Origin of the sequence: Pseudonocardia sp. TRM90224 (assembly GCF_021245725.1) — a bacterium.
GTDB lineage: Bacteria > Actinomycetota > Actinomycetes > Mycobacteriales > Pseudonocardiaceae > Pseudonocardia.
Genome location: NZ_JAJGSX010000026.1, coordinates 1 through 55,888, shown reverse-complemented (window position 1 = coordinate 55,888; position 55,888 = coordinate 1). Strand labels below are relative to the sequence as shown.

At 71.9% G+C, this 55,888-nt stretch carries 56 protein-coding genes (1 of these 56 cut by a window edge); 43 read left to right on the top strand and 13 right to left on the bottom strand.

From position 1 onward, the window contains the following. The 3 genes from LL648_RS28830 to LL648_RS28820 form a co-directional block, all read right to left on the bottom strand. Positions 1 to 213: the 5' portion of a hypothetical protein gene (locus tag LL648_RS28830; protein ID WP_232665899.1), read on the bottom strand. 63 nt of this gene lie to the left of the window's left edge; only the first 213 of its 276 coding nucleotides appear in the window; its start codon is at positions 211 to 213; its stop codon lies off the left edge, out of view. 91 nt (positions 214 to 304) lie between these two features. Next, positions 305 to 1,267, bottom strand: a complete 963-nt coding sequence (locus tag LL648_RS28825; protein WP_232665898.1) for a VOC family protein — start codon at positions 1,265 to 1,267, stop codon at positions 305 to 307. Beyond that, positions 1,267 to 2,340, bottom strand: a complete 1,074-nt coding sequence (locus LL648_RS28820; protein ID WP_232665897.1) for a 4-oxalomesaconate tautomerase — start codon at positions 2,338 to 2,340, stop codon at positions 1,267 to 1,269. Before LL648_RS28820 ends, LL648_RS28825 begins: the two co-directional genes overlap by 1 nt. Before the next feature lie 233 nt (positions 2,341 to 2,573). Between LL648_RS28820 and ligM the strand changes: the two genes are divergently transcribed. Then, complete coding sequence (gene ligM, locus LL648_RS28815; protein ID WP_232665896.1) at positions 2,574 to 3,983, top strand: vanillate/3-O-methylgallate O-demethylase; 1,410 nt, start codon at positions 2,574 to 2,576, stop codon at positions 3,981 to 3,983. Positions 3,984 to 4,013: 30 nt separating this feature from the next. Here the strand turns inward: ligM and LL648_RS28810 are convergent, their stop codons facing one another. From LL648_RS28810 to LL648_RS28790, 5 genes are all read right to left on the bottom strand, one after another. Then, positions 4,014 to 4,712, bottom strand: coding sequence for a 4-carboxy-4-hydroxy-2-oxoadipate aldolase/oxaloacetate decarboxylase (locus LL648_RS28810; protein ID WP_232665895.1), 699 nt, complete (start codon positions 4,710 to 4,712; stop codon positions 4,014 to 4,016). After that, the gene (locus LL648_RS28805) at positions 4,709 to 5,428 is read right to left on the bottom strand and encodes a PIG-L deacetylase family protein (protein WP_232665894.1); all 720 of its coding nucleotides are present in this window, start codon (positions 5,426 to 5,428) and stop codon (positions 4,709 to 4,711) included. The genes LL648_RS28810 and LL648_RS28805 overlap by 4 nt, the downstream gene beginning before the upstream one ends. Before the next feature lie 10 nt (positions 5,429 to 5,438). Next, the gene (locus tag LL648_RS28800) at positions 5,439 to 6,197 is read right to left on the bottom strand and encodes an alpha/beta fold hydrolase (protein WP_232665893.1); all 759 of its coding nucleotides are present in this window, start codon (positions 6,195 to 6,197) and stop codon (positions 5,439 to 5,441) included. Positions 6,198 to 6,205: 8 nt separating this feature from the next. Next, on the bottom strand, positions 6,206 to 6,481 hold the full coding sequence (locus LL648_RS28795; RefSeq protein ID WP_232665892.1) for a muconolactone Delta-isomerase: 276 nt from the start codon (positions 6,479 to 6,481) through the stop codon (positions 6,206 to 6,208). Positions 6,482 to 6,574: 93 nt separating this feature from the next. Then, entirely contained in the window at positions 6,575 to 7,270 is a 696-nt protein-coding gene (locus tag LL648_RS28790) for a GntR family transcriptional regulator (protein WP_232665891.1), read from the bottom strand. 149 nt (positions 7,271 to 7,419) lie between these two features. Here LL648_RS28790 and LL648_RS28785 point away from each other — a divergent pair, with 149 nt between their 5' ends. From LL648_RS28785 to LL648_RS28730, 12 genes are read left to right on the top strand one after another with little or no spacing between them, the layout of a single operon-like run. Then, complete coding sequence (locus LL648_RS28785) at positions 7,420 to 8,574, top strand: hypothetical protein (protein WP_232665890.1); 1,155 nt, start codon at positions 7,420 to 7,422, stop codon at positions 8,572 to 8,574. Between the two features lie 36 nt (positions 8,575 to 8,610). Beyond that, complete coding sequence (locus LL648_RS28780) at positions 8,611 to 9,954, top strand: Rieske 2Fe-2S domain-containing protein (RefSeq protein ID WP_232665889.1); 1,344 nt, start codon at positions 8,611 to 8,613, stop codon at positions 9,952 to 9,954. A gap of 42 nt (positions 9,955 to 9,996) precedes the next feature. Beyond that, positions 9,997 to 10,341 carry a ferredoxin gene (gene fdxA / locus LL648_RS28775; RefSeq protein ID WP_232665888.1) on the top strand — a complete coding sequence of 115 codons (345 nt, stop codon included), beginning with the start codon at positions 9,997 to 9,999 and terminating at the stop codon, positions 10,339 to 10,341. Between the two features lie 8 nt (positions 10,342 to 10,349). Then, complete coding sequence (locus LL648_RS28770; RefSeq protein ID WP_232665887.1) at positions 10,350 to 11,375, top strand: ABC transporter permease; 1,026 nt, start codon at positions 10,350 to 10,352, stop codon at positions 11,373 to 11,375. Beyond that, positions 11,368 to 12,228, top strand: coding sequence for an ABC transporter permease (locus LL648_RS28765; RefSeq protein WP_232665886.1), 861 nt, complete (start codon positions 11,368 to 11,370; stop codon positions 12,226 to 12,228). Before LL648_RS28770 ends, LL648_RS28765 begins: the two co-directional genes overlap by 8 nt. Then, on the top strand, positions 12,225 to 13,295 hold the full coding sequence (locus LL648_RS28760; RefSeq protein WP_232665885.1) for an ABC transporter ATP-binding protein: 1,071 nt from the start codon (positions 12,225 to 12,227) through the stop codon (positions 13,293 to 13,295). The genes LL648_RS28765 and LL648_RS28760 overlap by 4 nt, the downstream gene beginning before the upstream one ends. Continuing rightward, positions 13,292 to 14,920, top strand: coding sequence for an ABC transporter substrate-binding protein (locus LL648_RS28755; RefSeq protein ID WP_232665884.1), 1,629 nt, complete (start codon positions 13,292 to 13,294; stop codon positions 14,918 to 14,920). The genes LL648_RS28760 and LL648_RS28755 overlap by 4 nt, the downstream gene beginning before the upstream one ends. Positions 14,921 to 14,943: 23 nt before the next feature. Then, entirely contained in the window at positions 14,944 to 15,948 is a 1,005-nt protein-coding gene (locus tag LL648_RS28750; RefSeq protein WP_255686740.1) for an ABC transporter ATP-binding protein, read from the top strand. A gap of 1 nt (position 15,949) precedes the next feature. After that, on the top strand, positions 15,950 to 16,807 hold the full coding sequence (locus LL648_RS28745) for a MaoC/PaaZ C-terminal domain-containing protein (RefSeq protein ID WP_232665882.1): 858 nt from the start codon (positions 15,950 to 15,952) through the stop codon (positions 16,805 to 16,807). Continuing rightward, positions 16,800 to 17,699: an SDR family oxidoreductase gene (locus tag LL648_RS28740; protein WP_232665881.1), complete on the top strand. Its 900-nt coding sequence runs from the start codon at positions 16,800 to 16,802 to the stop codon at positions 17,697 to 17,699. The genes LL648_RS28745 and LL648_RS28740 overlap by 8 nt, the downstream gene beginning before the upstream one ends. Further along, complete coding sequence (locus tag LL648_RS28735; RefSeq protein ID WP_305080802.1) at positions 17,696 to 18,574, top strand: amidohydrolase family protein; 879 nt, start codon at positions 17,696 to 17,698, stop codon at positions 18,572 to 18,574. The genes LL648_RS28740 and LL648_RS28735 overlap by 4 nt, the downstream gene beginning before the upstream one ends. A 1-nt stretch (position 18,575) precedes the next feature. Continuing rightward, a complete protein-coding gene (locus tag LL648_RS28730; RefSeq protein WP_232665880.1) occupies positions 18,576 to 20,171 on the top strand; it encodes an AMP-binding protein in 1,596 nt (531 codons plus the stop codon). A gap of 1 nt (position 20,172) precedes the next feature. On the opposite strand, the gene LL648_RS28725 is transcribed toward LL648_RS28730, so the two are convergent. Beyond that, positions 20,173 to 20,628, bottom strand: a complete 456-nt coding sequence (locus tag LL648_RS28725; RefSeq protein ID WP_232665879.1) for a mycothiol transferase — start codon at positions 20,626 to 20,628, stop codon at positions 20,173 to 20,175. A 32-nt stretch (positions 20,629 to 20,660) separates the two neighbouring features. Between LL648_RS28725 and LL648_RS28720 the strand changes: the two genes are divergently transcribed. Both LL648_RS28720 and LL648_RS28715 read left to right on the top strand, forming a co-directional pair. Beyond that, positions 20,661 to 21,617, top strand: coding sequence for a LysR family transcriptional regulator (locus LL648_RS28720; RefSeq protein ID WP_232665878.1), 957 nt, complete (start codon positions 20,661 to 20,663; stop codon positions 21,615 to 21,617). 159 nt (positions 21,618 to 21,776) lie between these two features. Next, positions 21,777 to 22,139, top strand: coding sequence for a VOC family protein (locus LL648_RS28715; RefSeq protein WP_232665877.1), 363 nt, complete (start codon positions 21,777 to 21,779; stop codon positions 22,137 to 22,139). Between the two features lie 25 nt (positions 22,140 to 22,164). On the opposite strand, the gene LL648_RS28710 is transcribed toward LL648_RS28715, so the two are convergent. Beyond that, positions 22,165 to 23,499 (bottom strand): Rieske 2Fe-2S domain-containing protein, encoded by a 1,335-nt coding sequence (locus LL648_RS28710; protein ID WP_232665876.1) that lies wholly within the window; start codon positions 23,497 to 23,499, stop codon positions 22,165 to 22,167. 148 nt (positions 23,500 to 23,647) lie between these two features. Between LL648_RS28710 and LL648_RS28705 the strand changes: the two genes are divergently transcribed. The 7 genes from LL648_RS28705 (at position 23,648) to LL648_RS28675 (ending at position 30,205) form a co-directional block, all read left to right on the top strand. Further along, entirely contained in the window at positions 23,648 to 24,625 is a 978-nt protein-coding gene (locus tag LL648_RS28705) for a LysR family transcriptional regulator (RefSeq protein ID WP_232665875.1), read from the top strand. Positions 24,626 to 24,698: 73 nt separating this feature from the next. Further along, entirely contained in the window at positions 24,699 to 26,333 is a 1,635-nt protein-coding gene (locus tag LL648_RS28700; protein WP_232665874.1) for an ABC transporter substrate-binding protein, read from the top strand. An 80-nt stretch (positions 26,334 to 26,413) separates the two neighbouring features. Then, entirely contained in the window at positions 26,414 to 26,845 is a 432-nt protein-coding gene (locus LL648_RS28695) for a Rieske (2Fe-2S) protein (RefSeq protein ID WP_232665873.1), read from the top strand. Further along, positions 26,842 to 27,954 carry an amidohydrolase family protein gene (locus LL648_RS28690; protein ID WP_232665872.1) on the top strand — a complete coding sequence of 371 codons (1,113 nt, stop codon included), beginning with the start codon at positions 26,842 to 26,844 and terminating at the stop codon, positions 27,952 to 27,954. The genes LL648_RS28695 and LL648_RS28690 overlap by 4 nt, the downstream gene beginning before the upstream one ends. After that, the gene (locus LL648_RS28685; RefSeq protein WP_232665871.1) at positions 27,951 to 28,979 is read left to right on the top strand and encodes an amidohydrolase family protein; all 1,029 of its coding nucleotides are present in this window, start codon (positions 27,951 to 27,953) and stop codon (positions 28,977 to 28,979) included. Before LL648_RS28690 ends, LL648_RS28685 begins: the two co-directional genes overlap by 4 nt. A 72-nt stretch (positions 28,980 to 29,051) precedes the next feature. After that, positions 29,052 to 29,282 carry a hypothetical protein gene (locus tag LL648_RS28680; RefSeq protein ID WP_232665870.1) on the top strand — a complete coding sequence of 77 codons (231 nt, stop codon included), beginning with the start codon at positions 29,052 to 29,054 and terminating at the stop codon, positions 29,280 to 29,282. 2 nt (positions 29,283 to 29,284) lie between these two features. Then, the gene (locus tag LL648_RS28675; RefSeq protein WP_232665929.1) at positions 29,285 to 30,205 is read left to right on the top strand and encodes an SDR family NAD(P)-dependent oxidoreductase; all 921 of its coding nucleotides are present in this window, start codon (positions 29,285 to 29,287) and stop codon (positions 30,203 to 30,205) included. 1 nt (position 30,206) lies between these two features. Here the strand turns inward: LL648_RS28675 and LL648_RS28670 are convergent, their stop codons facing one another. After that, positions 30,207 to 30,923, bottom strand: coding sequence for an IclR family transcriptional regulator (locus tag LL648_RS28670; RefSeq protein WP_374112124.1), 717 nt, complete (start codon positions 30,921 to 30,923; stop codon positions 30,207 to 30,209). Positions 30,924 to 31,210: 287 nt separating this feature from the next. Between LL648_RS28670 and LL648_RS28665 the strand changes: the two genes are divergently transcribed. The 10 genes from LL648_RS28665 (at position 31,211) to LL648_RS28620 (ending at position 42,200) form a co-directional block, all read left to right on the top strand. After that, positions 31,211 to 32,500 (top strand): MFS transporter, encoded by a 1,290-nt coding sequence (locus tag LL648_RS28665; RefSeq protein ID WP_232665868.1) that lies wholly within the window; start codon positions 31,211 to 31,213, stop codon positions 32,498 to 32,500. Between the two features lie 67 nt (positions 32,501 to 32,567). Then, positions 32,568 to 33,677, top strand: a complete 1,110-nt coding sequence (locus LL648_RS28660; protein WP_232665867.1) for an NDMA-dependent alcohol dehydrogenase — start codon at positions 32,568 to 32,570, stop codon at positions 33,675 to 33,677. 10 nt (positions 33,678 to 33,687) lie between these two features. Beyond that, a complete protein-coding gene (locus LL648_RS28655) occupies positions 33,688 to 35,124 on the top strand; it encodes an aldehyde dehydrogenase family protein (protein ID WP_232665866.1) in 1,437 nt (478 codons plus the stop codon). A gap of 22 nt (positions 35,125 to 35,146) precedes the next feature. After that, entirely contained in the window at positions 35,147 to 36,082 is a 936-nt protein-coding gene (locus LL648_RS28650; RefSeq protein ID WP_232665928.1) for a TIGR03560 family F420-dependent LLM class oxidoreductase, read from the top strand. Further along, positions 36,079 to 37,197, top strand: a complete 1,119-nt coding sequence (locus LL648_RS28645; RefSeq protein WP_232665865.1) for an NDMA-dependent alcohol dehydrogenase — start codon at positions 36,079 to 36,081, stop codon at positions 37,195 to 37,197. The genes LL648_RS28650 and LL648_RS28645 overlap by 4 nt, the downstream gene beginning before the upstream one ends. A gap of 1 nt (position 37,198) precedes the next feature. Next, positions 37,199 to 38,476, top strand: coding sequence for a phenylacetate--CoA ligase family protein (locus tag LL648_RS28640; RefSeq protein ID WP_232665864.1), 1,278 nt, complete (start codon positions 37,199 to 37,201; stop codon positions 38,474 to 38,476). Between the two features lie 11 nt (positions 38,477 to 38,487). Next, positions 38,488 to 39,021 carry a UGSC family (seleno)protein gene (locus LL648_RS28635; protein WP_232665863.1) on the top strand — a complete coding sequence of 178 codons (534 nt, stop codon included), beginning with the start codon at positions 38,488 to 38,490 and terminating at the stop codon, positions 39,019 to 39,021. Further along, positions 39,018 to 40,085: a hypothetical protein gene (locus tag LL648_RS28630; protein WP_232665862.1), complete on the top strand. Its 1,068-nt coding sequence runs from the start codon at positions 39,018 to 39,020 to the stop codon at positions 40,083 to 40,085. The genes LL648_RS28635 and LL648_RS28630 overlap by 4 nt, the downstream gene beginning before the upstream one ends. Beyond that, positions 40,078 to 41,184: a zinc-dependent alcohol dehydrogenase gene (locus tag LL648_RS28625; RefSeq protein ID WP_232665861.1), complete on the top strand. Its 1,107-nt coding sequence runs from the start codon at positions 40,078 to 40,080 to the stop codon at positions 41,182 to 41,184. The genes LL648_RS28630 and LL648_RS28625 overlap by 8 nt, the downstream gene beginning before the upstream one ends. Before the next feature lie 2 nt (positions 41,185 to 41,186). Next, the gene (locus tag LL648_RS28620; RefSeq protein WP_232665860.1) at positions 41,187 to 42,200 is read left to right on the top strand and encodes an amidohydrolase family protein; all 1,014 of its coding nucleotides are present in this window, start codon (positions 41,187 to 41,189) and stop codon (positions 42,198 to 42,200) included. 25 nt (positions 42,201 to 42,225) lie between these two features. On the opposite strand, the gene LL648_RS28615 is transcribed toward LL648_RS28620, so the two are convergent. After that, positions 42,226 to 43,362 carry a GAF domain-containing sensor histidine kinase gene (locus LL648_RS28615; RefSeq protein WP_232665859.1) on the bottom strand — a complete coding sequence of 379 codons (1,137 nt, stop codon included), beginning with the start codon at positions 43,360 to 43,362 and terminating at the stop codon, positions 42,226 to 42,228. A gap of 278 nt (positions 43,363 to 43,640) precedes the next feature. Here LL648_RS28615 and LL648_RS28610 point away from each other — a divergent pair, with 278 nt between their 5' ends. The 9 genes from LL648_RS28610 (at position 43,641) to LL648_RS28570 (ending at position 53,707) form a co-directional block, all read left to right on the top strand. Then, positions 43,641 to 45,218: an ABC transporter substrate-binding protein gene (locus LL648_RS28610; RefSeq protein ID WP_232665858.1), complete on the top strand. Its 1,578-nt coding sequence runs from the start codon at positions 43,641 to 43,643 to the stop codon at positions 45,216 to 45,218. Continuing rightward, a complete protein-coding gene (locus tag LL648_RS28605) occupies positions 45,215 to 46,213 on the top strand; it encodes an ABC transporter permease (protein WP_232665857.1) in 999 nt (332 codons plus the stop codon). Before LL648_RS28610 ends, LL648_RS28605 begins: the two co-directional genes overlap by 4 nt. Beyond that, on the top strand, positions 46,200 to 47,045 hold the full coding sequence (locus LL648_RS28600) for an ABC transporter permease (RefSeq protein WP_232665856.1): 846 nt from the start codon (positions 46,200 to 46,202) through the stop codon (positions 47,043 to 47,045). The genes LL648_RS28605 and LL648_RS28600 overlap by 14 nt, the downstream gene beginning before the upstream one ends. Continuing rightward, on the top strand, positions 47,042 to 48,070 hold the full coding sequence (locus LL648_RS28595) for an ABC transporter ATP-binding protein (protein WP_232665855.1): 1,029 nt from the start codon (positions 47,042 to 47,044) through the stop codon (positions 48,068 to 48,070). The genes LL648_RS28600 and LL648_RS28595 overlap by 4 nt, the downstream gene beginning before the upstream one ends. Continuing rightward, a complete protein-coding gene (locus tag LL648_RS28590) occupies positions 48,067 to 49,071 on the top strand; it encodes an ABC transporter ATP-binding protein (protein WP_232665854.1) in 1,005 nt (334 codons plus the stop codon). The genes LL648_RS28595 and LL648_RS28590 overlap by 4 nt, the downstream gene beginning before the upstream one ends. A gap of 40 nt (positions 49,072 to 49,111) precedes the next feature. Next, the gene (locus LL648_RS28585; protein WP_232665927.1) at positions 49,112 to 49,819 is read left to right on the top strand and encodes a response regulator; all 708 of its coding nucleotides are present in this window, start codon (positions 49,112 to 49,114) and stop codon (positions 49,817 to 49,819) included. 97 nt (positions 49,820 to 49,916) lie between these two features. Next, the gene (locus LL648_RS28580) at positions 49,917 to 50,804 is read left to right on the top strand and encodes a methylenetetrahydrofolate reductase (protein ID WP_232665853.1); all 888 of its coding nucleotides are present in this window, start codon (positions 49,917 to 49,919) and stop codon (positions 50,802 to 50,804) included. 201 nt (positions 50,805 to 51,005) lie between these two features. Beyond that, positions 51,006 to 52,079 carry a hypothetical protein gene (locus LL648_RS28575; protein WP_232665852.1) on the top strand — a complete coding sequence of 358 codons (1,074 nt, stop codon included), beginning with the start codon at positions 51,006 to 51,008 and terminating at the stop codon, positions 52,077 to 52,079. A 302-nt stretch (positions 52,080 to 52,381) separates the two neighbouring features. After that, positions 52,382 to 53,707 (top strand): AIM24 family protein, encoded by a 1,326-nt coding sequence (locus tag LL648_RS28570; protein WP_232665851.1) that lies wholly within the window; start codon positions 52,382 to 52,384, stop codon positions 53,705 to 53,707. Between the two features lie 312 nt (positions 53,708 to 54,019). Here the strand turns inward: LL648_RS28570 and LL648_RS28565 are convergent, their stop codons facing one another. Further along, positions 54,020 to 54,613, bottom strand: coding sequence for a TetR/AcrR family transcriptional regulator (locus LL648_RS28565; protein ID WP_232665850.1), 594 nt, complete (start codon positions 54,611 to 54,613; stop codon positions 54,020 to 54,022). A gap of 94 nt (positions 54,614 to 54,707) precedes the next feature. Between LL648_RS28565 and LL648_RS28560 the strand changes: the two genes are divergently transcribed. Together LL648_RS28560 and LL648_RS28555 are read left to right on the top strand one after the other, a co-directional pair. Beyond that, positions 54,708 to 55,298 (top strand): hypothetical protein, encoded by a 591-nt coding sequence (locus tag LL648_RS28560; protein ID WP_232665849.1) that lies wholly within the window; start codon positions 54,708 to 54,710, stop codon positions 55,296 to 55,298. Positions 55,299 to 55,510: 212 nt separating this feature from the next. Then, the coding region (locus LL648_RS28555) for a WD40 repeat domain-containing protein (protein ID WP_374112122.1) at positions 55,511 to 55,888 on the top strand (378 nt) is incomplete at its 3' end.

Sequence of the window (55,888 nt, the reverse complement as noted above, 5' to 3'; positions counted from 1 at the left end):
CAGCGCGAACTTCCCGTAGCCGAAGAAGCCGGCCATTCCGGGCACGGTGTTGCCGTCGTGGCTGACGTCGTAGGTCGCTCCCGCGCGACGCTGTACCGCGAGCTCGGCGCGCGGGCCGGGGAGTAGCTGCGGGTGCATGTTGAACGCGAGCTGCTGCGGTTCCAGGCCGGTGATGTCCCCAGCGCGGTGTTGCTCCCGCGGCCGCGGATCCATGGGAAGGTCAAGGAGCTCCGCGCCGACGCCCCCGAGCGCTGCCACGACGATCGAGTTCTATCCGCGCTCGCCGCGGCCGGACGCCGGGCCGCTACTGCTCGACCGGGGGCGTGCCGTGGGTGTGGAACGACGCGATGGTCTTCAGCCCCCACGCCTGGCCCTTGGCGCGTTCGGCCTCGGTCCAGGTGATCGGCTCCCAGTCCGGCGCGAAGATCAGCCGTCCCGTCGGGTTGCACAGCTCGATGCGGTTGCCGCCCGGCTCGTAGACGTAGAGGAAGAACGTCTGTTGGATCGCGTGCTTGTGCGGGCCGGTCTCGATGAAGACGCCGTTGTCGAGCGCGATGTCCGCGGCCCGGAGGATGTCCTCACGGGTGTCGGTGGCGAAGGCGATGTGGTGCAGCCGGCCACGGGAGCCGGTGTTGTCCTTGGCGTACACCAGGTCGTATGACTTCTGGGCGAAGTTCGTCCACTGCCCCGAGATGACCCCGCTGTCGAGTTGGATCTGCTCGGTCACCCGGGCGCCGAGGGCGTCGCAGACGAAGCCACCGCCGTTGGCTGCCGGGTCCTGCGCCAGGTAGTTGACGTGGTCGAGGCGGCGCACGCAGACCCCGCGGGCCGGGTAGGCCTGGGCCTGGTTCTTGAGTGCGGGGCGGAGGTGCTCGGGCGGTTGGTAGCGCTCGGTCTCCCAGTAGAGCTCGATCTCGTGCCCGTCCGGGTCGTGGCAGAGGTAGGTCGGCCCGATGCCGAGGTCGCCGTCGACCCAGCCGATGCCGAGCCCACGCTCCTCGACCGCCTTGACCCGTCGGTCGAGGGCCTCCGCGCTGGAGACGCGCAACGCGGTGCGACCGATCCCCGACGTCGCCGACGCGGTGAGCTTGAGGCTGTGGTGCTCGTAGTCGTCCCACGTGCGCAGGTAGACCGAGTCGCCGCGCGCGCCGTTCTCGGTCAGCCCGAGCACGCGCACGAAGAAGTCGAGGCTCTTCTCGGGCTCCGGGGTGAACAGCTCGACGTGGCCGAGGTGGGCGATCTCGTGTCGGGGCGAGGCGTCTGGCATCAATGGCTCCCATCGGGACGGGGGAAGACGGTGCCGTCGAACAGCTTGCGGGCCGTGCGGATCACCGCCGACCGCACGACATGCGGTCGACCGTCGACGCTGTTGATCTCGACGTCGATCGCGAGCTCCCCGGTCGGATGCTCGACCACGAGCGGACCGGAGCCAGGTCGGACGAGCAGGTCGTGGCCCACTGCGCCCGGGAGCAGCAGCGCGGTCACCACGCTGACCCCACCCAGCACGCCGATCGACGGGTGCGGTGCGAGCGGGATGAACGTCCGGGTGCTGATCGCACCTCCGGCTCTGGGTGGCGCGACCAGCGTGGTCTTCGGGATCGACGTGTCGCGGACGTCGCCGAGGCCCATCAACGTGCCGGCCCGGCAGCGCAGTTCCTGGATCCGCGCGGTCAGCGCGGTGTCGCCGGCCAGCTCGTCGACGGTCTCGTAGCCGGTGACGCCCAGGTCGGTGGCGAGCGCGACGACGACGGGCATGCCGTTGTCGATGCAGGTGACGGCGATGTTCCCGATCTCGTCGCGGAGGTTGCCGGTCGGCAGGAGCTGCCCGCAGACCGAGCCCTCGGTGCCGGCGAAGGCGAGCGCGACCGGCGCGGCGGTGCCGGGAACCCCGGAGATCGCGGTGTCGCCGCGGTAGTCCACCTGCCTGCCCGGTGTGGGGAAGGTGGCGACCGCGATGCTGCCGGTGTTGACCATCCTGATGCGGACCGACGTGCGCTCCGCGCCGGCCGCGACGAGGCCGCGCTCCACCGCGAACTGGCCGACCCCGGCGAGCAGGTTGCCGCAGTTCTGGCGGTCCGAGACGATCGGCTCACCCACGCCGACCTGCAGGAACAGGTAGTCGACATCGCGGTCGGGCGCGTCGACCGGGGTCACGACGGCGACCTTGCTGGTGACGACCTGCGCCCCGCCGATGCCGTCGATCTGGCGCGGGTCCGGTGTCCCCATGATCCGCAACAGCACGGCGTTGCGGGCAGCCGGGTCGTCGGGGAGGTCGGTGGCCAGGAAGTACGCGCCCTTCGACGTGCCGCCGCGAAGGAGCATGCACCGGATGCCGTCCATCAGATTTGCCCACCCTCCAAGACCCGCAACGCTAGGTTCGGCGTCTTCCCGGGGGACCGCGCGGATGACGGGATCGCCGACCCGTGCGCGTCGCGCGCGGGATACGTCAAATGACGTGCCGGTGCCGTGCCACGGTGGCAGGTGCGGGCCCGCCTTTCTGCCGTGTCGGCCCACACGCCGGCGTCCGTAGCGTTGCGACCGACGCTGTCGACGATGATCTGCGAGGGTGGCGCATGAGCGCGAAGAACCTGCAGGACGTGCTGGACCAGGCAGGGAACACGGTGGAGCTGCTGCGCAATTCGCAGCTCGGCGCGTATGTCTACCCGGTGGTGCCGGCCGAGTTCACCAACTTTCGGCGTGAGCAGATCGCGTGGCAGGAGTCGGTGGTCCTCTACGACCAGTCGCACCACATGGTCAACCTGTTCATCTCGGGCTCCGACGCGCTGCGGCTGATCAGCGAGACCGGAATCAACAGCACCGCCAACTTCCCGGTCGACAAGGCCAAGCAGTTCGTGCCGGTGTCCCCCGAAGGCGGGGTGATCGGCGACGGCATCCTCTTCCACCTCGCCGACGAGGAGTTCGTGTTCGTCGGGCGGGCCCCCGTCGCCAACTACCTGACCTTCCGGGCCCAGCAGGGCTACCGGGTCGACGTGCGCCGGGACGACCGCTCGCCCATGCGGCCGTACGGGAAGCCGGTCACGCGCGAGCTGTGGCGCTTCCAGATCCAGGGCCCGAACGCCTGGCAGGTCATCGAGAAGGTGAACGGCGGCCCCGTCGAGAACGTGCCGTTCTTCACGATGCGCACGATGAACATCGCCGGCGAGCTGGTGCGCACGCTCCGGCACGGCATGGCCGGCGCCCCGGGTCTCGAGATCTTCGGTCCCTACGAGAGCTACGACCGCGTGCGCGAGACCATCCTCGAGGCGGGCCGCGAGTTCGGGATCGAACCGGTCGGATCCCGCGCCTACTCCTCGAACACCCTCGAGTCGGGGTGGATCCCCTCGCCGCTCCCGGCGATCTACACCAGCGAGGGCCTGCGCCCGTACCGCGAGTGGCTGGGCGCCGACAGCTACGAGGCCACGAACGCCCTGGCCGGCAGCTACGTCTCGGACAAGATCGAGGACTACTACCTGAACCCGTGGGAGCTCGGGTACGGCCCGCACGTCAAGTTCGACCACGACTTCATCGGCAAGGACGCGCTCGCCGCCATCGATCCCTCGACGCAGCGGCGCAAGGTCACCCTCGCGTGGAACGCCGAGGACGTCGCGAAGCTGCTGGCCGCGCCGGTCGACCTGAAGGGGCCCGGCTACCAGTTCTTCGACCTGCCCAACGCCAACTACGGCTCGTCCAACTTCGACTCGGTGCTCAGCGCCGACGACGAGCTCATCGGACTCTCCCTGTTCACGGGCTACAGCTCCAACGAGCGCACCGCGCTGTCGCTCGCAGCGGTGCGCCCCGACGTGCCGCTCGGCGCCGAGGTGCGGGTGGTGTGGGGCGAGCCCGACGGTGGCAGCAGCAAGCCGACCGTGCAGCCCCACGAGCAGCTCGCGGTTCGGGCCATCGTGAGCCCCGCCCCGTACACGGCGATGGCGCGCGAGACCTACCACGAGGGGTGGCGGACGGCGGCAGCAGCCAGAGCTTGATCCGCGGGGGCCTGATCTGCGGGACACGGCCTACTCGCGCTCGGCGTCCTGTGCGGTCACGTACCTGACGCCGAGCTCCGCCAGCGTGGCGCGCAGGCCGTAGCGGTCGAGGCCGAGCTCGCCCGCCCGGAATGCCTCGCGGGTGGCCTGTTCCTTCTCCGTGCGCGCCTGCGCCGCGGCCAGGGCCGTGGGCACCTCCGTGCGGGCCACGCACAGCACGCCGTCCTCGTCGGCGAGGATCGCGTCGCCGGGGGTGATGGTGCGCCGGCCCACGACGATCGGCACGTTGACCGACCCGGCGGTGGCCTTGACCGTGCCCTGCGCGCTCACCGCGACCGACCAGGCCGGAAAGCCCATCTCGCGCAGCTCGGCGACGTCGCGGACCCCCGCGTCGATCACCGCGCCGCGCACTCCTCGGCTCTGCAGCGCGGTGGCGAACAGTTCGCCGAACAAGCCGTCGGTGGACGGCGAGGTGGTGGTGACCACCAGCACGTCACCGGGTCCGCACTGCTCGATCGCCGCGTGGATCATCAGGTTGTCACCCGGCCAGCACAGCACCGTCACGGCGGTGCCGCCGATGCGCGCGCCGGGGTAGACCGGCCGCAGCTGCGGTCCGAGGAGCCCCGTGCGGCCCAGCGCCTCGTGCACTGTCGCGACACCGTGCAGGGCGAGCGCATCGACCTGCGCGAGCTCGGCTCGCGGTGGATCGGTGACGATCACACCTCTCATGCCAGCACGTCCGTGACCTGCGGGTACAGGCGCATGTAGGCCTCGCCCATCGTGGAGTGGGCGAGCCCGAGGTTGGGCCCGGCGTTGCGCTTGACCTGCACGCCGCGTCGCGTGGCGAGGTCGGTGTAGTAGTCCCACATGTGCTGCTGCGCCGGCAGGCACTCCATCGCTTTGCGCTTCACGTCGAACACCGCCGTGATGTCGAGCAGCACGTCGGGCTTGAAGTCGCACTGCTCGGGCTGGTGGGGCTCGAAGAAGAACACCGGCGGCGCGCCGAGCGGCTCGCCGGGCGCGTCGTAGCCGATCGCCTGCGCGAGCACGCGCGCCCGCAGGGCCATCCGGGCGGCGGTCGGGTGGTCGTCGTTGTACGGGTCGGCGAGCGGGTGGGTCAGCACCACGGTCGGCTCGACCTCGCGGAACAGCCGCACCATCCGGTCCAGCAGCTCTGGGGTCTCGCGCAGCGGGTAGTCGCCCGCGTCGCAGAACTCGATCTCGGCCCCCAACGTCGCCGCAGCCCGCGAGGCCTCCTCGTGGCGCATCGCCTTGATCTCCTCGAGCGTCTTGCCGGCCCGCCACGCGCCGGCCGACTCACCCCGCTCGCCGTAGGTCAGGCACAGCACCACCGCGCGTTCCCCGCGCGACGTCGCCAGCGCGATCGCGCCCGCCGCCCGCCAGACGAAGTCGCCGGCGTGCGCGCTGATCACCAGAAGGCTCATGTCGCTCCGATCACGAGGTGGGGGCGGCCGTCGTGGATCTCGGTGGCCGCTCGTGGGTCTGCCGCGCGATCTCGAGCAGCACCGCCGCGAGGTCCTCCGGTGCGGTGACCATGGCCTCGTGGCCCGTGTGCACCTCCCGCACCGGCCAGCCGGCGGCGGCCGCGCGCTCGGCGTGCGGGCGGAACACCCGCATCCAGTCGGTGCACTCGACGAACACGGCCGGCACTTCCTGGTGGGCACCGGTGAGCGCGAGCGGGTCGGTGTAGGTCCGCCACGGTTGCGGGGTGAGGCGGGGGGTGAGCCAGTCGAGGTCCGCGGCGTCCGTGACGCCCAGCACCTGCAGGGACCGGACGGGGATGAGCCAGCCGTCGCCCGGTCCCGCGACCGATTCTCGGTAGTGCCCGGCAACGGTGGGCGGGAGGAGATCGATGGCGGCCTCGCCGTCGCACCCGACGAAGGCGTCGAGGTGGACCCGCGCGCGCAGCCGCTCCGGGCGGCGGTCGGCGACAGCCGTGACGACCTGGCCGGCATAGCTGTGCCCGACCAGCACGACGTCGGTGAGGTCCAGCGCGTCCAGCAGCGTGACGACGTCGTCGGCGTGGGTGTCGAGCCCGACCGCGCGGTGCAGTTCGTGGGCGCGGTCGCTCACGCCGGTGAGGGTGGGGGCGTGCACCGGGTGCCCGGCAGCGGCCAGCAGGGGCGCGACGCGCTCCCACACCCACCCGCCGTGCCACGCGCCGTGGAGCAGGACGAACGTCGGTGCCTCCATCGCGCCGCTCACTGTTCCTGCGGGTGGGTCGCGACCGCCTCGACGGTGATGTCCATCCAGGGGAACATCGGCAGTGACGCCAGCGCGTCGTGCAGCTCGGTGGCGTCGGCGGTCTCGTAGAGCCCGATGGTCGCGTTGCGGCCGGGCACCCGCCAGAGCCGCTTCAGCGCGCCGACGGCGCGCAGCTCATCGGCGCGGGAGCGTTCGGCCTTCTTCAGCCGGGCCCGTTCCTCGTCGGGGGTGTCGACGGGCAGCCGGTTCTCCGCGCGTACCAGGAACTCCATGACCGGTCACCCGCACCGGAGCTGCGCGTCGATCATCGGGTGGATGCGGTCGGTCATCTCCGGCCTCCTGGGACGGTGCGGGCGGTCACGGCGTCACCACTGGTGCAAGCTCGCGTCGAGCTGGCGCAGCGCGCTGACCACGCTGAGCAGGTGGGCGTGCATGGTCTGCTCGGCGAGATCCGCATCTCCCGCGCAGACCGTCTCGATCACGTCGAGGTGCTCGCGGAGCCCGACGCTCGGGCGGCCGGGCAACAGCGCGACGGTGTAGTGGTAGCGCACGCTCTGGGTGCGGAGCCGGTCGAGCAGGGTGCCGGCCGTCGTGTGCGCTGCGATGTCGCGTACCGCGTGGTGCACGAGCTGGTTGACCTTGCTGTAGGTCATGATGTCGCCGCTCTCGACGGCCACGGTCAGCTCTGCGCCGAGCTCGCGGAGCCGGTCGCGGTCGCCGCTCGTGGCCCGGACGGCCGCCTTGGCCGCGCACAGCCCTTCGAGCACGGCGCGGGCCTCGGTGATCTCGACGGCCTCGTCGAGCGAGATCGGGCGCACCCGCGCGCCGCGGTTGTGCTCGCGCTCGACGATGCCCTCGTTCTCGAGCTGGGCGAGCGCGGTGCGCACGGCACCCCGTGATGCCCGGTGCAGGCTCACGAGATCGACCTCGGGGAGCCGCTGACCCGGCGCGTAGCGACCCTGCATGATGCCGTCGCGCACCGCGATCACCACCTCGGCGACCGTCGTGGACGCGGAGTCGGTCGGCGTGCCCGACGGCGCCGTCTCACCGCCAGCGGTCATGGACGTCCCCTCGATTCGTGCCGTGCAGCCATCCGCCTCGGCCCCGGATCGGCAGCATATCTGCTCACAGGATTGTTAACAATCTGGTTGCCACTTCTGGTGACTTCTGTCTATGGTCCAGGTCATGCGCCGCGCCACCGGGAGGCACCATGGCTGAGATCGTCGCGGCAGCTGCTGCCGTGCACGCCCCCCAGCTGCTTTCGCGCCCCCCGCACGAGGATCCCGCCAAGCTCGACGGCAGCACCGAGGCGCTGCGCCGGTTCGGTGCGGTGCTCGACGAGACACGTCCCGATGCGCTGCTCGTGATCGGGATCGACCACCTCGAGACGTTCTGGCTGGAGGCGGTGCCCACCTTCACGCTGGTGCTGTCGCCGGACGTGGAGGCGCACTACATGCACCGGGCGCGGCGTGTGCCGGTGCACACCGGACTCGCCACGGCACTGCTGCACGGTGTCGTCGCCCGCGACGTCGACCTCACCTACTCGCAGGACGCGAAGCTGGGCCACGCGTTCCTCACGCCGTTCGAGCACGTGCTGGCCGAGCGGGCCGTCCCGGTGATCCCGCTGCTGGTCAACGCCTATTTGCCGCCGTTGCCGAGCCCACGCCGCTGCTTCACCCTCGGCAGGGCCATCGCCGCATCCCTCGCCGACCGTCCCGAGCGGCTCGCCGTGCTGGCCAGCGGCGGGATGTCGCACTTCCCGGGCACGGCCCGGTACACCGCGCCGAACTTCGCCTTCGACGAGTGGGTGCTGCAGGAGGTGTCGGCCGGCCGCTACGACGAGCTGCTCGACCTCACGCCGGTGCAGCTCGACGAGGTGGGGGAGAGCGAGCTGCTGACGTGGTTCGTGATGCTCGGAATGCTCGCGGGCACCACCGGCCCCGTCGCCGGCTCGCTGCTGTCCTACCAGCACCTGTCCCATCACGGGCACGGCGTCGTGCAGTTCGTTCCGCCCGTCGCCGCCGGCACGGTGCCCAGCGTCGACGAGCCGCTCGCGAACCCGGTGCCGCGGTTCGGCGGGCACACCTTCACCCAGACAGACTTCGTCTACTACCGATTCCCCGATCCGGCGAGCTTCGCGCTCAACCGCCTGCTGCACCAGGTGATCACCGACGAGGTGCTGCGGCAGGAGTTCGTGCTCGACCCGGTCGCGGTCGCCGACGCGGCCGAGCTGACCGCCGTACAGCGCGATGCATTGCTGGCCGACGGGTTCGACCGCCTGACGTCGGTCGGCGCGCACCCACTGCTCGCGCTGTCCGCCCGGCAGGTGACCGAGCTGGAGCGCCAGCGCCTCCAACCCACCTGACGCCGTCTCCACCACCACACTCGAGAGAGGCCGACGATGCTCTCCACGCAGGACAACGAGCTCCTGACCCGGGTGGGCCCAGGAACTCCGATGGGCGAGTTGCTGCGCCGCTACTGGACGCCGGCGCTGCTGGTCAGCGAGGCGCCCACCCCCGACAGCGACCCGGTGCGGGTGCGGCTGCTGGGAGAGAACCTCGTCGCGTTCCGCGACACCACCGGCCGGCTGGGGCTGGTGGGGGAGAACTGCCCGCACCGCGGCGCCTCGCTCTTCTTCGGGCGCAACGAGGAGTGCGGGCTGCGCTGCCCGTACCACGGCTGGAAGTTCGACGCCGACGGCGCGTGCGTCGACATGCCCAGCGAACCGCCCACCAGCGTGTTCAAGGACAAGGTCCGGATCAAGGCGTACCCGACGCACGAGTCGGGCGGGATCGTGTGGACCTACATGGGCCCGGCCGACAAGCAGCCGCCGTTCCGCGACTTCGGGACCGAGAAGCTGGCGCCGGACCAGGTCGCGGCCACGAAGCTGCACACGACGTGCAACTGGGTGCAGGCGATGGAGGGCAACCTCGACACCTCGCACATCTCGTGGCTGCACCAGTGGAACGGTGTCGACGACATCCCCGACGACGGCAGCGACAAGCCCGGCTACCCGACCAACGCGATGTCGTGGAAGTTCTGGAAGCACGATCGCGCGCCCCGGCTGGAGATCGAGGACACCTGGTACGGGTTCAAGTACGTGGGCATCCGGGACACCCCCAACGGCTACACCCACGTGCGGATGAGCGCGTTCTGCTACCCGTACAACACGGTGATCGCGTCGGTGCCGTTCAACACGCAGCACGGCCTGTTCGTGCCGGCCGACGACGAGAACACCTGGCGCTACAGCTTCGCCACCCGCGACCAGGGCAGCATCGCGGAGGTCGGCGGGGAGAACCTGTTCTCGGTGTCGCCGTTCGAGTTCGGGCCGGCCGAGGTGGGGCGCAACGGGATCATCCCGCGCCGCTACACGGCCGCGAACGACTACGGGATCGACCGCGCCGAGCAGCGGACCAGCACGTACTCCGGGGTCCGGGAGTTCATCAGCCAGGACTTCATGGTCACCGAGTCGATGGGCCCGATCTACGACCGCACGCAGGAACGGCTCGGCACCTCGGACAAGGCGATCATCCGGATGCGCCGGCTGCTGCTGGCCGCCGCCAAGCGCGTGGCCGCAGGCGGTGATGCGCCGGCCGTCGACGGTGACCTCGACTACCGCAGCATCCGGTCCGCCGAGAAGATCCTCGAGGACGGGGAGGACTGGCGCCACCTCGGCACGGACGACGACCCGATGGTGCAGCTCTACGAGCGCGGCGCGGCCGCCACCCCGGTCGCCGGTTCCTGATCGGACCCGATCGCCACCACGACACAACGAGGTGTCTGCGAGATGACCTACGTCATCGCCGAATCCTGCGTCGACCTGATGGACCGCAGCTGTGTCGACGTCTGCCCGGTCGACTGCATCTACACGGGCGACCGCAAGCTCTATATCAACCCGGCCGAGTGCATCGAGTGCGGCGCGTGCGAGCCGGAGTGCCCCGTCGACTCGATCGTGCTGGAGCAGACGGCGACGCCGGCGGAGTCCGCGCACATCGCCGACAACGCGGCGTTCTTCTACGACCTGCTGCCCGGCCGCGACGGTGTGCTCGGTGATCCGGGCGGGGCGGTCGGGCTGGGTGTGGTCGGCGCCGACACGCCGCTGGTGGCAGCGCTGCCCCGGCGGGACAGCTGAGGCACCCGATGACCGCGACCGTAGCGACCGCGACCACCGACCCGCCCGCTCCGCGGGCACCGCTGGGCGCGCGCCGGCGGCAGCTCCTGCGCCGCATCCGCAAGCGCCTGCTCCACCTGGTGCTCGTCCTGCTCGCCGTGACGTTCCTGGCGTTCGTCGTGGTGGACCTGCTGCCCGGCGACGCCGCCGTCGTCGTCGCGGGCGACAACGCCACCCCCGAGCAGGTGCAGCAGGTCCGCGAGACGCTGCAGCTCGACCGGCCGCTGCTCGTGCGCTACGTCGACTGGCTCGGCGGTGTGGCCACCGGTGATCTCGGCAGCTCCTTCCGCACCGGGCAGCCGGTGGCGGCGGCGCTCGCCGAGCGGATCCCGGTCTCGTTCGAGATCGCGATCATCGCGCAGATACTCGCGCTGCTGGTGGCCGTGCCGCTCGCGGTCTACTCCGCCTACCGGCCCGGCCGGCTGGTGGACCGGGCGTCGATGACGATCGGGTTCGGCGCCGCGGCCATGCCGCAGTTCGTGTTCGGCATGGTGCTGATCGTCCTGTTCGCCGGCGGCGTGACGAGCATCCTGCCTGCCACCGGCTTCACGCCGTTCGTCGAGGACCCGCTGCGCAACCTGCGGTCGATCATCCTGCCGTGCCTCACGTTGATGATCGCCGAGGCCGCGGTGTACCGGCAGCTGCTGCGCTCGGACATGATCTCGACGCTGCAGGAGGACTTCATCCTCATGGCCCGCTCGAAGGGGCTGGGGCCCAGGACGATCCTGCTGCGGCACGCGCTGCGGCCGTCGTCGTTCTCGCTGATCACGCTGTCGGGCGTGAACATCGGCCGGCTGCTGGGCGGCACGGTGATCGTCGAGACCCTGTTCGCCATCCCGGGGCTCGGGCAGCTGATCGTGCAGGCGGTGTTCAACCGCGACTACATGATCCTGCAGGGCGCGCTGCTGTTCGTCGCCGTCGCCTACGTCGTGATCAACATGCTGATCGACCTGCTGTACCTGGCTCTGGACCCGAGGGTGCGCCGCGATGCCTGAGACCCTTGCTGCCACCGCAGCCGCTCCGCGGATCCGGCTCACCCGCACGCCGTGGGGCTGGTGGGTGGCGTGGACCTGGTTGGGCGCGGTCGTGCTCGCCGCGGTGTTCGCGCCGCTGCTGCCGCTGTGGGACCCGACGATCCCGGACTACCGCGCCGTCTTCAGCGGGATCACGCCCAGCCACTGGCTGGGTGGCGACACGCTGGGTCGCGACACCTTCTCCCGCGTCGTGTACGGCGCGCGGGCGTCGCTGCTGGTCGGGATCTGTGCAGTTGGCATCGGCGCGATCGTCGGGGGCGTGCTCGGCATGATCGCCGGCTACTTCGGCGGTCGCACGGAGCGCGTGCTCGCGTGGGTCACCGACGTCGTGCTCGCGTTCCCCGGCCTGGTGCTGATCATCGCGATCGTCGCCATCCTCGGCGCGAGCCTGCCGCACCTGATCGGCGGCCTCGCGATCCTGTCCGTCCCCACGTTCATCCGGCTCACCAGGGCGACCACGCTCGTGGTGGCGCAACGGGAGTACGTGCAGGCGGCCCGGGCGTACGGCTGCCGGCCGCTGCGGATCATCGCCAAGGAGATCACGCCCAACGTCGTGCTCCCGGTGGCGGCGTACGCCTTCATCATGATCGGCACGTTCATCGTGGTGGAGGGCTCGCTGAGCTTCCTCGGCCTCGGCATCCCGCCGCCGACGCCCAGCTGGGGCGGCATGATCGCCGGCGGCCGCGCCGAGCTGCTGCGCTACCCGCACATCTCGCTCTTCCCTGCGGCGGTCATGTTCCTCACCGTGCTCTCGATCAACTACATCGGCGAGCGGACCCGCAAGCAGTTCGAGGTCAAGGAGAGCAACCTGTGAGCGGCGAGCTCCTGACGGCGGACGACGTCCACGTGCGGTTCCGCACCCGGGGCGGCGTGGTGCACGCCGTCGAGGGGGTGTCGCTGGCGGTCAAGGCGGGTGAGGTGCTCGCCGTCGTCGGGGAGAGCGGCTCGGGCAAGACGGTGCTGACCCGGCGGCTCATGGGTCTCGTCGCCGGCGGGCGCGACACGGAGGTGAGCGGCACCGTCACCTACGACGGCACTCGGCTGACCGACCTCTCGGGAAAGGCGCTCTCCGCGTTCTGGGGCGCGGAGATCGCGCTGATCCTGCAGGACCCGATGACGTCGCTGAACCCGGTGAAGCGCATCGGGGTGCAGCTCACCGAGTCGCTCCTGCTGCACAAGATGGTCGCTACGAAGCAGGAGGCGCGCGACCGCGCGGTGGCGCTGCTGCGCGACGTGGGCCTGTCCGAACCGGACCGCCGGGTGCGCCAGTACCCGCACGAGCTCTCGGGAGGCATGCGGCAGCGGGTCACGATCGCGATCGCGCTCTCGTGCAGCCCGCGGCTGCTGCTCGCCGACGAGCCCACCACCGCGCTCGACGTCACCGTGCAGGCCCAGATCCTGGACCTGCTGGCCGACCTGCATCGAAGCAGCGACATGGCGATGCTGCTGGTCACCCATGACCTGCGGGTGGTGCGCAGCCGGTCGGACCGGATCGCGGTGATGTACGCCGGCAAGATCGTGGAGACCGCGCCCACCGCGGCGCTGTTCGCCGAGCCGCGGATGCCCTACACCGAGGCGCTCATGAACGCGGTCCCGCCCGTGTCGGGCCCCAACCACGTCCGGCTCCAGGTGATCCCGGGCCGCCCGCCGGACCTGCTCAACCCACCGACGGGCTGCAAGTTCAGCCCGCGCTGTCCCTACGCGCAGGACCGCTGCCTCACCGAGGACCCGCCGCTGCGCGACGCCGGGTCCCCCGTCCACCAGTACCGCTGCTGGTACCCGCTCGGTACCCCGGCCTGGGCCGAGGCCAAGGCACGCAACGTCGAACGCGGGGCGAGTGCGGCAGGCACCCCGGTGACCGAGGAGATGGTGTTGACATGAGGGCGATCCGAGCCTCCCGACGGATGGTCACAGCGCTCGCGACGCTGCTCACCGCCGGACTCCTGGCCGCGTGCGGCGCGGCACCAGGGATCAACGGTGCCGGCCCCGGCGGGCCCGACATCAGGACGATCCATCCCTACGGCGGCGACCTCGCGGCGGAGGGGACGCCCAAGTCCGGCGGGACGCTGACGATGGGCACCGACCGCGAGGCGGTCAGCTTCGACCCCACCGTCCAGAACACCAACCAGGCCGCGTCGGCCGTCTACGACTCCCTGCTGAAGTTCGACGACCAGGGTGTGCCGAAGCCCTACCTCGCGTCGTCGATGGACACGTCCGACGGCGGCCGGACGTGGCGGATGGGCCTGCGGCCGGGCGTCGTGTTCTCCGACGGCACCCCGCTCGACGCCGCCGCCGTGATCACGAACGTGCAGCGGCACATCGACAAGAAGTCCTCGCCCGGCAACCGGTACGCCGCGCAGATCGCGTCGATGCGCGCGGTCGACCCGCAGACCGTCGAGTTCATGCTGAAGCAGCCGTTCGGCTCGTTCCCGTCGGCGTTCGCGCTGAGCTTCAACATCGGCAACCTCGGCACGATCATCTCGCCGGCCGCGCTGGCGCGCTTCGGTGACCAGATCGGCGCCAACCCGGTCGGCGCCGGGCCGTTCGTCCTGAAGAGCTGGGCGCGGGACTCGCGGATGGAGCTGACCCGCAACCCGACGTACTGGCAGCAGGGCATGCCGTACCTCGACGGGCTGGAGTTCCGCCCGCTGCCCGACACCGAGACCCGCTATGCGTCGATCGAGAACGGCGACGTCGACCTGATCTTCGGCGGCTACCAGACCGAGCTGCTGCGCGGCCTGCAGAACCCGAACCTCACCGTCTACTACGGGTCGGGCCACGGCGCCGAGTACGTCTACTTCAACCAGCAGAAGGCGCCGTTCGACGACCACCGGATGCGGGAGGCCGTGGTGCGCGGCATCGATCTCGACGCGCTGGCGGCCACCCAGTTCCGCGGCCAGATGGAGCGCGCGGGCGGCTACTTCGGCGACGACAGCAAGTACCAGACGCCCGAGGCCGCGGCCGCGTGGCCGGCGTTCGACGTGGCGAAGGCGAAGGCCCTCGTCGCGGAGTACGTGGCCGCGGGCGGCAGCGCGACCATCGCCTACAAGACCACCAACGCGCCCAACCGCGTCGCGTTCGCCGAGTTCCTGCAGGCGCAGATGGCAGCCATCGGGATCACGCTGCAACCCCAGTTCTTCGACCTGGCCCAGTACTCGTCGAGCGTGGTGCAGAGCCGCGACTTCCAGATGGCCGGCTGGGTCGGCGGGCCCGTCGACACGCCGTACCCGGCAGCGCAGAACCTGCTGCGCACCGGCGGGAACACCAACTTCGGCGGCTATTCCAACCCGGAGGTCGACGCGCTGCTCGACCAGGCGGCCGCCATCACCGACGAGGCCGAGCGCACGAAGCTCTACCAGCAGGTGCAGCTGCTCACCAACCAGGACATCGCGGTCGGCTACTACAGCCGGGGGTACCTGTCGACGGTGGCGAAGCCGCAGGTCAAGGGGGTGGTCCGGTACCTCACCCGGGACACGTTCTTCGCGACGACCTGGCTCGACCGGTGACGGCACCGCAGGTGGCCGCCGCGATGGCCGCGCCGGAGGCGGAGGCCGAGTGCGAGGTGGTGCTTCGGCTCGACGACCTGGTCGTCGAGTTCCCGGCCGGCGGTGGCCGCACCGTGCACGCCGTCTCGGGGATCAGCCTCGAGGTGCGCCGCGGGGAGACGCTCGGGCTGGTGGGCGAGTCGGGGTGCGGGAAGTCGACGACCGGCCGGGCCATCATGCAACTGCCGCGGCCGACGAGCGGCTCGGTGACGTTCGAGGGGCGCGACCTCACGACGCTCTCGGCCGCCGAGTTGCGGGCTCTCCGGCCGAAGCTGCAAATGATCTTCCAGGACCCGATCTCGTCGCTGAACCCCCGGCGGCGGATCCCCGACATCGTCGGCGACCCGCTGCTCGTGTGGGGCCGGGGGAGCGAGCGCGCGAAGCTCGTGCCGGAGGTGCTCACCGCCGTCGGCCTGGACCCCGAGCAGGTGGCAGACCGGCGGCCGCACCAGTTCTCCGGGGGCCAGTGCCAGCGGGTGTCCATCGCCAGGGCGCTGGTGCTCGACCCCGAGGTGCTGATCTGCGACGAGCCGGTGTCGGCGCTCGACGTCTCGGTGCAGGCGCAGATCCTGAACCTGCTGGAGGACATGAAGCGCCGCTACGGGCTCACGCTGGTCTTCATCGCCCACGACCTCGGGGTGGTGCGCAACATCAGCGATCGCGTCGCTGTCATGTACCTGGGCAAGATCTGCGAGCTCGGCCCCACCGAGGCGCTGTTCGACCACCCCGTGCATCCCTACACGCGGCTGCTGGTCTCGTCGATCCCGTCGATGGAGACGGTCACCGGGGCCGACATCGCCCGGGCCGATCGCGGCCGGGGCGAGATGCCCTCGCCGGTGAACCCGCCGAGCGGGTGCCGGTTCCGCACCCGCTGCCCGCTGGCCACCGAGCGCTGCGCGGCGGAGGAGCCGCTGATGCGCGAGGTGGCGCCGGGGCGGATCGCCGCCTGCCACCACCCAGTTCTCGCGACCGCTGCGGAGGGCGTCTGAGATGCCGATCGACCGTGCTGCCGTGGGTGCGGAGGGCGAGCCCCGCACCCGTTCCTGGACCTCGAAGGACGCGCTCCTCTACGCCGTCGGCGTTGGGGCCGGCCTCGGCGCACCCACCGAGGAGCTGTCGTTCACCACGGAGAACTCCGCCGGTGTCGCGCAGCAGGTGCTGCCGACGTTCGCCGTGCTGCTCTCGCAGGCCCCACCGCCACCCTTCGGTGAGTTCGACCCGGCCCGGCTGGTGCACGCCGAGCAGGAGATCGTGCTGCACCGCCAGGTCCCGGTCGAGGGCACGGTCACGGCGCGCGCCCACGTCTCCGGCGTGTACGACAAGGGAAAGGGCGCGCTGGTGGAGATCACCTCGGCCGCCGTGCTCGCGGACGGCTCGCTGCTGGCGACGAACCGCAGCGCCGTCTACATCCGCGGCGAGGGCGGATTCGGCGGAGAGCGCGGGCCCGTCGACGACTGGGTGGTGCCCGACCGGGCACCCGATCACGTCACCACGTACGCGACGCGTCCGGAGCAGGCGTTGCTCTACCGCCTCTCCGGCGACCGCAACCCGCTGCACTCCGATCCGAAGTTCGCCGCGCGCGGCGGATTCCCCACCCCGATCCTGCACGGGCTGTGCACCTACGGCGTGGCCGGCCGGGCGCTGCTGCACGCGATCGCCGGTGGCGACCCCGCCCGGCTCACGTCGATGTACGGGCGGTTCAGCGCGACGGTGCTGCCGGGGCAGGCGCTCACCGTCGAGATCTGGCAGGACGGTGCGGACGCCCGGTTCCGGGCCAGCACCGAGGGAGGAACGGTCGTGATCGACCGTGGTCGGGCCGTCGTGGCGGAAGGACAGCACAGTGCTTGACGGGAAAGTGGTCGTGGTGACCGGCTCCGGCCGTGGGCTGGGCCGGGCCTACGCCCGCGCCGTGGCCGACGCAGGTGCGGCGGTGGTCGTCAACGACGTGGACGCCGACGCCGCTGCCGCGGTGGTGGCGGAGATCGAGGCAGCCGGTGGCCGGGCCGCCCCGGTCATCGCGCCGGTGGGCCCGACCGACACGGCCGAGGCGCTGGTCGCGACGGCCGTCGAGCGGTTCGGGCGGCTGGACGCGATGGTGACCAACGCCGGGCTGCTGCGCGACCGCACGGTGGGGAAGATGTCCGACGAGGACTTCGACGTCGTCGTGGAGACGCACCTGCGGGGCACGTTCACGTGCGCGCGGGCGGCGATCGGGCGGTTCCGCGAGCAGGGCGGCGGCGGCCGGCTGGTGCTCGTCGGTTCGCCGGCGGGGCAGCGCGCGAGCTTCGGGCAGACCAACTACTCGGCGGTGAAGGCGGGCATCGTCGGCATGGCCCGCACGCTGGCCGCCGAGACGACCCGGTACGGGACCACGGTGAACGCGCTGGTACCGGTCGCGCTGACGAGGATGGTCGCCACCATGCCGGCGTTCGCCGCCGCCGTCGCCGCCGTGGAGCGGGGCGAGCCGGTGCCGGAGGCCCTGCGGGAGAACGGCGTCGGCACGGCGGAGGACGTGGCGCCGCTGCTGGTCTACCTGCTCTCCGACGCCGCCGCGGGCGTCACCGGGCAGGCGCTCGGGGTGGGCGGTGACCGGATCAGCGTCTGGTCGCACCCGACCGTCGCGGCGCAGGCGTCGCGGACCGGTGGGTGGACGGCGGCCGCGATCGCCGACGAGTTCCCGGCGCTGCTCGCGCCCCACCTGCAGCCGTTCGGAGCCGACGTGCCGACGGCAGCCCGATGAGCTCCCCGATGAACGTGGCCGACCTCGTCGCGATCGACATGCACACCCACGTGCACTTCTCCACCACCGCCGCGCAATCCGAGGCCGGCGCGGCCCGGATGGCGGAGATGAAGGAGCACTTCCGCTCCGACGTGCTCGGCATGGACCTGCACCAGCTCGCCGCGTTCTACCGGGAGCGGCGGATGGCGGCCGTGGCGTTCACGATCGACTCGCTCGGCGAGGTGGCCGAGCACGCACCGAGCAACGAGGAGATCGGCGAGGTCGCGGCGGAGCACCCGGACGTGATCATCCCGTTCGGGAGCGTGCACCCGTTGCGCGGCAAGGGCGGAGCGGCGATCACCCGGCGGCTCATCGCCGACCACGGGATGCGGGGGTTCAAGTTCCACCCGAGCGTCCAGGAGTTCTACCCGAACGACCGCACCGCGTACCCGATCTACGAAGTGCTCGCCGAGCACGGCCTGCCTGCGCTGTTCCACACCGGGCAGAACGGGGTGGGGTCGGGTCAGAAGGGTGGCGGCGGGATCCGGCTGAAGTACTCGAACCCGATGTTCCTAGACGACGTCGCGGTCGACTTCCCGGAGATGCCGATCGTCATGGCGCACCCGTCGTTCCCCTGGCAGGACGAGGCGCTGGCCATCGCGGTGCACAAGGGGCAGGTGCACATCGACCTGTCGGGGTGGTCGCCGAAGTACTGGCCGGCGCAGCTGGTGCAGTACGCCAACACGTTGCTGCGCAAGAAGGTGCTGTTCGGCACCGACTTCCCGCTGTTCACCCCGGAGCGCTGGCTGGCGGACCTGGAGAAGACCGAGATCCGCGACGCGGTGAAGCCCGACATCATGCTGCACAACGCGGCCCGCCTGCTGGGGATCACCTGAGATGTCCCTGCCCGACAACTTCGCGTCCCAGTTCGAGCTGATCGCCGATCTCGCGCCCACGCGCCCGGCCGTCGCGGCGGGCGATCGGGCGCTGACCTGGGGGCAGTTCGACGAACTGGCCGACCGCCTCGCCGCTCACCTCACCGCGCTCGGGATCGGCGCCGACCACCGCGTGGGACTCGCGGCCCGGAACTCACCCGAGTACCTCGTGGCGTTGCACGCGCTGTTCAAGCTGCGCGCCACCCCGATCAACGTCAACTACCGCTACCGGGCGGCCGAGGTCCGGCACCTGCTCGAGAGCGCGGGCGCGCGGGGGGTGATCGCGGACGCCGAGCTGTCCGACGTCGTCGGCGAGGCGGCGGCCAGGCTGCCGGCCGCCGACGTGCTGGTCGAGATCGCAGCAGATGGAGGCTTCGGTCCGGCCGTCGCGGCCGCGCCCCGGCACCCGCGCCGTCCGCGGGGTGATGCCGAGTGGCTCCTGTTCACCGGCGGTACGACCGGGTACCCGAAGGCCGTGATCGGCAGCCACACCGAGCGGCTGCGAGCCGTGCGGTCCGGTGGGTTCACCACGCTGGGAATCGACCCCGCGGCCGGCGTGGAGGCGCTGCACCAGGCGCTCGACATCGATCCGCACGGCCCGTCCGGGCTGGTGCACCTGCCGGCGTCGCCACTCATGCACGGCACCGGCCTCTACTCGGCGCTGGGCACCCTCGCCGTCGGCGCGCCCGTGGCGCTGCTGCCCGGCCGCAGCACGACCGGCGCCGACCTGGTCGCGGCGATCGAGCGCCACCGCGTCACCGACCTGACGATCGTCGGCGACGCGTTCGCGGTGCGCCTGCTCGACGCGCTCGACGCGGGCGGGGCCGCCGCGATCGGCAGCCTGCGGCGCATCCGCAGCGTCGGAGCGGTGTGGAGCCCGCCGGTGAAGCGGCGGCTGCTCGCGTACGCCGACGTGACGCTGCTCGACACGATCGCCGCGTCGGAGGGCGGCGTGTACGCGGTCGCGACGATCACCCGGGCCACGGCGGACGACCAGGCCGGCACGTTCACGCTGGCGCCGGGGGCGCGGCTGCTCGATCCCGACGGGCACGACGTCGAACCCGGCTCCGACACGGTCGGACTGCTGGCGGCGCCGGTCGTCGCGGACGCGTCCTACGAGGGCGACGCGGAGAAGACCGCCAATGCCTTCCAGGACATCGACGGCGTCCGCTACTCCATCCCCGGTGACATGGCCCTGCTCGGTGCCGACGGCCGGCTGCACCTGCTCGGCCGCGGCAGTTCGGTGATCAACACCGGCGGGGAGAAGGTGTACGCCGACGAGGTGGAGCTCGTGCTGCGCGACCATCCCGCCGTGCGCGATGTCGTGGTGCTCGGCGTGCCCGACCCGAAGTGGGGCAGCGCCGTCGGAGCCGTGGTCGCCCTGGAGGCCGGCGTCGAGGCGACGGCAGCCGACCTCGCCGCGTTCGTCGCCGCCCGCCTCGCCGGCTACAAGAAGCCGCGCCGCATCGCACTCGTGCCCGAGGTGGAGCGGCTCAACACCGGCAAGGCGGACCTGCGGTGGGCGGGCGCGCAGTTCCCGGCAGCGGTCACGCAGTGACTCACGACCGCAGGATGTCCCGGGTCAGCTCGAGGTGGCCGCGATGCTGCGCGAGCTCCTCGTAGACGTGCTGCAGCGCCGCACCCTGCGTCCGGCCGATGGGCGTGTCGCGGTACGGCGGGGACGGCAGGGCGCGCAGCGGTGCCTGCAGCTCGGCCACGGACACGTCGGCCCGCAGCTGCTCCCTGGCCTGCTCGATCCGTTCGACGAGATCGCGCACCGGGCCCGTCGCGCGAAACTCCGCGTCGCGGTCGCGCTCGACCTCCCGGCCCGCGACGAGCCGCCCGGCCCAGTCGTTCATCACCCCGAGGCAGTGCGTCACGATCCCGTACGGCGAGTTCGCGCCGGGCAGCTCGGGCCGGCGGTTCGCGAGGTCGTCGCCGAGCTCTTGGAGGACCTCGGACATGCCGTCGAGCGCGCGGTCGGTGAAGTAGAGGTAGTCGTCGACGGTGATCATGCTTCGGGACCCTACGGCCAGGCGCCGTCGTCGTGAGGCGCGGCGAGCGGTCGCAGGCCAACCTCGACCTCAACCTGCTGGCGATCCTGCGCGAGCTGCTGCGCGAGCGGAACGTGACGCGGGCGGCGGAGCGGGTCGGGATCACCCAGCCCGCGGCGAGCGCGGCACTGGGCCGCCTGCGCCGCCAGTTCGGCGACGAGCTCCTCGTGCGGACCCGCGGCGGTTTCGTGCTCTCCCCGCTCGCCGAGCAGCTGGCGCGGCAGATCGAGCCGGTCTACGCGAGCCTCGAACGGTTCTTCGCCACGGACCCGGGGTTCCGGCCGGCCGACTCCGAGCGGGAGTTCACCGTCCTCGCGCCCGACTACGTGGTCGCGACGATCGGCGAGCAGCTCTCCCGCCGCATGTACGCGGCCGCGCCGCGCGTCCGCATGAACGTCAAGGTGGTCAAGGAACGGCTCCCGGACGACCTGGTCGAGACGCTGCGCACGCTGGACGGCATCGTCTCCGCACCCACGGCGCAGCTCCGGTCGGCGGGGATCCACGGCATGGAGCTGTTCCGGGACCGGTGGGTGTGCGTCGTGGCCGCGGACGGTCCCGTCGGTGACCGGCTCGCGCTCGCCGACCTCGAGGACCTGCCGTGGGTGGTCCCGCACCACCCCGACGGCGACTACCCGCCCGGCTCGCCGCTCGCGCCGCTGCTCGCGTCGTTGTCGAAGCGCCCGCGGATGGCCGTCCGCGTCGAGAGCTACCAGGCCACGCCGTACTTCGTCGCGGGCACCGACCGGGTGGCCGTGATGCAGCGGCGCCTGGCCCAGCGCTTCGCCGAACGTTCTGACCTGCGCGTGCTGGAGTGCCCCGGCGATCCGCCGCCAATCGTCGAGACGCTGTGGTGGCACGAGCGCAACGACCACGACGTCGGCCACCGCTGGTTCCGCGCCGTCGTCGCGGCGGCCGCGCGGGCGGACGGCGGCCCGGACGACACGCCGTAGAGCGACGCGATTCCGGTCGCGGTCGTAGCCGTCGAATCATCGTCGAGAGTCGGGTGGGTCGATGAGTTCTGAGCAGGAAACCGCTACCTCAGGGATGGAGGTGGCGATTACGGTGTGGTTGCTGCCGGAGATGGACCCCCGGACGCGAAGGAGCGAACGGTGCCAGGTGCTGCACTGCGAGGGGTGACTCTGGACTGTGCCGACCCGCAGACGCTGGCCACCTTCTACGGTGCACTGACCGGGATGCGCGAACTCTTCAGTTCGGACGAGTTCGTCGCTCTGACGGCGGGCTCCGGCTGTGATCTGGGATTTCAGAGGGTTGACGGATACCGGGCTCCGCAGTGGCCGGGGCAGGACGTGCCACAACAGCTCCACCTGGATCTCCGCGCTGACGACCTCGATGCGGCGGAAGGGCTGGCCCTGGAACTCGGCGCGGCCAAACCGGACCATCAGCCGGGCGACGGACGCTGGCGGGTGCTCCTGGATCCGGCCGGCCACCCCTTCTGCCTGACGTCTTCCTGACCTCGACAGGTATCCACCGTCGGACTCAGTCGCCGGCTGCGGGCTGGCGGATGGCCGCCTCGGCTTCCTGCACGGCCGGGTCGGCGTCGGTGCCGAGCACGCGCCAGTCCTGGCCGTCCTCGAGGATCTTGTCTGCCCCGCGGATGGAGCGGAAGTCACCGGCGAGCGCGGGGGGAGGCGTGTCGTCGGCGGCGAGCTTCTTGGCGGACCGGACGAGCTGGTTCCGCATCCGGATGATCGCCTTGTCGATCGTGCCCAGGTGCTCTTGCGACCGGTCGTAGATCGGGCCCATCGACTCGGTGACCATGAGGTCCTGGCTGACGAAGTCGGCCACCCCGCTGAACGTCGTGGTGCGTTGCACCTCGCGGTCGATGTGGTAATCGGCCTCTGCCAGGTAGTTGCGCGGCGTGATGCCCCCGACCCGGCGCGTGAACGGGGTCTCGAAGGGCCCGTAGTCGAACAGCGGGGCGCCACCGTGGCCCTGCGGGTTGGCCGGGATCGTCGTGTCGAAGGTGTAGCGCCAGCAGTTGTCGTCGTCGATCGGGACGACCATGAGGTGGCGCGTGTTGTACGGGATCGCCGCGATGATCGTGCTGTACGGGGCGACGTACTCGGTGATCCGGACGTTGGTGTGACCGTTGGGCGTGGTGCGCAGGCCCGCGTAGCGGAAGCCGTACCAGGTGTCCTCGACCTCGAGCCGCGGCGCGCGGTCGTGCAGCCAGAACTTCCACGTCATCCGGTTGGACGGGTAGCCGGGTTTGTCGCTGCCGTCGTCCGGGATGTCCGCGGCGCCGTTCCACGAGTGCAGCCACGAGATGTGGGCCGTGTCGACGTTGCCCTCCATCGTCTGCACCCAGTTGCAGTAGCACTGCAGCTTCGCGGCGAGGTGGTGCTCCTGCGGGAGGGAGTCGGTGCCGAAGTCGCGGAACGGCGTCATCGTGTCGGCGGGACCCATGTACGTCCACGCGATCCCGCCCGATTCGTGCACGGGATAGGCCCGCGCCTTGACGCGCTCCTTGAAGCTGCTCGTCGCGGGCTCGCTCGGCATGTCGACGCAGTTGCCGGCGGTATCGAACTGCCACCCGTGGTAGGCGCAGCGCAGGCCGCAGTCCTCGTTGCGCCCGAAGTAGAGCGAGGCGCCGCGGTGCGGGCAGTTCTCCTGGATCAGGCCGACGGTCCCGGTGCCGTCGCGGAACGCCACGAGGTTCTCCCCGAGCAGCCGCACCCGCACCGGGTCGCAGCCGGGTGCCGGTAGCTCGCTCGAGAGCAGGGCCGGCGTCCAGTAGCGACGCAGCAGGGCACCCATCGGGGTGCCGGGACCGACGCGGGTGAGGATCTCGTTGTCCTGCTGGGACAGCATCGTCCGACCTCCGGATCGCCGGATATGGATGAATCTGCAGGCTAATCAGCAGTGGCGAGGCGGCGGAAACAACGATTGTTGCTGCCGAGGCATCAGCAATGGTGATGATCCACTGGCGAGCGCCGGTCCGAGGGCTTTCGATGGCGGGGTGAAGTCCGCGACCGCGCGCCTGACCGGCCTCGACCTGAACCTGCTGATCGTGCTGCGCGAGTTGTTGCGGGAGCGCAACGTCACGCGGGCGGCCGAGCGCATCGGGGTCTCGCAGCCGGCGGCGAGCGCGGCGCTGGGCAGGCTGCGCCGGTACTTCGGCGACGACCTGCTGGTCCGGCGCGGCACCAGGTACGAGCTGTCCGCGCTCGCCGTCCAGCTCGTCGAGCAGGTCGAAGCGGTCTGCGACGGCGTCGAGCGGCTCCTCGCGACGGCGGGCGGGTTCGACCCCGGCAGCTCGCGGCGCGAGTTCACGATCGTCATGTCCGACTACGCGATCGCTGTCGTCGGGCAGCGGCTCGCCGGGGCGGTGAACGCGGAAGCCGGGCAGGTACGACTCAACATCGTCCTGGTCAGGGAAGCGCTGGCCGCCACCATCGCGTCGACGATCCAGGCCGTCGACTGCGTCGTCTCGCAGTCGACGAGCCGCTTCCGCATCCCCGAGATGCGCTCGGCGCCCTTGTTCACCGACCGCTGGGTGTGCGTGGTCGCGGGGGACAACCGGCAGCTCGGTGACGACGTCGCCGACCGCGACGGGCTGGTCGCCGCGACATGGGTCGTGCCCTACCACGACGACGCCGACTTCCCGTCGGTCGTGCCGGTGAGCCGCCAGCTCGCCCGGCTCGGCGTGCGACCCGACGTCGCCGTGCGGGTCGACAGCTTCCACGCCGTGCCCTACCTGGTCGCCTCCACCGGGCATGTTGCCCTCATGCAGGAGCGGCTCGCCAGGGCCTGCGCGCGGCACCTGCCGCTGCGGGTCCTGGAGAGCCCGGTGCCGCTGGAGCCGCTCGACGTCCGACTGTGGTGGCACGAGCGGCACGACGACGACGCGGGACACCGGTGGTTCCGCAGGCTCGTCGCGCTCGCCGGCCGCGACATTCCGCACACCTGGGACGGGCCGGACGACGCGGCCGGGTGACGTCATCGGCCTGGTTCATCGGGCGGCCGCGGGTCGTAGTTTCTAGGCCACCGACGAAGGGGTTGGTGCTCGGATGAGGACCTCGATCATCGCCCGACGCCGTTCCCGGCTGTTCGCCGCGGCCGTGGCAGGGCTCGTCGCCCTGCTGGTGGCGGCGTGCGGTGCCGCCCCCGGCGTCGGCGGGGCGGGCGCCGAGGGCCGGATCCGGACCGTCAACCCGTACGGCGGCGATCCCGCGACCGAAGGGCAGCCGAAGTCCGGGGGAGTGCTCGTGATGGGCACCGACCGGGAGGTCGTCGGGTTCGACCCGACCGTGCAGAACACCAACCAGGCCGCGCTCGCCGTCTACGACTCCCTGCTCAAGCTCAAGCCGGACGGCACGGCCGAGCCGTACATGGCCAGGTCGATGGACAGCACCGACGGCGGGACGACCTGGCGGATGGGTCTGCGCGCGGGCGTCACGTTCTCCGACGGCACCCCGCTGGACAGCCAGGCCGTGATCGTCAACGTGCAGCGGCACATCGACAAGGCGTCCTCGCCGGGGCACCGCTTCACCCTCCCCATCGCGGCCATGACCGCGGTGGACCCGCTGACCGTCGAGTTCCGGCTCAAGTCGCCGTTCGGGCTGTTCCCGTCCGTGTTCGCGGGCAGCTTCACGACCGGCAGCCTCGGCCAGCTCGTCTCGCCCGCGGCGCTGAAGCAGTGGGGCGACCAGATCGCCGCCCACCCCGTCGGGGCCGGCCCGTTCGTGCTGAGCAGCTGGAAGCGCGACTCCAAGATGGAGCTGACCCGCAACCCGACGTACTGGCAGCAGGGCCTGCCCCGCCTCGACGGGCTGGAGTTCCGGCCGCTGCCCGACACCGAGAGCCGCTACGCGTCGCTGGAGAACGGCGACGTCGACCTGATCTTCGGCGGCTACCACACCGAGCTGCTGCGCGGTGCGGAGAACCCGAACCTGACCGTCTACTACGGCTCGGGCCACGGCGCGGAGTGGATCTACTTCAACCACGCGAAGGCGCCGTTCGACGACCACCGCATGCGCGAGGCCGTGGTGCGCGGGATCGATCTCGACGCGCTCGCGGCCACGCAGTTCCGCGGCCAGATGGAGCGGGCGCACGGGTACTTCGGCGACGGCAGCGTCTACCAGACACCCGAGGCGGCCGCGGCCTGGCCCACCTTCGACCAGGCACGCGCGAAGCAGCTCGTCGCGGAGTACGTCTCCACCGGAGGGAGCGCGACGGTGGTCTACAAGACGACCAACGCGCCCAACCGCGTCGCGTTCGCCGAGTTCCTGCAGGCGCAGATGGCGGCCATCGGGATCACGCTGCAGCCGCAGTTCTTCGATCTCGCGCAGTACTCGTCGAGCGTCGTGCAGAGCAAGGACTTCCAGCTGGCCGGCACGGTCGGCGGGCCCGTCGACGCGCCCTACCCGTCGGCGCAGAACGTGCTGCGCACCGGAGGCAATCAGAACTACGGCAGCTACTCCAACCCGGAGGTGGACGCCCTGCTCGACAAGGCGGCCGCTGCCACCGACGACGCCGAGCGCACCCGGCTCTACCAGCAGGTCCAGCTGCTGACCAACCAGGACGTCTCGATGGCGTACTACAGCCGCGGCTACCTCTCCACCATCGCGAAGCCACAGGTGAAGGGGGTCGTGCGCTACCTGACGCGGGACATGTTCTTCGCGACGACCTGGCTCGACCGGTGAGGGCGACCATTCACGACGTTGATGGTGCGCATGTCGATTCCGTGTTTCCCGTGAACGAATCGCGACCTTAGGTTCGAGCCGTGCGGATCGTGGTTGCGCGACTCGACGAGTTCCTGCCGGGCGAACGACGGATCGTGCAGGCCGGTCGCCGGTCGATCGGGGTCTTCCGGGTGGGCGACCGCTTCTACGCGATCAACAACCACTGCCCGCACCAGGGTGGCCCGCTGTGCCTCGGCGCGACGAAGCCGTGGGTGACCTCTGCCGGACCGGGGGAGTACGCGATGGCCGCCGAGGACTCGCTCCTGGCCTGCCCGTGGCACGGCTGGGAGTACGACCTCGCCACCGGGCAGTCCTTCCTCGGTCCCGGCACGCCGGGCGTGCGTACCTACGAGGTGTCGGTCGAGCCCGGCGAGCGGGTGCCGGGCCCCTACGTCGCCGAGACCTTCCCCGTGCACATCGAGGACGCGCTCGTCGTCGTCGACACCACGTCCCGCGCCGGAGGTGCCCCATGACCGAAACCCTGTCGTCCGCGGCCCGGTCGACGCCCTCCCGAGCGGCGCACACGCTCGTCGACTCCGACATCCACCCGCACGCGCCGGCCACGGACATCCTGCCGCGGCTGGCCGCGCAGCACCGGCGGCGGTGGGAGATGTTCGGCAGCCGGGTCCCGGGCCCGCCGGAGATCTACCCGCGCGTCCGCAACTCCGGCTTCCGGGTCGACTCCTGGCCGGAGGGCGGCTTCCCCGGCAGCGACCTGCAGCTGGTCCGCGACCAGCTGCTCGACGAGTTCGGCGTCGACCACGGGATCCTCATCCCGCTGCAGGGCCACAGCTGGGGGGCGGAGGAGCCGCGGTACGCGGCGGCGCTGTGCGGCGCGCTCAACGACTGGGTGGACGAGGAATGGCTCGCCGCCGAACCGCGGCTGCGCAGCTCCATCGCGATCCCGATCGAGGCGCCGGACCTCGCGGCCGACGAGATCCGCCGCCACGCCGGCGACCCCCGGTTCGTGCAGGTCCTGCTCTCGACCGGCGGAGAGTCGGGGTACGGGGTGCGCCGGTACTGGCCGATCTACCGTGCTGCGGCGGAGGCCGGCCTGCCGATCGGCGCGCACACCGGCGGGTTGGAGCAGCACCGCGGCGCCGGGTGGCCGTCGTTCTACCTCGAGGAACACGTGTGGAACGCCAACACGATGGCCTCGCTGATCATGAGCATGCTCTGCGAGGGCGTGTTCGAGGAGTTCCCGACGCTGCAGGTGGTGTGCATCGAGGGCGGCATCGCCTGGGCCGGGCCGCTGATGTGGGCGCTCGACGAGGCGTGGGCCCGGCTGCGCGCCGACGTGCCGCACCTGCGCAGGCCACCGTCGGAGTACATCCGTGAGCACATCTGGTTCACGACGCAGCCCGTGGAGGAGCCGGCCGACCCGCAGCACCTGGCCGTGGCGCTGGACCACATCGGGATGAACGACCGGATCATGTTCGCCTCCGACTACCCGCATTGGGACTTCGACTCGCCGCGGCTCGCCCCCCGCCTGTTCCCGGTCGCGGCGCGCCAGCAGATCATGGGCGCCAACGCCTGCCGGCTCTACGGGCTGCCCGAACGCGTAGGGGAGGCGGCCCGATGACGACCGTCGACACCGACGTGCACGTCGGACCGGCCGCGTTGACCGACCTCTTCCCCTACCTCGACGAGTACTGGCGCAGCTACATCGCCGAGGGCGGGGTCTTCCTGTCGCCTTCGCAGGGCGGCGCGTACCCGCCGAACGCGCCCACCAGCGCCACTCCGGCCGCGGCGACGATCGGGCAGTTGCGGACCGAGGTGCTCGACCAGCAGGAGCTGGAGCGCGTCGTCCTGAACTGCACCACGTCGTTCCACTGCAACCGCAACCCGTACTACGAGGCCGCGCTCACCCGCGCGGTCAACGACTGGCTGGTCGAGGAATGGCTGAGCCAGGACGACCGGCTGCGCGCGAGCATGGTCGTGCCGAACCTGGACACCGCGGCGGCGGTCGCCGAGATCGAGCGCATCGGTGGCCACGAGCAGATCGTGCAGGTCCTGCTGCCGGTGCGCACCGACGCGCCGTGGGGCAACCCGCGACACCGCCCCGTCCTGCGGGCCGCGGCCGACCACGACCTGGTGGTCGGGCTGCACGCGTGGGGCCGGATCGGCAACGCCCCCACGTCCAGCGGGATGACGCACACCTACCTGGAGGACTACCTGGCGAACTCGCAGATAATCGTGCAGGTCCAGGTCACGAGCTTGATCACGGAAGGGGTATTCGCCCAGCTGCCCGGCCTGCGGGTGTCGCTGCTCGAATGCGGGTTCTCCTGGCTGCCGACACTGCTGTGGCGCTTCGACAAGGACTGGAAGGGCGTGTGGCGCGAGGTGCCGTGGCTCGCCGAACCACCGTCGGAGGTGGCGCGCCGGCACCTGCGGCTCACCACGGCCCCCGCGCAGCTGCCGCGCGACCCCGAGCACGTCCGGCAGGCGCTGGACCTGCTGGACGCCGGTTCGATGCTGCTGTACGCGAGCGACCACCCGCACGACCACGGCGACGGTGGCGACCGGTTGCTGGCCGCGCTGACCGACGTCGAACGGGAGCAGGTGCTGAGCGGGAACGCCACCGCCTGGTACGGGCTGGACAGGTGATCCGCGAGCCCGCATTCCAGGTCGTGGAAGAGCCGTCGCGTCGCCGGCGCGACGGCTCGTAGCGTCCTCACCGTGACCGACGTGGACGCCCTCGAGCGGATGCGGGCGATGCTTGCCGCGGACGACTACCGGATGGACATCACCCACGGTGGCGACACCGTGCGGGTGCGGATCACCGCCGGGCCGCAGGCCTGCGACGACTGTCTGGTCCCCAAGGCGATGATGCGGTCGATGCTGGCGCCGGCGCTGGGCGTCGAACCCGGGTCGATCGAGCTCCGCTACCCGACGGAGGAGACCCCGTGAGCATGGAGATCTCCCTCGCGGGCAAGGTCGCGCTGGTCACGGGTGCCGGCCCGAACATCGGCAGCGGGGTGGCGCTGGCGCTCGCCCGCTACGGCGCCGTCGTCGCCTGCAACGACCTCGACCCGGCGGCCGCCGAGGCGTCCGTCGACCGGATCGAGCGCAACGGCGGCACGGCTGTGGCGGTGCCCGGCGACGTCACCGACGAGGAGCAGGTCACCGGGTACGTGCAGGAGGTGGTCGAGCGGTTCGGCCACATCGACATCCTGGTCAACAACGCGGCGGTGCTGGGCGGGCGCGGCCTGCTCGACGAGAGCGCCGCGTTCTTCCGGCGCGCGATCGAGGTGGCGGGGCTCGGGTCGTTCCTCAACACCAAGCACGTGGGCCGGCACATGGCCGAGCGCGGCATCCGCGGATCCATCGTGATGATCTCGTCGTCGAACGGGTGGTCCGGCTCGCCCGGCGTGATCGCCTACGCCTTCCACAAGGGCGGGGTGAACAACTTCGTCCGGGCCGCGGCGATGGACCTCGCCCCCTACGGCATCCGCGTCAACGGGTTCACCCCGACCGCGCCCAACCCCGACAACCCGGCCCTGATCGCGCAGCAGGGGCCCGGCGGGGTGCTCAGCAACCCGCGCGCCTCCGGCATCGGGGGCGAGGGCGGCGACGAGCCGTGGCGGCGGCCGGCCAGGTGGCGCGGCGAGCGCAACCCGCTGGTCCCGATGGGCACCACCGGCACCCCCACCGACATCGGGCACTGCGTCGCCTGGATGTGCTCGGACTACGCGCGCCTGATCACCGGCACCGACTTCGTCGTCGACGGCGGGGCCAGGGCCAAGAACTTCGCGTACGTGCCGGCGGCGCCGTCCGATCTGGCGGGTCCGCTGCCGGTGATCCCGCTGGACCTGACGAACGGTGTGGGATAGCTCAGGCGGACAGGGTGAGCTGCCGGGTGATCGAGCGCGACACCTGGAGCAGCGGTTCCACCAGCTGTGCCGGCCGGGCCGACTCGGCGTCCACGACGACGGAGATCGCCGCGGTCACCCGACCCGCCACATCGTGGACGGGTACGGCGACGGCCACGTTCAGCAGCGTGATCTGTCCGTGCGCGACGGCGATCCCGGTCAGGCGGATGCGCGCGAGCGCGCGGCGCAGCTCGGCCGGGTCGACGACGGTCCGCTCGGTGAACCGCTCCATCGGTGCCGACAACACCTCCTCCTGCAGGTCCGGCTCGGCGTACGCGAGCAGCACCAGACCGATCCCGCTGGCGTGCATGGGCCAGCGGTCGCCGACCCGGCTGCTGATCGGGTGCCGGGTGCGGACCCGCATCGTCTCGACGTAGACGACCTCGACGCCGTCGCGCACCCCGAGGTGGACGTTGCCGCCGGTGGCGTTGTACAGGTCGCGCAGGTAGGGGAACGCGGCTTCGCGAAGCTGCAGCCCGCGCGGGGCCAGCGCGGACAGCTCCAGCAGCCGCAGCCCGACGCCGTACCGCCCGTCGGGGCCGCGTTCGAGCGCGCCGAAGTCGACGAGCTCGTGGACGAGCCGGTGCGCTGTCGGCAGTGTGAGCGAGGCCCGGCGCGCGATCTCGCTGAGCGACAGCAGGCGGTGCCGGGGCCCGAACGCGCCCAGCACCGCCAGCATCCGGCCGGCGGCAGTGGGTCGGGCGGGGTTGGGTCGGGCGGGGTTCTCGGCTGCAGCGGTGGTCGCTGTAGTGATCATCGGGCACCTCCCGGGACGGCGTCGTCCATGGCCAGTCTCTCCCGCGGAGACCTGCGTCACACGGCTCCAATTGCCTGCCCGCCCCGCGACGAATGACGTAGGCGGAACGGGTCCGGACGCCCGTGCCGGCACGGGCCCCGACTGCTTGGGTCGGGACGCGCGGCCTCGCCCGCGCGTACTGCCGGACGCGTCCAGAGGAGTGCGCAGCCATGGCCGAGACTCAGAAGTCGCCGACCCCGTCCAGGACGCCGCCCTCCACGCCGACGCTGCTCGGCGCGAGCCTCGTCGGCACGTCGATCGAGTGGTACGACTACTACATCTTCGGGACGGCGACGGCGCTCGTCTTCGGCCCGCTGTTCTACCAGCCGCTCTCCGACGTCGGGGCCACGTTCGCGGCGTTCGCGACGTTCGCGGTGGGCTTCTTCGCCCGCCCGGTGGGCGCAGCCGTCATCGGCCACTACGGCGACCGCATCGGCCGCCGCTCGATGCTCGTGCTCACACTGCTGACGACCGGGCTCGCCACAACGCTCATCGGGGTACTGCCCACCTATGCCGCGATCGGGATCGGTGCGCCGATCTTGCTGGTCGCGCTGCGGGTCCTGCAGGGGTTCGGGCTGGGCGGCGAGTGGGGCGGCGCCGTCCTGATCGCCACCGAGCACGCCGAGCCCCGCCGGCGGGCGCTGTTCGGCAGCTTCGCCCAGTTCGGGGTGCCCGTCGGGGTGCTGACGTCGAACCTGGCGTTCCTGGCGCTGGCCGGGCTGTCCATGGAGGAGCTGCTGGCGTGGGGCTGGCGGCTGCCGTTCCTGTTCAGCATCGTGCTGGTCGTCGTCGGGCTGCTCGTGCGGGCCCGGCTGGCGGACTCGCCGGAGTTCGAGAAGCTCCGCGAGGAACGGGAGGTGGCCGCCGTCCCGTTCACCGAGCTGCTGCGCACCCAGCCGCGGGAGCTGCTGCTGGCGAGCGTCGCCTCGATCGCGGTGCCCGCGGTCGGTTACACGGTGATCGTCTACATCCTCAACTACGGCACCAAGACCGTCGGCTACGACCGGAACACGCTGCTGCTGCTGATCCTCGCCTCGACCGCGGTGTGGATCGCGGCCATCGCCGGGGCGGCGGTGGCCGCGGACCGCTTCGGTGGGCGGCGCGTGTACGTGCTCGGCGCCCTCACCGCTGTGCTCTGGCCGATCCCGATGTTCCTGCTCGTCGACTCCGGCAACCCTGGCCTCGCGTTCGTCGCGTTCGCCGGCGCCGCGATCGTGCAGGGCCTGATGGCCGGATCACAGGGCGGCTGGTTCACCGAGATCTTCGACCTGCGGGTGCGCTACAGCGGCATTTCGGTGGCCTACCAGATCGGCGGCATGGTCGGCGGCGCGGTCACCCCGCTGGTGGCGACGTCGCTGCAACTGGCCGGCGGCTCGCTCGCGGTCGCGCTCTACCTGGCCGGGCTCTCGCTGCTGAGCCTCGTCGCCGCGATCATGCTGCGCCCCCGCCCGGCGGGGTAGCGCACGGGCTTCCGTGGCGTGGAAGCGGTCTCGTCCAGCCGATCCCGCGCGCTGCAACCTGGATCACATGGGGATGAGGACGCGCGCCGCGGTCTGTCGCGAACCCGGGCGGCCGTGGGAGATCACCGAGCTCGACCTGGACGATCCGCAGGCCAACGAGGTGCGCATCCGGTTCGAGGCCGCCGGCCTGTGCCACTCCGACGACCACATCCAGAAGGGCGATGCCCGGATGCGGTTCCCGGTGGTGGGTGGGCACGAGGGCGCCGGGGTCGTGGAGGAGGTCGGGCCCGGGGTGACGCGGGTGGCGGTCGGCGATCACGTCGTCTGCTCGTTCATCCCCGCCTGCGGCTCGTGCCGCTACTGCTCGACGGCGCGGCAGAACCTCTGCGACTCGGGGAAGAACGCCGCCACCGGGGAGTTCCCCGACGGCACGTTCCGCTTCCACCAGGACGGAGCGGACTTCGGCGGGCTCTGCGTGCTCGGCACGTTCTCCCAGCACACGGTGGTGTCGGAGTTCTCCTGCATCCCGATCCCCGCCGACATCCCATTCGACGTCGCCTCGCTCGTCGGCTGCGGAGTGCCCACGGGGTGGGGCTCGGCCGTGCACGCGGCCGGGGTGCGGGCCGGGCAGACGGTCGTGATCTACGGCGCCGGTGGGGTGGGCAGCAATGCGGTGCAGGGGGCCCGCTACGCCGGGGCCAAACACGTCGTGGTGGTGGACCCGGTGGAGTTCAAGCGGGACATGGCGAAGGTGTTCGGTGCCACGCACACGTTCGCCGACGCGCGCAGCGCGCACGAGTTCGTCGTCGAGACGACGTGGGGTGAGCTGGCCGACCACGCCATCATCACCGTCGGCGTGCTGCACGACCAGGTCATCGCGGACGCGCTCGCCGTCGTCGGCAAGGCCGGGCAGGTGACCATCACTGCCGTCGGGAACGGCTCGATCCGCACCGGGGCGAGCGCGCTGATCGGTTACCAGCGCCGCGTCCAGGGCGCGATCTTCGGCGGCTGCAACCCGCTGCACGACGTGCCCCGGCTGCTCGGGCTCTACCGCTCCGGCGATCTCAAGCTCGACGAGCTGATCACCCGCCGGTACCGGCTCGACCAGGTCAACGAGGGCTACCAGGACATGCTCGACGGCAAGAACGTCCGCGGCGTGATCATCCACGAGCACTGAGGAACGGGTCATGACCACCACGCTTCCTGCGGACAACACCCACCTCGTCGGCGCCGACTGGTTGCCCGCCGCGACCGGCGCGACGATCGACGTCCTCGACCCGTCCACCGGTGAGGTGCTCGCCGCGGTGCCGCGTGGGGGCGCCGCCGACGTGGATGCCGCCGTGGCGGCCGCCGCGGCGGCATTCCCCTCGTGGCGCGACACCAGCGCGACCGAACGCGGCGCGCTGGTGGCCCGCTGGGCGACGCTGGTCGACGAGCGCGCCGCCGAACTGGACCAGTTGGAGTCGCGCGAGGTCGGCCGCCCGCACTGGGGTCCGCCGCCGATGGGCCGGCTGCTCACCTTCGTCGCTGGGCAGGCGGACAAGGTGCAGGGCTTGTCGCTGCCCACGCACACCCCCGACGTGCTGGGCCTGACGCTGCGCGAGCCCTACGGCGTCGTCGGCAGCATCATCCCCTGGAACGCGCCCGGCCCGATGTTCGTCACCGACGCCGGGGCCGCGATCGCCGCCGGCAACACGATCGTCGTCAAGCCGGCCGAGGACGCCCCGCTCACCCCGCTCGCGCTGGCCGCGCTGGCGCAGGAGGCGGGCATCCCACCGGGCGTCGTCAACGTCGTCACCGGGTACGGCGGGGAGGCCGGGGCGGCGCTGGCCGGGCACCGCGGCATCCGCCGGATGAGCTTCACCGGCTCGCCCGAGACCGGGGCGCAGGTGATGGCGGCGTGCGCGCGGAACCTGGTGCCACTGCACCTGGAGCTGGGCGGCAAATCACCGCAGGTGGTGTTCGCCGACGCCGACCTCGACAAAGCCGTCCCGGCGATGGTCGCGGGCATCACCCTCAACACGGGCCAGATCTGCGCGGCCGGGTCACGGGTGGTGGTGCAGCGCTCGGTGCACGCCGAGCTCGTCGAGCGGCTCGCCGCGCACATGGGCCGGGTCACCGTCGGGCCGTGGACCGAGCGGGTGCAGATGGGGCCCCTGATCAGCGCGAAGCAGCACGACCGGGTACTCGGCTACGTGCAGGCCGGCCGGGACGAGGGCGCCGACCTGGTCGTCGGCGGTGGGCGCCCGGCCGGCTTCGACCGCGGGTACTTCGTGGAGGCGACGCTGTTCGACAACGTCTCCCCGGACATGCGCATCGCCCGCGAGGAGATCTTCGGGCCGGTGCTCTCGGTCATCCCCGTCGACGACGAGGAACAGGCACTCGAGGTGGCCAACGGCACCGACTACGGGCTCGTCGCGTCGGTCTGGACGCGCGACGTGGGCCGCGCAGTGCGGATGAGCCGCCGCCTGGACGCCGGGCAGGTCGCGGTGAACGCGGCCCTGGGCGCGGGCGTCATCGGCGGGCCGTTCGGCGGGTACAAGCGCAGCGGCTTCGGCCGCACCATGGGCGCCGACGCCGTCCTCGACTACACGCAGGTGAAGACGGTGTCGATCCGTGGCTAGCGTCGTACGGCTCAGGGTGCTCATGGAACCCCGTCACGGGGCCCGCTACCTCGACATCCGCGCGCTGGCCCTGCTCACCGAGGATGCGGGCTTCGACGCGTTCTTCCGCTCCGACCACCTCATGGGCGTCGATCCGCAGGATGCGACCTTCCGTCCCACCGACTGCTGGACGACGCTGGCCGGCCTCGCCCGCGACACCACGCGGGTGCGGCTGGGCGCGCTGGTGGGCGCGGCGACGTTCCGCCAGCCCGGCCTGCTCGCGACGATCGTCGCCTCGGTCGACGAGATGAGCGGCGGCCGGGTCGAGCTGGGCCTGGGCACCGGCTGGTACGAGCGCGAGCACCGAGCGTTCGGCATCCCGTTCCCGCCGGTCAAGGAGCGGTTCGACCGGCTGGAGGAGCAGCTCGCGGTCATCACCGGGCTGTGGACGGCCATGCCGGGGGAGCCGTTCTCGCACGACGGGCACTACCGCGTCGAGGCGAACATCAGCCCGCCGCGGCCCGCACAGCAGCCGCACCCGCCCGTCATCGTCGGCGGTTCCGGCCCGCGCCGCACGCCGGCGATCGCGGCCCGCTTCGCCGCGGAGTTCAACGGCGCCCTCACCCCGGGGGACCGCGGCGGGGCGCTGCGCGAGCGGTTCGCCGGGTTCGACCGGGCCTGCGCCGCGATCGGGCGCGACCCGGCCACGGCGCGCCGCTCGGCGGTGCTGCCGATCGCCTGCGGCGCCACGGCGGCCGAGGTGGAGCGGCGCGGCGCCGTCATCGGCTCGGAGCTGATGCGCGCGACCGCCGCGATCGGCTCGCCGCAGCTGGTCGTCGACCGGCTCGCGGAGCTGGCCGAGGCCGGCGCCGACACCGTCTACCTGCACGTCTACGACATCCACGATCTCGACCACGTCGCGCTGATCGGCGCCGAAGTACTGCCGCACATCCAGCAGCCGACGGGAGTCTCCGCATGAGTGTCACCACCCGCGCCGCCATCGCCCGGGGCCCGCACACGGGGTGGGAGCTGGTCGACCTGCAGCTCGACGAGCCGAAGGCGCACGAGGTGCGCGTCCGGTTCCACGCCGCCGGGCTGTGCCACTCCGACGACCACATCACCCAGGGCGACGCGCCCGTCCGCTTCCCGATCGTGGGCGGCCACGAGGGCGCCGGGGTGGTGGAGGCCGTCGGGCCGGACGTGCGCCGTGTCGCCGTCGGCGACCGGATCGTCTGCTCCTACATCCCGGCGTGCGGGGCGTGCCGCCCGTGCTCGACGGGCTACCAGAACATGTGCGTGAAGGGGCTCAACGCGGGCACCGGCATGTTCCTCGACGGCACCTTCCGGTTCCACCTGGGCGAGGACGACCTCGGCGGGTTCTGCTCGCTGGGCACGTTCGCCCGGCAGGCCGTGGTGTCGGAGTGGGCGTGCCTGCCGCTGCCCGACGACATCCCGTTCGAGATCGGTGCGCTGGTCGGCTGCGGGGTGCCGACGGGCTGGGGCTCCGCGGTCTACGCGGCCGGGGTTCGGGCGGGCGAGACCGTCGTGATCTACGGCGCGGGTGGGGTGGGCAGCAATGCGGTGCAGGGGGCCCGCTACGCCGGTGCCAAGCACGTCGTGGTGGTGGACCCGGTGGAGTTCAAGCGGGACATGGCGAAGGTGTTCGGTGCCACGCACACGTTCGCCGACGCGCAGAGCGCGCACGACTTCGTCGTCGAGGCGACGTGGGGCCAGCTCGCCGACCACGCCATCTGCACCCCCGGCGTGCTCACCCCCGAGGTGGTCGACGCGGCCGTGCAGGTGATCGGCAAGGCCGGCAAGGTCACCATCACCGCCGTCGGTCGGCTCGGCGAGAACACCGTGCACGTCCACGCCGGCAACATGATCCTCTACCAGCGCCAGATCCGGGGCGCCCTGTTCGGTGCCTGCAACCCGCTCTACGACGTTCCCCGGCTGCTCGGGCTGTACCGCTCCGGCGACCTCAAGCTCGACGAGCTCGTGACCAGGAGGTACGCGCTCGACGAGATCAACGACGGCTACCGCGACATGGCCGACGGCAAGAACATCCGCGGCGTCGTCGTGCACGAGGTCTGACATGGGTTTCGTCGCCGCCGAGCACGTCGACGCGGTCACCGAGTTGCTGCGCGCGCAGCTGGAGCGGCTGCCGGCCCGGTCGCCGCTCTACGCCGACCTGTTCGCCGGGCACGGCATCACGCCCGCCGCGTTCGCCGGGCTGGACGACCTGCGGAAGCTGCCGTTCACCGACAAGCAGATGCTGCGCGACTCGCAGGCCGCCGCGCCACCGCTGGGGCGGCACGCCGGCATCGGCATGTCCGAGGTGATCCGGGTGCACGCCTCCACCGGCACCACCGGGCGGCCCAGCTGGGTCGGCGTGACCCGCCGCGACGCCGCCGCCTGGACCGACATGGTGGCGCGGTCGTTCCGCACCATGGGCGCCACCCGCGAGGACGTGATCCTGCACGCCACCGGCATGACGCTGTTCGTCGGCGGGCTGCCCATCCGCGACGCGTTCGAGCGGATCGGGTCGACGGTGGTGCCGATCGGCACCGGGGCGTCGGAGAAGGCCCTGCTGGCGCTGGAGACGCTCGGTGTGACCGCGCTGCACTCCACCCCCTCCTACGCCCGCTACCTGGCCGAGTACCTGCGCGGTCGCGGGCGCGACCCGCGGGGGTTCGGGCTCGCGAAGATCCTCGTCGGCGGCGAGCCGGGCGGCGGCGAGCCCGCCTTCCGCCGGGCCGTCGAGGACGAGTGGGGTGCGCCCGTCACCGAGGGGTTGGGCAACGCTGACATGGCCCCGGTGCTGTTCGGGGAGGCCCCGGGCAGCGGCGGGATGCGGTTCACCGGCGGCCGGCACGTCGTCGTCGAGCTGGTCGACCCGGACAGCGGCGACCCGGTGTCCGCCGAGACCGGCGCCACCGGCGAGCTCGTCTACACCGCGGTCGATCGCGAGTGCTGCCCACTGGTGCGGTTCCGCACCCGCGACCGGGTGCGGGTCACCGGCCGCGCCGACGACGGCGCCCCGCTGATCCGCTGCGTCGGGCGCACCGACGACATGCTGATCGTGCTCGGCGTGAACGTGTTCCCGGCCGCCGTCCGCGACGTCGTGCAGACCTTCCACCCGCGAACCACCGGCGCCGTGCAGATCGTGCTGGCCGGGCCCGGGCCGCGGGTCGAGCCGCCACTGCGCGTCGAGGCCGAGCACGGCGGACCCGGCGACCACACCGCGCTGACCGGGGAGATCGAGTCGATGATCCGGTCCCGGCTGTCGGTCCGCGCGGCCGTGACGCTCGTGCCGCCCGGATCCATCGAACGCTCCGAGATGAAGTCGCGGCTCGTCCGCGTCGACGCCTGAGGAGGAGTCCTGTGCCCAACGTGATCCTCGATCCAACTGGAGGCGCCCGCGCGGTGGCTGCCGCCGGCCAGCGCGCCCCGCGCCGAGCTGATCTCGCCGGCGCCCGGATCGGGCTGCTGGAGAACACCAAGCACAACGCCGACCTCCTGCTCGCCGAGGTGGGCCGGCTGCTCGTCGCCGAGCACGGTGCGGCCGAGGTGGTGCTCGTGAAGACGAAGACGGCGTTCGCCCTGCCCGCCGCCGACGAGCTGATCGCCGAGTTCGCGCAGGCCTGCGACGTCGTCGTGACGGGCGTGGGGGACTGCGGCTCGTGCAGCGCCTCCGCCGTCGCCGACGGGGTGCTGCTGGAGGCCGCCGGTCTGCCGGCCGCGGTGATCTGCAGCGATGCGTTCGTCGCCACCGCCGACGCGATGGCGCAGCTGCGCGGTGCCCCCGGCTACCGCTACCTGACCACGGCGCATCCCGTCGCGATCCTCGACGCCGACGGGGTGCGCGCACGGGCGAAGAACCTCGCGCCCGCTGTTGCGGCACTGCTGACGTCATGAGCGAGCTGGACCCGGACAACGCCCAGGCCGCCATCGAGCACTGCTACGACCAGGGCTGGTCCGACGGGTTGCCGCTGGTACCGGTGTCGCAGCCGCTCCTGGACCGCTTCCTCGCCACGACCGCCCGCGATCCCGGCGAGGTGATCGGGCGGCTGGCCGCGCTGGACCGCCACGTCACCATCGAGCTGGCCGCCATCAACGCGGCGCTGGCCGGCTGCAAGCCCGAGTACTTCCCGGTGGTGCTCGCCGCGTGGGAGGCGCTCATGGCCGAGCGTGCGGCGGGCGGGGGCGGCTGGCAGTCGACGAGCGGGCCGGCGCCGCTGATCGTCGTCAACGGTCCGGTGCGCGACGAGCTGGGCTTCAACAAGGCCGGCGGGGTGTTCGGGCCCGGGTTCCGCGCCAACGCCACGGTCGCCCGCGCGCTCGGGCTGATCGTGCGCAACGCGTTCGGGGTGCACCCGCACGTGTTCGAGCAGGCCACCCAAGGCCTGCCCGGGCGCTGGCAGATGTGCATCGCGGAGAACGAGGAGGAGAGCCCGTGGCCGCCGCTCGCGGCCGAGGCCGGGATCGCGCCGGGCACGTCGGCGGTGTCGGCGACGCTGCTGCGCACCAGCGAGTTCGTCGACAACCGGCACACCAGTAGCGCGGAGCAGCTGCTCGCCGACTTCGCCGACACCCTGGGCCGCAGCGGAGCGTGGATCTTCCGCCACGGCGCGGCCGGGATCGTGTTCTGCCCCGAGCACGCCCAGATGCTCGCCGCCGCCGGTTTCACCCGCGACTGCGTGCGCGCGTGGCTCGCCGAGCACAGTGGCCGCACCGTCGCCGAGCTCGCCCGCGTCGGCAAGGACGGGCTCGGCGACCGAGGGGCGCGGCACGCGAGCGGCGAGCGCGCCGCCGGCTTCGACCGGGTCCTCGCCCCGGACGACCCCCATCACCTGCTGATCGCCGTCGCCGGTGCGCGCAACGCCGGCATCTCCATGGTCGTGCGGATCTTCGGTGCCTGGTCGGGCACCGCGGTCGCCGTCGCGCCCGCCCCTCTCCCGGCAGGAGCCGTGCATGGCTGACACCGTCCGCGCCGCCGTCCAGGTGGCCCCCCGGAAGATCGAGATCCAGGAGTTCGCGCGGCCCGTGATCGGCCCCGACGACGGGCTGCTGCGGGTGGAGGCCAACGGCATCTGCGGCAGCGACGTCGAGTGGTACCGCGGGCATCTCAACCCGGACCGTCCGCCGACCATCCCCGGGCACGAGCCGATGGGGATCGTCGAGGAGATCGGCGACGCGGCCGCAGAGCGGTGGGGGGTGCAGGTCGGAGACCGGGTGGCACTGGAGGTGATCGTGCCCTGCCGCTCGTGCCTGGACTGCCTCACCGGCCGCTACCAGGCCTGCCGCAACCGGCGCTACGGCCACGGCGTGACCCCGGTATCGGTGGCCCCGGCGCTGTGGGGCGGGCTCGCCGAGCACCTCTACCTCACCCCCGGCGCCGTCCTGCACAAGATCGACAAGTCGCTGCCGGCGGAGCTGGCGGTGATGTTCAACCCGCTCGGCGCCGGTGTGCGCTGGGCCGTCCACCTGGGCGGGGTGGGGTTCGGCGACACCCTGCTCGTGCTCGGCGCCGGGCAGCGCGGGCTCGCGTCGGTGATCGCCGCGCGGGCCGCGGGCGCCGGCACGATCATCGTCACCGGCCTGGAAGCCGACGAGCACAAGCTCGCGCTCGCCCGCGAGTTCGGCGCCGACCACACCCTGGTCGTGGACGGCGAGAACGCCGTCGACGTCGTGGAGCGGGTCCGCGAGATCACCGACGGCGCGCTGGCCGATGTCGTCCTGGAGCTGACCCCGATGGCGCACGCCCCCGTCGGGCAGGCCCTGGCGGCCGCGAGGCACGGCGGCACCGTGGTGCTCGCCGGGCTCAAGGGCAACGCGGAGGTGCCGCTGCGCACCGACGTGATCATCAACCGGGCGCTCACCGTGCGCGGCGCGTTCGGCGTCGACGCCCGCGGCTACGCCGAGGCGATCGCGATCATCGAGAGCCGGCGGTTCCCGCTCGAGAAGCTGCACACCCACACGTTCGGGCTCGACGACACCGCGCTGGCCATGGAGGTCCTCGGCGGCGAGGTGCCCGGCGAGCAGGGCGTGCACGTCTCCGTGCACCCGAACGGGCAGTAGCCGTGCTCGTCGACGCCCACGCCCACGTCCTGCCCCGCGAGTGGCCGGCCGACGCGCCGGACTGCCTGCCGCGGATGGAAGCCATCGACGGCGACACCGCACGCCTGCTCGTGTTCGGCGCCATGCGCTTCCGGGCCCGCGACGCGTTCTTCGCCGCCGAGCAGCGCCTGGCGGAGCAGGACGCGTCCGGCGTCGACGTCGAGGTCGTCAGCCCGATGCCGCCGCTGCTGCGCTACGACCTCGCCACCGCCGACGGGCTCACGCTGGCCCGGCACGTCAACGCCTTCACCGCAGAGCTGTGCGCCACGGCCCCGGACCGGCTGATCGGGCTGGGGATCGTGCCTCTGCAGGACCCCGACGCGGCGGCGGCCGAGCTGAAGTCGATCCGCGACCAGGGCCTGGCCGGGGTGGAGATCGCGTCGTCGATCGCGGGCGCGTCGATCGGGGAGGAGCGGTTCCTGCCGTTCTTCACCGAGGCGCAACGGCTGGACCTGGCGGTGTTCGTGCACGCGATGCCCAGCCCCACCGATCGCCTCCCGGCCTCGACCATGGGCACCTACGTCGTCGGGGTGGAGGGCGCGTTCGCCGCCGCGTCGTTCGTCGCCGGCGGCACCGCGGCTGCCTGCCCGGACCTGCGGGTCTCGTTCAGCCACGCCGCCGGCGGCTACCCGTTGATGCTGCCCAGGGCCCAGTACTTCTGGGGCGGCACCTGGAACGAGGAACCGGCCCGCCCCGACCGCGCGATCGCCCACTCCGACGGGCTCTCGCCGATCGATCAGGCGCGCCGGTTCTGGTACGACTCGATGGTCTTCGACCGCCGCGCGCTGCGCTACCTCGTCGACCTGCTCGGCCACGACCGCCTGCTCGTCGGCTCCGACTTCCCGGCCATGCCACGGGAGGAACCGGCCGGCGCCACCCTGCGCAGCATGGGCCTCGACGCGGCGTCGCTGGAGGACGTCACCTGGCACAACGCCTTCCGCTGGCTCGGCCGGCCACCGCCCGGTACCGCTCGTTGATCGACAGCTGACGCCCGCCCGACCGTCAGGGGACCCCGTCGAGGAGAACCGGGACCGGGACGCTCACCCGGACCCGGCACCCGTCGCCGTGGTCGGCCACCGTCGCGGTGCCGCCCCACCGCTCGGCCCGCTCGCGCATCGACACCAGACCCAACGCGCCGGAACGGGGGACCCCGTCACCCAGTCCCACCCCGTCGTCGCACACGTCGACGAGGACGTGCGCACGGCCGAGGCCGTGCTCCGTGCGAACCTGCACCGTCACTCGGCTCGCTTCCGCGTGCTTGACGACGTTGTGCAGCGCCTCCTGCACGATGCGGAACAGGTCCTCCTGCATCTCGGTCGGCAACGGCGGCGCCTCCTCCGCGGCGACGTCGACAGCGAGGCCGGACGTCGCCGCCACCGACTCCGCATGCCCGCGCACCGCGGCGACCAACCCGTGCCCCACCAGTTCGACGGGATGCAGCTGCAGCACCAGGCCGCGCAGGTCGGCCAGCGCGTGCTGGGCGAGCCCGGCCAGCTCGTCGGCCACCGCACGCACCCGCTCCGGGCTGCTCTCCACCGCCGTCCCGATCTGGTCCCGCAGCGCAGCGGCCTGCATGCGCATGGAGAACACGTGCTGCACGGCGGAGTCGTGCAGCTCGCGAGCCAGACGTGCCCGCTCGGCCGCGACGGCGTCGCGCCGCGACCGGGCCAGCAGATCGGCCGAGTCGACGGCCATCGCGGACAGGTCGGCCATCGCGTCGAGGAACTCCAGAGCCGCGGCGTTGGGGATCTCACCGGGAGCGTAGAAGGCATTGAGCACCCCCAGCGGGCGCTTGCGCACCACCAGCGGCACGGCGACGAAGCTGTCCCACTCCGGGGCGCCCATGATCTGGTGCAGCGGCGCCCATGCCGGGTCGGCCATCACCGCCGCCTTGCGGTGCGGCACCACGATGCGGCTCGCGGTGCGGAAGGCCTCCACGAACATCAGGCGGGCCCCTCTCAACCGGCACTGCTCCAGCCGTTCGGGGAAGTCCTCCGCATCGGTGAAACCGGCCTTGCCGACCACGCGCATCGTGCCGCCCTCGACGAGAAGGATCTGCACGGCGGCGATGTGCTCGGCCTGCACCGCCTCCCGGGCGACGACGTCGAGGGTGACGTTGAGCGAACCGGTGTCGGCCACGCTGGACGCTGCCCTGGCGATCGCAGCGAGCCGGCGCTGGCCGAAACGTGCCTGGTCATGACGCTGTCGAGAGTCGAGATCCGTCACCGCGCCCGCCGTCGATCGTCGCGGTGCGTCACCGCGTGTCCGGCAAGTCTCGCCGTCGCGACGGCGTATCACAAGCCGGCGAAGTTCTCTTCCGCCGGACGAAAAGCGCGCTGCCCGGCGGCCTCGCGCTCCTCGAACCTGGGTGCTCGCCCACGAACTGGGAGTGCCACGTGAGACGACGGTTGCAGCACGTGTCCCTCGTACTGGCAGGGCTCCTGGTGCTCGCGGGCTGCGGCGGTGGCGCCGGCCCCGCGGCGAGCGCCCCGGCCGGCCCGCCGCAACGCGGCGGCGAGGTGACCGCACTGGAGGACCAGGGGTTCGCAGGTGGCTGGCCGACCGGCCTGGACCCGGCCACCAGCACCACCGGCGGCGCGAACGTAGCCCAGCTCGGCGCGATCTTCGGTGGCCTGTTCGTGTTGCGCGCCGACGACGACGGCGGCAACGCGAAGGTGGTGCCGAACCAGGCCGAGAGCGCCGAGTTCGCCGACGACGGCAAGACCCTGCGCATCACGATCCGCGACGGCATCACGTTCAGCGACGGCACCCCGTTCGACGCGGCTGCCGTGGCCTTCAACTTCACCCGCGACGTCGGCTCGACCTGCACGTGCGCGCCACGCTGGCCGCTCGCGCAGAACGGCATCACGACCGAGGGCGCCCGCACCGTCGTGCTGCGATTCACCCGCCCGTACGCGAGCGTGCTCAACTCCTTCCCGGTGACGAACGCCAACTGGATCGTCTCGCCGACGGCGCTGAACGCGGCGGGACCGGACGCGTTCAAGGTCAAGCCGGTGGGCGCAGGCCCGTTCGTGGTGGTGTCCAACCAGCTGTCCTCCTCGCTGGTGCTGGAGCGCAACCCGCGCTACTTCAAGCCTGGGCTGCCCTACCTCGACAAGCTCACGTTCACGTCCATCGGGGGCGACCAGCCCGCCTACCAGGCCCTGCTCGCCGGGCAGGCGCAGACCTACGAGGGGCTCAACACCACCCCGCTGCTGCAGCAGGCGCAGACCAACGACCGGTTGACCGTGACCGTGCAACCGGCGACCTCGCCCTACGTCATCCAGCTGAACACGAAGGCCGGCCCGTTCGCCGACGAGCGGGCGCGCCAGGCGATCTACTACGCCACCGACTTCGACGCGATCGCGAAAGGCCTGTTCAAGGGTCTCTACCCGGTCAGCCAGTCGTTCACCGGGCCCGGTGGTCTGTTCCACGAGCAGACGGTGCCGGGCTACCGCACCTACGACCCGGCGAAGGCCAAGCAGCTCGTGAGCGAGCTGGGCGGGCTCACCGTCAACCTCGGCACGCTCCGCACCTACGTCGCCCAGCAGGTGATGACCGCGCTGCAGACGCAGTGGCAGGAGGCCGGCATCACGGTCAAGACCGACATCTACGAGCTGTCCAACCTCGTGCAGTCGTTCAACTCCGGCCAATGGCAGGCGATGCTGCAGACCGCGGGGGCGTGGGATCCGGCGTCCGGGGTCGGCGTCGCGTTCCGGTTCGCGTCCACCTCCCCGTTCAGCGGGGTGGCCGACCCGCAGCTCGACGGCCTGCTCGACCAGGCGGCCGCCACCCTCGACGCCGAGGAACGCGCCGCGCTCTACAGGCAGGCGGGCGCCTACATCAGCGAGAAGTCCTACGCCCCGTTCGGGCTGGCGTTCGCCCCGGCCAACCTCGCCGTCCGCGGTGTGCACGGACCCGGGCTGACCACGAAGATCCCGCCGATCGTCGTCAACGCCGGCATCCTGTGGGACGAGGTGTGGAGGACGCAGTGACCACCGTGACCCGCGCCGCGCCGACTTTGCTGACGTCACCCGGGGCCCGGCTCGTCGGCAAGCGGCTGCTCATGGCCGTGCCGATCGTGATCGGGGTCAGCATCGTGACGTTCTGGGTGCTGAACCTGATCCCCGGCAGCGCGGCGCAGCAACTGCTCGGCCCGGAAGCCACGCCGGCGCAGATCCAGGCGCTGGAGGCTCGGCTCGGCCTCGACCGGCCGGCGCCGGTGCGGTACCTGGCGTGGCTCGGCGGCGCGGTCACCGGGGACCTGGGCACGTCGCTGGTGAGCGGGCAGCCGGTGGCGGGCCTGCTGGGGGAGCGCCTCGCCGTCAGCGGCGAGCTGGTGATGCTGGCGTTCGTGATCTCGCTCGGGCTCGCGCTGCCCGTCGCGCTGCTGGCGGCGCACCGGCCGGGGCGGCTGTTCGACCGGGTCAGCATGCTGGTGAGCATCACGGGCCTGTCGGTGGCCAACTACGTGCTGGCGCTGCTGCTGGTGCTGGTGTTCGCCGTCGAGCTGGCCCTGTTCCCGGCCATCGGGTTCGTGCCGCTGACGGAGAGTGTCGGGGGCAACCTGCAGGGGATGGCGCTGCCCGCCGCGGCGATCGCGTTCCCGCTGTTCTGCTTCTACACCCGGTTCCTGCGCGGCGACCTCGTCGACCAGTTGCAGGGCGAGGACTACATCGTGACGGCCAGGGCGAAGGGCATCGGGCCCTGGCAGGTGCTGCTGCGGCACGCGTTCCGCAACTCCGCTTTCGGGCTGATCACCGTGGTCGGGCTGAACCTCGGCACGCTCATCGGCGCCACCGTGATCATCGAGCAGATCTTCGCCCTGCCCGGCATCGGCCAGCTGATGTTGCAGGCGATCAACACCCGCGACTTCGTCGTCGTCCAGGCGTGCGTGGTGCTCTTCGCCGTCGTCGCAGTGGTGGCGAACCTGCTCGCCGACCTGCTCTACGCCGTGCTCGACCCGAGGATCCGCTATGGCAGTCGCTGAGGTCGCGCCGACGGTGCTGCGCTACCGGCTGCGGTACCTCGACGTGCTGGTGCCGGCCACTGTGATCGCCGTGGTCGTGCTGGCCTGCCTGGTCGGCCCGGCGCTGTTCGCGCTCCCCGAGCCCACCGGCGGCGACGTCCTGGAGTCCTACATGCCGGCGCTCTCGCCCGGCCACCTGCTCGGCACCGACCCCAACGGCAACGACACCCTGTCGCGGCTGCTGCACGGCGGGCGCTCGTCGCTGCTGGTTGCGGTTGCGGTGAACCTGCTCGGACTGGTCGTCGGGGGCACGCTCGGTGCGGTCTCCGGCCACGTCGGCGGGCTCACCGACACGGTCATCATGCGGTTGCTCGACGTGCTGATCGCGTTCCCGTCGCTGGTGCTGACCCTCGCGGTGGCGCAGAGCCTGGGCCCGAGCCGCACCAACACGATCCTCGCGCTGGCGTTCTTCAGCGTGCCGGCGTTCGCGCGGATCGCCCGCGCGGCGACGCTGCGGCTGCGGGAGCTGCCGTTCATGGTGGCAGGGCAACTGTGCGGCACCCCGACGCCGCGCATCCTGCTGCGGCACGTGGCGCCCAACATCGCCCCGCAGCTGATCACCTTCGGGATGCTCGGCATGGGCATCGTGATCGTCATCGAGGGGGCGCTGAGCTTCCTCGGGCTGGGCATCCCGCCCCCTGCGCCGAGCTGGGGCAACATGATCTCCCAGGGCCAGCAGAGCCTGTCGGCGACCCCGTCGCTGGTGGTGTGGCCGTGCCTCACGCTGTTCGTGACGGTGCTGGCGTTCAACCTGCTCGGGGAGGCGCTGCGCGCGCGGTGGAGCGGTCGGTGACCGGGCTGGTGGGGGAGTTCGCGACGCCGGTGGCGGCCGGCGAGGTGGCCGAGCCACTGCTGGAGGTGACGGACCTGCGGGTGCGGTTCCGCACCCGCGGGACCGTGGTGCACGCCGTCAACGGCCTGTCCTACCGGGTGCACGCGGGCCGGATGCTGGCGGTGATCGGTGAGTCCGGCTCGGGCAAGAGCGTCGGGTCGCGGGCGCTGATGGGTCTGCTGCCCGAGACGGCGCAGGTGTCGGGATCGGCCCGGTTCGCCGGCACCGAGCTGATCGGCATGCCCGAGCGTGAGCTGCGCGCCCGCCGCGGCGCCGACATCGCCATGGTCTTCCAGGACCCGACGCGCTCCCTGAACCCGACGATGCGGATCGGCGCGCAGGTGGCCGAGGCCGTACGGGCGCACTCCTCGCTGAATCGTCGAGCCGCGCTCGACAAGGCCGTCGAGCTGCTCGGGCTGGTGCGGCTGCCCGCACCCGAGCGGCGCGCCGTCGAGTACCCGCACCAGCTCTCCGGCGGGATGCGCCAGCGCGTCATGATCGCGATCGCGCTGGCTGCCCGTCCGCGGTTGCTCGTGGCCGACGAGGCCACCACGGCGCTCGACGTCACCACGCAGGCCCAGATCATGGAGCTGCTCGTCGACCTGCAGGAACGGTTCGGGATGGCCGTCGTGCTGATCAGCCACGACCTGGGGCTCGCGGCCAGCTACGCGCAGGACGTGCTCGTCATGTACGCGGGTCGCGCCGTCGAGTACGCGCCGGCGCAAGTGCTGTTCGCCGACGTGCGGATGCCCTACACGAGGGCGCTGCTGGGGGCGGTGCCGCAGCTGGAGCGCGAACCGCACTCCCTGCTGCCCGTGGTGCCCGGCCAGCCGCCCGACCTCGCGCGGCTGCCGGCCGGCTGCCCGTTCCGGCCGCGCTGCACGGCGGCCGACGACGCGTGCGGCGAGGCACCGCCGTTCACCGAGCACGAGCCGGGGCACTGGTGGGCCTGCTGGCACGCCGACGGGGGAGAGGAGGCCCGATGACGGCCCCGCTGCTGGAGGTGCGCGACCTCGTCCAGGAGTTCCCGGTGCGCGGAGCCGGTGGGGTCCGCGGCGGGGTGGTGCACGCCGTCTCGCAGGTCTCGTTCGACGTGCGGGCGGGCGAGACCCTCGGGGTTGTCGGCGAGACCGGGTCGGGCAAGTCGACCCTCGCCCGGTCGATCGTCCAGGCACCACGGCCCAAGTCGGGCAGCGTCAACTTCCGCGGCACCGACCTCGTCGGGCTGCGCCACCGCGACCTCGTCGCCGCGCGCCGGCACCTGCAGATGGTGTTCCAGGACCCGTTCGGGTCGCTCGACCCGCGCTGGCGGGTCGCCGAGCTCGTCAAGGAACCGCTCGTCGGGTACGGGGTGCGGACGGGTCGACGCGCGCGGGTGCGGGAGCTGCTGGACCTCGTCGGCCTGGCGCCCGACGTGTTCGGCAGCCGCCGCCCGCACCAGCTGTCGGGCGGGCAGTGCCAGCGCGTCGCCATCGCGCGGGCCATCGCGCTCGATCCCGCGCTGGTGATCTGCGACGAGGCCGTGTCCTCCCTGGACGTGCTCATCCAGGCACAGGTGCTGAACCTGTTCGAGCGGCTGCGCTCCGAACTGGGGTTGTCCTACCTGTTCATCTCCCACGACCTCGGGCTGGTCAAGCAGGTCAGCGACCGGGTCGCCGTCCTGCACCTCGGGCAGCTCGCCGAGATCGGCCCGGGCCAGGACCTCTACCGTCACCCGCTGCACCCGTACACGGCGGCGCTGCTGGACTCGATCCCCGGCCTCGACACGCGCACCGGCAAGGCCCGCCGACCGCGCCCGCTCGCCGGCGAGCCGCCGTCGCCGCTGGACCCGCCGAGCGGATGCCGGTTCCGCACCCGCTGCCCGCGGGCCCAGGCGCGGTGCGCGATCGAGCAGCCCGTGCTCGTCGAGCAGCGCCCCGACCATCGCGTCGCATGCCACTTCCCGCTGGAACCCGGCATGCTTGGGGAACGGGACGCCCTGCGGTGACGGAGAGCGCGTCGTGACGGACACGGAAGCGGGTGGCGCGATGGCTCGGAACGGCAGCCGGTCCGTTCCGCAGGAGCAGCCCGAGCCGCGCGGGCGGATCCGGGTGCTCCTCGTCGACGACCACGCCGTCGTCCGCCGCGGGATCCGCGCGTACCTCGAGGTGCTCGACGACATCCAGGTCGTCGCCGAGGCGGGGCACGGGCTGGAGGCGCTCGAGCGGATGGCGGCCATGGCTGCGCACGGCGAGCTGCCCGACGTGGTGCTCATAGACCTGCTCATGCCCAAGCTCGACGGAGTGGCCACCACCGCGCGGATCATGGAGCGCTACCCCGTCATGCGGGTGGTGGTGCTGACCAGCTTCGGCGAGATGGAGCGCGTGCACGCCGCACTGGCCAACGGCGCGGCCGGGTACCTGCTCAAGGACGCCGAGCCGTCGGAGATCGTCGCGGCGATCCGCGCCGCAGCCTGCGGCGAGGTCTTCCTCGACCCGGCCGTGGCGCGCAAGCTCACGCAGGAGATCGTGTCGCCGCCCAAGGGGCTGGGCGCGCTCACCAGCCGCGAGCGCGACGTGCTCGCGCTGGTGGCGCAGGGCCGTTCCAACCAGGAGATCGCCGACGAGCTCGTGATCAGCGAGCGCACCGCGCGCACCCACGTCAGCAACGTGCTGCGCAAGCTCCAGCTCGCCTCCCGTACCCAGGCCGCGCTCGTCGCCGTGAGCCAGGGGTTGGTGCCGCCCCCGGTGGCCTGAGCTACGTCAACTGTCCCGCCCCGGGCGCGACAGCCGCCGACGCAGGTCCGGTCATCGGAGAGATCCCCAGGTGGGGCCGGTTTCCTACCGTCGATGCATGGCCATCCTGAGCGAGATACCGCGCCGCCGGCCCACCCCGGAAGCGCGGGCGGCGCTCGCCGGTGCGCTGGCCGACGTGAGCTACGAGGTGCTCCCGATGGCGCGCACCGAGGACAAGGTGCTCGACCACGTGCCTGCGACCGTCCCGCTCACCGTCACGACGACGGAGGCGCGCGGCCTGCGGCCCACCGTCGACCTCGCCGTGGCACTGACCGGCCGCGGGTACCGGGCGGCGCCGCACCTGGCGGCGCGCCTCGTGCGCGACGAGGCACAGCTCGTCGACCTGGTCGCGGAGCTGCAGGCGGGCGGGGTCGACTCGGTGTTCGTGATCGGCGGCGACGCCGCCGAACCCGCGGGCGAGTTCCCCGACGCGCTCGCGCTGCTGACGACGCTGGAGCGGATCGGGCACCCGTTCAGCTCCGTCGGGATCGGTGGCTACCCGGAGGGGCACGGCGCGATCGCCGACGCGCAGATCGAGCAGGCTCTGGAGAGCAAGGCCCCGCACGCCACCCACGTGCTCACCCAGCTCTGCTTCGATCCCGCCGCCACGCTCGCCTGGGCGCGGCGCGTGCACGCGTCCGGCGTCCACCTGCCGATCCGCGTCGGCATCCCCGGCGCGGTGCGGCGACAGAAACTGGTCCGGATCTCGGCCGGCCTCGGGCTCGGGCAGTCGGCCCGTTTCCTCGCCAAGCAGCAGAGCCTGCTGTGGCGGTTCTTCCTGCCCGGTGGCTACCGGCCCGACCCGCTCGTCGACCGGCTCACCCCCGCCATCGCCGAGGCGGGGAACGGGCTGGCCGGGTTCCACGTCTTCACGTTCAACGACCTCGCCGGCACCGAGGCTTGGCGCCAGGAGCGGCTCGCGCGGCTGTCGGCAGACCCGTCGTGACCGCACCGGCTCATGCGCGTCGAGTTCGCCGCCCACTCCGGCGGGTCGCTGGACCTGGCCGGGCCGCACCGTCGGTGGGCAGTCGGTGGCTGGTGTCGGCGACGCCCACGACAACGTGCAGGCGGAGGATCGTCGGCGCGAATCATGGTGCTGGGGGCGGCGTCGAGGCTGCCTGGTCCATCCGTTGGGAGGATCACTCGCATGCGTCCGCAGACCCGAGCCGCCGTCGCGGCATGCCTGGCCATGTTGGCGGAGCCGTACACCGACGAGGAACGCATGCAGCGATCTCGCCCGCCGTACCCGTTGCCAAACCGGTTGCTGCCCCAGCAGGCCGTGGCCGTCGCAGAGCTGACTCGGTTGGTCGACTCGGGCTTCGATGGCAGCTGCCTGACCAGCCCTCGGATGATCTGGCCCAGCGAGTGGCGGAGCCACGCAATGCGGGTGCTCCTGCTCGGCTTCCACTGGAGCGCGATCGATGCGCTCGTCCTGATCGTGGCGGCCGGGGACGTGTCGCCGGGCGAGCTCGAGGCCACCGTTGCGGCAGTCGACTCGGCCTTCGACCGCAACCTCCTGCGCGGCCAGCTCATCCACATGCTGCTCGCCGTCGGCGACGTGCCGGAAGCGGAGCGCGTGTCCGAGTCGCTCGAGCCGTGGAAGGCCGACGGCTCGGACTGGCGATTCTACGGCCATCGCTACATCGCTCGCTGGTTCGCTGAGCGAGGGGACGCGCCAGAGTTCCTGGCCCGGTGGAAAGCGCTCAACGCGAGCGCAGAGCGCCTTGAGATGGCCAGACTCAAGGGCTTTCTCGTCAGCTCGGTCAGCCGCCAGCACGGCTGGCGGGCGGGCCTCGCGCTGACGGCGGACCGTCGGATCGGACCCCGGTTCCGTCACGAGGCCTTCCAGTCCCTCGCCGAGGACGGCGCCGTTGCCGAGTTGATGGAGGCGTTCTCCGCAGCGGACGTGCGCGACCTGGTCACCGAGGTCGAGCAGCTCGCCCTGCTGGCGAAGGCGCTGAGCGTGACCGCGACGCGCACCGGGTTCGCGAACCGGGAGCCGTTCAGCGAGATCCTCGACCGGATCATTGCCCTCGACACCTCGGACAAGGCCACCATGCGGGCCCGCGACGCCATGCTCGTCGACCTCTGGCCGGCCTACCCCGACCAGGCGGCCCTCACCCTCGGGAGGAAGGCGGCCAGAGCGCCGCGGAACAAGCGCGAGCTCGTCGAGCTGCACCCGGAGGTCATCCGCCCCGACGACGTACCGGCGATTCCCTGACCAGGTTCCAGCAGGTGCGGCCGCTCGTCAGCCTCCGAGCAGCCCCGGGTGGTGCTGGGATCCACGCCCCGCAGAGACCGGACCAGTCGCCGGCGATTGATCCCGTGATCAATCTGGCCACCCTGCCTGCCCATCGAGCGTGGGAGGTGAGGGTTCGCCGGGGGAGTGTTCGCCGCTACGTGACCGTGTCGGTCGTCGCGACCCGGTCCAGGACCTTGATCAGGGGTTGAGCGCTCGCTCGCCCCATCGTGGTACTCGCGCGGCGCGGCGCCCGCCGTCCGGGTAGTGGCAGACTCGGTGCGGTGACGGCACTGTCCCGTGGCGAGAACCGACCCCTGGCAGGTGGCGGGATCGAGATCGCGGTCATCGCCCCGGCCGCGGTTGACGTCTCCGCCCTCCTGCTCGGCGGCGACGGGAAGGTGCGCCGCGACGCGGACTTCGTGTTCTTCAACAACCCGGTCGCCCCGGGCGTCACGCTGCACCACGGGCAGGGTCGCGGCGACGTCGTGCGGGTCGACCTTGCCGCCGTTCCGGCCGACGTTGCCACGATCGCTGTCGCCGCGAGCCTGGACGGTTCCGGCCCCGCGACGTTCGGGCAGGTCGGCCGGCTGGCGATCACGGCGGGCCCGTTCACCTTCGATGTCGACGGCCTGAGCAGCGAGTCGGCCGTCGTCGGCGTCGAGGTCTACCGGCGCGGTGGCGGGTGGAAGGTGCGCGCGATCGGGCAGGGCTGGGACGACGGACTCGCCGGCGTCGCAACCGCGTACGGCGTGGATCTGCTCGCTGATCCCGTGCCGGCGCCCCCGGCGCCCCCGCCTCCGCAGGCCCCGCCCCGGCCCGTTCCGTCCCCGCCCGCCCCGCCCGCCCCGTCCCGAGGAGCGCAGCCCGTGCAAAGCGATCTGTTCAGCCCTGAGCACGCCGAGGTGACCGGGGCCGGTATCCAGAAGCAGGGCGGCAAGATGGCCCGGGTCGCGATGGCCGGCGGTGACGTCATGGCCCGCGCCGGGTCGATGGTCGCCTACCAGGGCGATCTGCGCTTCGAGGCGCTCGGCTCCGGCGGCATCGGCAACCTGATCCGGCAGAAGATGACCGGGGAGGGTGTGCCGCTGATGAAGGTCACCGGCCGCGGCGACCTGTTCCTCGCCGATGCGGCGAGCGACGTGCACCTGATCGACCTCGACGGCACGGACGGGCTCACCGTGAACGGCGCGAACGTGCTCGCCTTCGACTCGACGCTGTCGTACCGCATCGCGCGGGTCTCCGGCGCCGCCGGCTTCGCATCCAACGCTGGACTGTTCAACTGCGAGTTCACCGGCCGCGGCCGCATCGCGATCACCACCGACGGTGCGCCGGTGGTGCTCACGGTCGACCAGCCCACCTTCGCCGACCCGCAGGCTGCGGTGGCCTGGTCGGCGAGCCTGCGCACCGGGTTGACCAGCAACGACACCTTCAACCTCGGCACGCTGCTCGGGCGCAGCACCGGTGAGCGCTACACGCTGTCGTTCCAAGGACGCGGCTTCGTCGTCGTTCAGCCCTCCGAGCTGCCGCCCGGCGGCCTGATCGGCGGAACCGGTGGTGGCGAGCAGGCAGGCACCGGCGGCGGGCTCGGCGGCCTGTTCGGCCGCTGACGCGCGTTCGGAGGTGTCGCCCGCCCTGGCCGGGGACGGCCGGGATCAGGTGGTGGTCGCGCTGTCGGCGGTCTCGCGGCCGTACCAAACGTAGCCGCCGTAGGCCATGGGCAGGCACAGTCCGGCGAGCATCGTCGCGAGAAGGCAGGCGTGGACCAGCCCAGGTCGAGGCTGCCGAGCAGGCCGAGCAGCGCCGCGACACCCGTCTTGAGGGCAGGTGAGAGGCGGGGATGCGTGGGTTCGTCGGGGGCGCGGGCGAGGGTGAGCTTTCGCAACGAGGGGTTGCGTCAAACCTCGGTCACGCGTCGTAGCTCAGGCGGTGACGCCGGCGAGCAACGTATCGGCCAGGGCTGCTGCGCGATCGCGCCGGGAGCCGCGCAGCGCGTCCGGGCCGACGACGTATTCGGTGTACGCCTGGGCCTGGGCCGCGCCGCACAGCGCAAGGGCCAGTGAGTAGGGATCGGCGGACGGCGCGAGCAATCCCGCTTGCTGGCAGGAGGTCAGGTAATCGGCGACGGTGTTGATGGCCAGGTGCGGACCCGTGCCGGCTTCGGCATTCACCTCCTGGTACTTGGCGAACAGATCGCGGTCGGCGATGGCACCCGCGACGAGTGGTAGCGATGCCGCGTAGAAGTCGATCCCGCGCTCGATCAGGTCGACGAGCACGGCGCGCAAGGCCCGCTGGCCGGGTGGGGTGGCGGCGGCCCGCCACGCGCCCAACTCGGGCAGCTCCCGGGACAGCAGGGTGGTGAGCAGTCCGAGCTTCCCGCCGAAGTTCTTCGTCAGGCTGCCCTCCGCTGCGTCGGCCTCCTGCGCGATCTCCCGCGTGGTCAGCCGGGAGACGCCACGCTCGCGCAGCAGTCGGTCCGCAGCGGTGAGGATTCGCTGGCGGGCAGGAGGGGCCATGGTGGGTGCTCCGGCGAGTTGACAAGTGAGGTGAGTGCGCACCACGCTATCAAGGTAAGAATGTGGTGCGCGCTCACCTCACTTTGGAGCTTCGATGACTGTCCCGACCTCCGACCGTGTCGCGGAACGCCCGCCTGCCGCCGTCACGTACTCCCTCGTCCTCGGTTCCACGTTCGCACTGTCCTGGCTGGGATTCGCTGCAGTGCGAGCCCGCGATGGCCGATCGCCGGTCACCGATTGGCTGGATCCCCTGTTGGCGGGTGCAACGCTCGGGGTCAACCTGTTGGCGGTGGTGGCACTGATCGTCTGCTGGCCTGCGATCGCCGCCGGCCGTACACGATCGGCTGTCGCGATCCTGATGGTCACGGCCCTGTGGACCTACATCACGGGTGAGCTGCTTTCCAACACGATCACCATCGGCGAACCCCCCGGCGACATCGGTGGCCTATTGGAGATCTCCTCCGGAGCGATGACCGGCGCAGGCCTGCTCGGCCTGGTCCACCTCGAGTTCGGTCGACGTCGGCGACGCCCCCGTTCGACGATCGCGATCACCGCCCTTGCCGCCACGCTGGCCGTGGCAACCGCGTGGTGGTTCACCCATCCGATCGACCAGCGCGAGTCGGGCACGCCGGTCTGTGTTCCGGGCAACGCCTTGTTCAACGTCACCCACGGCGTTGCCTGCTGAAGGTTCCGGCGTCCCCATGGGGCGGCACGAAGATCGGGCGTCATCCGATTCGCGACTCCAGCGACGCGGTGGCCGAGCTGCACTGCGTCTGTCCAACACCGACAGTCGCGGTAGGCTCGTTGCGCTTCAGCTGATCGAGGAATTGCGCCTGAGCGTGTTCTGCAGACAGCTCCGCCGCGACGGTCCGAGCGTCTCGACCGAGAGGGTCCCGGGTGGCGTCGGCCTCGTCTTCCGATCGGCCGGCGGCCGGCACGACGTCGTCCGCCGATGCACCGAGCAGGGCCGCCACGGTGTGGTCGTTGGTGTTGACCCCTGACGGCACCCACATCGTCACCGGCGGCGGTGACGCCACCGTGCGGATCTGGGACCTCGTCACCGGCAACTCCGTCGGTGACCCGCTCGTCGGCCACACCGGCGATGTGTACGCGGTGGCGATCACGCCCGATGGCACCCGCCTCGTCACCGGCGGCTACGACGCCACCGTGCGGATCTGGGACGTCGCCACCGGGAACCCCGTCGGTGACCCGCTCGTCGGCCACACCGGCGATGTGTACGCGGTGGCGATCACGCCCGATGGCACCCGCCTCGTC

What these genes read in the sequence shown, in the direction of transcription:
- LL648_RS28825 (WP_232665898.1), bottom strand. Translation starts at nt 1,267, where the DNA reads ATGCCAGACGCCTCGCCCCGACACGAGATCGCCCACCTCGGCCACGTC.
- LL648_RS28820 (WP_232665897.1), bottom strand. Translation starts at nt 2,340, where the DNA reads ATGGACGGCATCCGGTGCATGCTCCTTCGCGGCGGCACGTCGAAGGGC.
- ligM (WP_232665896.1), top strand. Translation starts at nt 2,574, where the DNA reads ATGAGCGCGAAGAACCTGCAGGACGTGCTGGACCAGGCAGGGAACACG.
- LL648_RS28810 (WP_232665895.1), bottom strand. Translation starts at nt 4,712, where the DNA reads ATGAGAGGTGTGATCGTCACCGATCCACCGCGAGCCGAGCTCGCGCAG.
- LL648_RS28805 (WP_232665894.1), bottom strand. Translation starts at nt 5,428, where the DNA reads ATGAGCCTTCTGGTGATCAGCGCGCACGCCGGCGACTTCGTCTGGCGG.
- LL648_RS28800 (WP_232665893.1), bottom strand. Translation starts at nt 6,197, where the DNA reads ATGGAGGCACCGACGTTCGTCCTGCTCCACGGCGCGTGGCACGGCGGG.
- LL648_RS28795 (WP_232665892.1), bottom strand. Translation starts at nt 6,481, where the DNA reads ATGGAGTTCCTGGTACGCGCGGAGAACCGGCTGCCCGTCGACACCCCC.
- LL648_RS28790 (WP_232665891.1), bottom strand. Translation starts at nt 7,270, where the DNA reads ATGACCGCTGGCGGTGAGACGGCGCCGTCGGGCACGCCGACCGACTCC.
- LL648_RS28785 (WP_232665890.1), top strand. Translation starts at nt 7,420, where the DNA reads ATGGCTGAGATCGTCGCGGCAGCTGCTGCCGTGCACGCCCCCCAGCTG.
- LL648_RS28780 (WP_232665889.1), top strand. Translation starts at nt 8,611, where the DNA reads ATGCTCTCCACGCAGGACAACGAGCTCCTGACCCGGGTGGGCCCAGGA.
- fdxA (WP_232665888.1), top strand. Translation starts at nt 9,997, where the DNA reads ATGACCTACGTCATCGCCGAATCCTGCGTCGACCTGATGGACCGCAGC.
- LL648_RS28770 (WP_232665887.1), top strand. Translation starts at nt 10,350, where the DNA reads ATGACCGCGACCGTAGCGACCGCGACCACCGACCCGCCCGCTCCGCGG.
- LL648_RS28765 (WP_232665886.1), top strand. Translation starts at nt 11,368, where the DNA reads ATGCCTGAGACCCTTGCTGCCACCGCAGCCGCTCCGCGGATCCGGCTC.
- LL648_RS28755 (WP_232665884.1), top strand. Translation starts at nt 13,292, where the DNA reads ATGAGGGCGATCCGAGCCTCCCGACGGATGGTCACAGCGCTCGCGACG.
- LL648_RS28750 (WP_255686740.1), top strand. Translation starts at nt 14,944, where the DNA reads ATGGCCGCGCCGGAGGCGGAGGCCGAGTGCGAGGTGGTGCTTCGGCTC.
- LL648_RS28745 (WP_232665882.1), top strand. Translation starts at nt 15,950, where the DNA reads ATGCCGATCGACCGTGCTGCCGTGGGTGCGGAGGGCGAGCCCCGCACC.
- LL648_RS28735 (WP_305080802.1), top strand. Translation starts at nt 17,696, where the DNA reads ATGAGCTCCCCGATGAACGTGGCCGACCTCGTCGCGATCGACATGCAC.
- LL648_RS28730 (WP_232665880.1), top strand. Translation starts at nt 18,576, where the DNA reads ATGTCCCTGCCCGACAACTTCGCGTCCCAGTTCGAGCTGATCGCCGAT.
- LL648_RS28725 (WP_232665879.1), bottom strand. Translation starts at nt 20,628, where the DNA reads ATGATCACCGTCGACGACTACCTCTACTTCACCGACCGCGCGCTCGAC.
- LL648_RS28710 (WP_232665876.1), bottom strand. Translation starts at nt 23,499, where the DNA reads ATGCTGTCCCAGCAGGACAACGAGATCCTCACCCGCGTCGGTCCCGGC.
- LL648_RS28700 (WP_232665874.1), top strand. Translation starts at nt 24,699, where the DNA reads ATGAGGACCTCGATCATCGCCCGACGCCGTTCCCGGCTGTTCGCCGCG.
- LL648_RS28690 (WP_232665872.1), top strand. Translation starts at nt 26,842, where the DNA reads ATGACCGAAACCCTGTCGTCCGCGGCCCGGTCGACGCCCTCCCGAGCG.
- LL648_RS28685 (WP_232665871.1), top strand. Translation starts at nt 27,951, where the DNA reads ATGACGACCGTCGACACCGACGTGCACGTCGGACCGGCCGCGTTGACC.
- LL648_RS28675 (WP_232665929.1), top strand. Translation starts at nt 29,285, where the DNA reads ATGGAGATCTCCCTCGCGGGCAAGGTCGCGCTGGTCACGGGTGCCGGC.
- LL648_RS28670 (WP_374112124.1), bottom strand. Translation starts at nt 30,923, where the DNA reads ATGCTGGCGGTGCTGGGCGCGTTCGGGCCCCGGCACCGCCTGCTGTCG.
- LL648_RS28665 (WP_232665868.1), top strand. Translation starts at nt 31,211, where the DNA reads ATGGCCGAGACTCAGAAGTCGCCGACCCCGTCCAGGACGCCGCCCTCC.
- LL648_RS28660 (WP_232665867.1), top strand. Translation starts at nt 32,568, where the DNA reads ATGGGGATGAGGACGCGCGCCGCGGTCTGTCGCGAACCCGGGCGGCCG.
- LL648_RS28655 (WP_232665866.1), top strand. Translation starts at nt 33,688, where the DNA reads ATGACCACCACGCTTCCTGCGGACAACACCCACCTCGTCGGCGCCGAC.
- LL648_RS28650 (WP_232665928.1), top strand. Translation starts at nt 35,147, where the DNA reads ATGGAACCCCGTCACGGGGCCCGCTACCTCGACATCCGCGCGCTGGCC.
- LL648_RS28645 (WP_232665865.1), top strand. Translation starts at nt 36,079, where the DNA reads ATGAGTGTCACCACCCGCGCCGCCATCGCCCGGGGCCCGCACACGGGG.
- LL648_RS28640 (WP_232665864.1), top strand. Translation starts at nt 37,199, where the DNA reads ATGGGTTTCGTCGCCGCCGAGCACGTCGACGCGGTCACCGAGTTGCTG.
- LL648_RS28630 (WP_232665862.1), top strand. Translation starts at nt 39,018, where the DNA reads ATGAGCGAGCTGGACCCGGACAACGCCCAGGCCGCCATCGAGCACTGC.
- LL648_RS28625 (WP_232665861.1), top strand. Translation starts at nt 40,078, where the DNA reads ATGGCTGACACCGTCCGCGCCGCCGTCCAGGTGGCCCCCCGGAAGATC.
- LL648_RS28600 (WP_232665856.1), top strand. Translation starts at nt 46,200, where the DNA reads ATGGCAGTCGCTGAGGTCGCGCCGACGGTGCTGCGCTACCGGCTGCGG.
- LL648_RS28590 (WP_232665854.1), top strand. Translation starts at nt 48,067, where the DNA reads ATGACGGCCCCGCTGCTGGAGGTGCGCGACCTCGTCCAGGAGTTCCCG.
- LL648_RS28585 (WP_232665927.1), top strand. Translation starts at nt 49,112, where the DNA reads ATGGCTCGGAACGGCAGCCGGTCCGTTCCGCAGGAGCAGCCCGAGCCG.
- LL648_RS28580 (WP_232665853.1), top strand. Translation starts at nt 49,917, where the DNA reads ATGGCCATCCTGAGCGAGATACCGCGCCGCCGGCCCACCCCGGAAGCG.
- LL648_RS28575 (WP_232665852.1), top strand. Translation starts at nt 51,006, where the DNA reads ATGCGTCCGCAGACCCGAGCCGCCGTCGCGGCATGCCTGGCCATGTTG.
- LL648_RS28565 (WP_232665850.1), bottom strand. Translation starts at nt 54,613, where the DNA reads ATGGCCCCTCCTGCCCGCCAGCGAATCCTCACCGCTGCGGACCGACTG.
- LL648_RS28560 (WP_232665849.1), top strand. Translation starts at nt 54,708, where the DNA reads ATGACTGTCCCGACCTCCGACCGTGTCGCGGAACGCCCGCCTGCCGCC.